Source organism: Cypionkella sinensis, assembly GCF_042646385.1.
GTDB lineage: Bacteria > Pseudomonadota > Alphaproteobacteria > Rhodobacterales > Rhodobacteraceae > Cypionkella > Cypionkella sinensis.
The window spans coordinates 899984-956744 of sequence record NZ_JBHRTO010000001.1 but is presented as its reverse complement, the minus strand read 5'-3'; the positions used below and the strand labels follow the sequence as shown (position 1 = coordinate 956744).

Below are 56761 nucleotides of genomic sequence, written 5' to 3'. Positions count from 1 at the left end.
AGATACCTGCTGGACATAGAATTTCGCGGGTCGCAAAACACCGCAAACCTTAACAATCCCTTACCGACACCCCGTAACCTGTTGATTTCGCTCAACCCAAAAACGGTCCCAACTCGGGACCATCTGAAATCACAACCGGGCCAGCCTTTCGGTCAGTAAATCAAAGAACCCCTGCGCGTCCACATCGCCGATAAACAGCGCGTTCTTCGCCCGGTCTGTCACCCCCCACCAATCCGCGACGGTCATGCCCAGTGTCAGCTCAGACTGGGTTTCAATCTCGACATTGATATGCCGCCCCGAAAACAATGTGGGCCGGATCAGATAGGCCACCACGGTCGGATCATGCAGCGGCCCGCCTTCGCTGCCATATTTCGCCACATCGAACCGCTCAAAGAAATCCGCCCATTCCGCCGCCACCCGACCCACCTCGGTGCCCATATCCCGAAGCGCCTGCACCCGTGGCTTGGTGGTCAGCACCTTATGTGTCACATCCAGCGGCATCACCACCAAAGGCACGCCGGATTTGAACACGATATTTGCTGCTTCGGGGTCAACATAGATATTGAACTCGGCCGCCGGAGTGATGTTGCCGCCCTCGAAATAGCCGCCACCCATCAGCACGATTTCCTGCACCCGCCCCACCACATCCGGGGCTTGCAAGAACGCCTGCGCAATATTGGTCAGGGGGCCGAGCGGGCACAAAGTAACGCTGCCCGCAGGCTCTGCCCGCAGGGTTTCGATGATGAAATCGACGCCATGCTGATCTTGCAGCGGCATCACCGGATCCGGCAGCACAGGGCCATCCAGCCCGGTCTTTCCATGGACATGCTCTGCCGTCACCAGCTTGCGATTCAACGGCCGATCGCAACCTGCAAAGACCTTCACATCCGAACGCCCCGCCAATTCGCAGATCATCCGGCTGTTTTTCTGTGTCAAAGCCAGCGGCACATTGCCCGCAACCGCGACGATGCCGAGCAGGTCAATCTCCTCGGGGCTGCCCAAAGCCAGCATGATGGCAAAGGCGTCGTCCTGGCCGGGGTCGGTGTCGATGATGATTTTGCGCGCCATGCCGGCCTCCTGTTTTTTATGCAGAAAAGCCGATGGCGGCGGGGAAGTCCAGCCTATCCAGCCCTTTGCACCAGAGACTTTCCGCTGCGATAATGGCGGATTGCCAAATTGCGGCTGCGCCGCCCATCCAGACAAGGCCGTGCTGGCACTGGGCCAGATGCAACCGGGTCCCCGACAAAAGCCAACTCGGGGAACAGCGCCAAAACTTCGGCCCTCGCCTCTGGGGTCAAGCTGCGCAGTGCCTGCGCTCCAGGCAGCATTGATTCAGTCGCTGCGCCCTGGGCGAACACCACCTGATGTTGCGGGCATAGGAAATGCACATAAGTCACGTCATTCGCCTGCAGGTCGACGCAGATGCCCGGCAGGCCAACCAGATGCTTGGCTGCAACCAGCACTTCGCGGGTTCCGCTGACGCGGTGTGTGGTATCAGATGCCACCAGAATGCGGTGTTGGGGTGAGACGATCAGATCGCGCCGCGGCACCCCGGCGCCCAAGGCGCCTGCGGCAATCCGCACTGGACGCAGGGCCGGATGCAGCGCCAGTGCCTTCGCATCCAAATGCCGGGTTCCGTGCCATGCCACCGGCTGCGCGCCTGCGTCTTGGGTGCAGACCAGATCACCCACCGCCAAAGTCTCAACCGTCTTATCACCATCCGGCGTGGCGATCAGCGTGCCTGCAACAAAGCAAGGCACGCCGTTGACCAATGTGCTGTATTCGGCCTGACCGCGCCAGTCGCCATTTGTCAGGGTAATGCTGTCACCCTGGGTAACCGGAATGTCAAACGCGTAATAATATGGCCCCAACTGCCCGCCGCCCCAATCCTGCGAAAAGTTTGACGGATCGGTGCTGTTATAGATGCGCAGCATGTATGCGGTGCCGGTTTGCCCAGTTGTGGCGTTGTAAATGGTGAACTTGTAGACGGACTGCACCACATGGCCGGATGCGCCCAAACCATCGATATCTTGGGTCAGAAGTTGCCCGCTTGTGTCGAGCGTCTCAAAGTTGGTCTGGTATTCGGGGTGTATTTGGCCGTCTTCGCTGCTTTCGTCATCAAAGATGCCATCATCATCGGCCACCGACATGTTGCGCGTGGCGCCACCGACCGTGAACGTGCCTTCTGAGAAGGAATACTGATCCAAGCCAATGTCGTCGTTCGAAATTACGCTGAAGTTATAGAACGGCATCACACACTCCACCCAGCCGAACCTGCGTTCGACCTTATCTAATCAAGTCACGGACCTGAAACTTAGGCGGAGAATCTGGCGGCAAAATGTTAAAAGTTTGCGAAAGTCGCGGCGACTCTCGCAAACCAGTTTTCAGATCAGCGGATCAGTTGTCGAAGTCGACTTCTTCGATCAGCCTCAGCGCTTCAGGGCGCTTGGCGGCGACTTCGGCCAAAGGCAGGCTATCGGGCGTGAACTCACCCCAGCTTTTCACCAGAGCCGAGCGTTCCACACCGGGTTCCACCGGGAACTCGTAGTTGGTTTCAGCGTAGATTTTCTGCGCCTCATCCGACGAAAGCCATTCCATCAGCTTCAACGCCGCATCATGGTTCGGTGCCGATTTGGTCATCGCCACGCCGGAGATGTTCATATGGGTGCCGCCGCCTTCAAACACCGGAAACACGATGCGCACGGAATCGGCCCAGTCTTTCTGCTCTGGGTCAGCCAGCATCTGCCCCAGATAATAGGTGTTGCCGATGCCGATATCGCATTCATTCGCCCAGATCGCCTTGACCTGATCGCGGTCGCCGCCGTTGGGTTTGCGCGCGAGGTTGGCTTTCAGACCTTCCAGCCAGGTCTTTGTAAAGGCTGCATCATGATGCGCCAGCATCGCCCCGGTCAGCGCCACGTTGTAATCATTGGTGCCAGAGCGCATGCACAGCCGGCCCTTCCACTTCGGGTTGGCCAGATCTTCATAGGTGGTGATTTCGCCATCCTTCACCCGGTCTTTCGCGGCATAAACAATGCGCGAGCGTGCCGTCAGGCCGAACCACTGCTTGCCCGGATCGCGGAACTCGGCAGGGATGTTTTTCTCTAGCACCGCCGAGTCCACAGGCTGCGTGACACCTGCGTTCACCACTTCCATCAGCCGCGCGATATCTACCGTCAGGATGAGGTCGGCGGGCGAGCGATCACCCTCAGCCACCAGACGCTCGGCCATGCCCTTGTCAACAAAAGCGATGTTCACTGTGATGCCGGTTTCTTTGCTGAAGGCGTCGATCAGCGGCTGGATCAGTTCGGGCTGGCGGTGCGAGTAGATGTTCACCTCCTCGGCCAAGGCCGGAAGCGCGGTGCTGGCCAGAGCCAGAGCAAAAAGGCCGAAACGCAGTTTCATGGTTGAGTCCTTTTGTCAGGTATATGGCGCAGCTTAAAGCCGATGCGGCCCGAGGCGTCAATACCTGAGTAAAAAACTTGGCAGGCTCTAGTGCCGATGACTAGCGGGACTTTTCCTCGGCCTTGGCGCGGTTCCACAACGCATCCATCTCGGCCAGATCGCTATCTGCGGGGGTGCGGCCAGCTTCGGCAAGCCAATTTTCGATTCGGCCAAAGCGGCGGCTGAATTTGGCATTGGCCGCGCGCAGGGCGGCTTCGGGATCGACGTCGAGATGGCGGGCGAGATTGGCCATCACGAACAGCAAATCGCCAAATTCTTCAGTGACTTCGGTTTGTGTCAACTGATCGCGCGCCTCGACCAGTTCGGCGGCTTCCTCGGCGATTTTCGCCACCACTTCATCGGTCGAGGGCCAGTCGAACCCCACCCTTGCCGCCCGCTTTTGTAGTTTGACCGCACGCGTCAGACCGGGCAGGCCCAGTGCCACGCCATCCAGCACGCGGGCCTGTTGGCCGCCACGCTCGGCGGCCTTGATCTTTTCCCAATCCACCGTCTGCTGTTCGGGCGTTTTGTCGCGGCTTTCATCGCCAAACACATGCGGATGCCGCGCCAGCATCTTGTCGGAAATCGCCTGCACCACATCCTGAAAGCCGAACATGCCCGCATCCGTCGCCATCTGGGCATGAAACACCACCTGCAACAAAAGATCGCCCAGCTCACCCGGCAATTCGCCCCATGCCTGCCGTTCGATCGCGTCGGCAACCTCATGCGCTTCCTCAATCGTGTAGGGCGTGATGCTGGCAAAATCCTGCGCAATGTCCCACGGGCAACCCGTCTGCGGGTCGCGCAGACGCCGCATGATCTCCAGCAAGCGCTCGATCCCACCGGCGGGGTCACGCACAAGTTGATCTGAACGCGCGTCAGAATGGGGCAGGGGCATTGCCGATCCCTTCCAGATAAGATTTGATCAAAGGCCAAAGCAAATCAGGAGTCCGCAATGCCCGTCCTCAACCGTATCGCCGCTTATGCCGAGGAAATGAAGGGCTGGCGGCACCATTTGCACGCCAACCCCGAGCTTTCCTTCGATTGCCACAACACCGCCGCTTATATTGTCGAGCGTCTGCGTGAAATCGGCGTCGATGAAATTCACCCCGGCATCGCCAAGACCGGCATCGTGGCGATCATCAACGGGCAGGGGGATGGGCCGACCATCGGCCTGCGCGCCGATATGGATGCGCTGCCGATTCAGGAAATCACCGGGGCGGCATACGCCTCGACCATCCCCGGCAAGATGCACGCCTGTGGCCACGATGGCCATGTCACCATGCTGCTGGGGGCTGCCAAATATCTGGCCGAGACCCGGCGGTTCAAAGGTCGCGTCGCGCTGATCTTCCAACCCGCCGAGGAAGACGGTGCGGGTGGGCGTGAGATGGTGAACGAAGGCATGATGGATCGTTTCGCGGTGGATCAGGTCTACGGCATCCACAACGCGCCGAACGTGCCCTTCGGCCATTTTCTGACCACGCCGGGGGCGCTGATGGCCAGCGTGGATACGGCTTATGTCTATCTGACCGGCAAGGGCGGCCATGGCGCGACGCCGCATGAAACCGTTGATCCGATCGTGGCATTGGTCGGCATGATCTCGGCGATCCAGACCATCATTCCGCGCAATGTCTATGCTTTGGACGAGGCGGTTTTGTCTGTGACAATGGTGAATTCCGGCACCGCCAGCAACATCATCCCGGAAGAAGCGATGTTCGCCGCCACCATCCGCTGCTTCAAACCCGAAGTGCGCGCGCTGTTGAAAAAGCGGTTCTACGAAATCGTCGAAGGCCATGCCGCTGCCTATGGCGTGCAGGCGCGGATTGATTACGACTGGGGCTATCCCGCGACGATCAACCACGCCGATCAAGCCGCCTTTGCGGTGAAAGTTGCCGAGGAAATCGTTGGCGACACTGCGGTGAACGGCAATTCGGTGCGCGAGATGGGGTCGGAAGATTTCTCTTACATGCTGGAAGCCCGCAAAGGCGCCTATCTGTTCATGGGCACCGGGCCGGGCGCTGGCCTGCACCATGCGGCCTATGACTTCAATGACGAAGCCGCACCAATTGGGGCATCCTTCTTCGCCCGCCTGGTCGAGCGCGCGCAACCCTTGGCCTGATCACATCAGGCTAGCGTAGCCCCCAGTGGCTGCGCTAGATTCTGCGCAGTGTTTCAACAGGAGCCATGATGATCCGCCTTTGCTTTGCCCTCTGCCTGCTGGCCGCGCCTGCCTTGGCGGATGATTACATCGCCTTCCACTCTCCCTCGGGCAACATCCAGTGCGGTATGTCCACTGGTGACTATGCCCAAGTCCGCTGTGATATGTCAGAACTGACGCCCACCTACCACAAAGCCCCAGCGGATTGCGAATTCGATTGGGGCAGCAGCTTTGCCGTCGATGCCGGGGGCAAGGGCTATCTCGCCTGTGTCTCTGATGCCGTCGCTGATCCGGGCGCCGTCGAACTTGGCTACGGCAAGTCGATCACTCTGGGGCCATTCACCTGCACATCTGAGAAATCCGGCATGGAATGCACCAACCTCGGTGGGCATGGTTTCAAGATCTCCAAAGCCAAGCAAAGCCTGTTCTAGAGGCAGATGGATTTTCTGAAAAATCGACAAAGATCGGAAACCGCCTTCGCGCGTAAGCGAGAGGCAGCGGTTTCCGATGCTTCACAAATCCATTCGGCCTGACTTTTGATCAAAAATCTTCTGGTGTTTTTATGCGCTTTGGCTATCTTGGCCAAATCATATTGACTGGAGATTCAAAATGAACGCCCCCGCAAGCCTGCCCAACACCTCGGCCTTCGAGATGGACCGCGCCCATGTCCTGCATCCTTGGGCGAATTTCGGGCCGTTTGAAAAGGCGGGTTCCTTGGTGATCGCGCGCGGGCAGGGCGCGAAGCTGTGGGACGAGCAGGGCCGCGAGTATTTCGATGCCGTCGGCGGCATGTGGTGCACTAACATCGGCTTGGGCCGTCGCGAGATGGCAGATGCCATCGCCGAACAGGCCGAGCGCCTCGCCTTCGCAAACCATTTCGTTGACATGACCAATGATCCCGCCGCGCGTCTGGCTGCGAAACTGGCCGAGCTGGCACCGGGCGATCTGAACCGCGTGCATTTCACCACCGGCGGTTCCACAGCGGTGGATACGGCGGTGCGGGTGGTCAGTTATTATCACCACGCCCGCGGCAACCCGGATAAAACCGACATCGTTGCGCGGGAAAACTCTTACCACGGCTCGACTTACCTGACCCAATCGGTCGGCAAGCGGAACGGCGACCGGATTGAGGAATTCCGCTACAAGACCGAAGGCATTCACCATCTGTCCTGCCCCAACCCCTACCGCCGCCCCGATCATATGACCGAGGCGCAGTTCTGCGATGATCTGATCGCGGAGTTTGAGGCGCTGATCGCCCGCGTCGGCGCAGATAAGATTGGCGGCTTCATTGCAGAGCCGATCCAAGCCTCTGGCGGGATCATCGTGCCGCCGCAAGGCTATCTCCGCCGGATGTGGGAGGTCTGCAAGCGCCACGACATCCTGTTTATCGCCGACGAAGTCGTCACCGCCTTTGGCCGTGTCGGCCACTGGTTTGCCGCCGAAGATGCCTTCGGCGTGCAGCCCGACATGATCACCTGCGCCAAGGGGCTGACCTCGGGCTACCTGCCGTTAGGCGCGCTGATCCTGTCGGACCGGATCTGGGCCGCGATGGCGGATGGTGGCCACCGCTGGTTCACCACTGGCCTGACCTATTCCGGTCATCCGGTCTCCTGCGCTTGTGCGTTGAAAAACATCGAGATTCTGGAACGTGAGGGCTTGCTCGGCAATGCCGACCGTGTGGGGGCTTATTTCAACACCCGGCTAAAGGCGCTGGAAAATCTGCCGCTGGTCGGCAATGTGCGCGGGCAGGGGCTGATGCTCTGTGTCGAGAACGTCGCCAACAAGACAACCAAGGCGCTGCTGCCCGACGAGGTGAACGAAAGCAAACGCATCTCGGATATGGCGGAGTCGCTCGGCTTGCTGGTCCGGCCCATCGGCCATCTGAACGTGATGTCGCCCCCCTTGATCATTACCGAAGCCGAAGTGGATTTCGTCGTCGATACGCTCGAAGCCGCAATCCGCCGTGTGACCGACGATCTGGTGCGCGAGGGCCACCGAATGGGATAAGTCTTCCTTCGCAACACAGGCCTCCGCCTTTCCGGCGGGTGGGCGAGCCACAGGAGTTCCAGGCGCATTATGGCTCAACAAATCCCTGAGAATTTCTAGGCGCGACACTATAATAGCGCCCGGCCGATGGGGGCGGACGGGCGCTGCCCAGCGGCGCCAGAGCGCTTTGATTCCGGGCAAGATCAGTTTGCTTGGCCGACAGAGAATACGGAGTCCGCAGCCTAAACTGCCAAATGGACGCCGGTCTATCTTGACAACCCGCCCCCACTGCCGTCCCTTGCAGCATCCGGATCAGCGCGTCTCCGGCCCCCAAAGGGAAAAAGACGCAAGCGCGACAAATCGCGAGACCATCATGGCCCTAGAAGACGCCAAATCCGAGATCGACACCGCTTTCACCCGCACCACGCAGCGCGGCTATGCCTTTGAGAATGCGTTCTCAGGCGCGACCAGCTTTCTGCGCCGCACCTACACCAAAGACCTGACTGGGGTCGACCTTGCCATCACCGGCGTGGCGTTTGACCAAGCCGTAACGCACCGCACCGGCACCCGCTTTGGCCCGCGCGCGATCCGTGAGGCGAGCAGCCTTCAGCCCTACGATCCGCCATATGGCTGGCCCACCAACCCGCTGGAAGAGATGAACATCATCGACTACGGCGATGTCGCCTTCGACTATGCCAAGACCTCTGACTTCCCCGATACCCTGACCGCGCATATCGCCAAAATTCTGGCCGCAGGGGCGGGGACGATCACCTTGGGGGGCGATCACTACATCACCTTGCCGATCCTGCGCGCCTATGCCGAGAAATTCGGGCCACTGTCAGTGATCCATTTCGACGCCCATTCCGATCTTTGGCCCGATGACGATCTGACCCGCATCGACCACGGCACCATGATGTATAAGGCGGTCAAGCAAGGCTATGTCGACCCGAAACGCTCGGTGCAGATCGGTATCCGCACCACGACCGAGGATTATCTGGGCTTCAACGTGATTGACGCGCGTTGGGTGCATGAAAACGGCACCGATGCTACGGTGGCCAAGATCAAGCAGATCGTTGGGGAACATCAAACCTATGTGACCTTCGACATCGACGCGCTCGACCCCTCGGTGGCCCCCGGCACCGGCACTCCGGTCTGGGGCGGGCTGCATTCCTGGCAGGCCGCTGCCATCCTGCGCGACCTCGCGGGCATCAACATGGTTGGCGGCGATATCGTCGAAGTCTCGCCGCCCTACGATACCACAGGGGCGACGGCGATTGCAGGCGCCCATGTCGGATATGAGTTGATTTGCCTTTATCACTGGGCGAAAACACAAAGATGAGAAAATCCATGGTCCTCGCAAGTGCTGTTTTGATTCTCGCTGCGGGGGCCATGGCCTATATCCGGCTGGCACCCAGCGATCCGACACAGTGGAACGTTGCGTTAACGCCGCGCCCCGCGCAGATCACCACGCCCAGCCCCGACAAAATCACCGTTCTGAATGATGGTGCCTATGTCGATCTGAACGTTGCCGCGGATCAGACGCAGGCGCTGCTGGCCAAATTGGATGGCATTGCATTGGCCAGCCCGCGCACCCAGCGCGTCGCGGGCAGCGCGGAAACCGGGCGGATCACTTGGGTCACGCGCTCGGCCTTCTGGGGCTTCCCAGACTACACCACGGCCGAATCTACCCCCACAGGCATCACGATTTTTGCCCGGCAACGGTTTGGTGCGGGTGATTGGGGCGTCAACGCCGCGCGACTTGCGGCGTGGATAACCAAGTTAAATACCTGAAAATGGGTCTGGTTCCCTGAAATTTGCCTATATTCTGCCGAAGCTGCGGAATCGGGCGGCGGAATCTTGCCAACAGATATTTCAGTTTGTTGAACTTCTGCTCAGATCAGGGAATGTCTGCCGCAACGCAGCGAAAGCTTGGATCAACCAAGATGCCGCACCGCGATCAGAACAAAAAGACTTGGGACATTCACATGGCTGTAACTCTTCGTCGTCTGGCAGCTTTGCCACGCTTGGCTGCTTTGTGCAGCGCTCTGGCCCTGACGGCCGCCTGCGTGCCGAACAATGCACAAGTGACGATGCTGTCGACGCATCCCGATTTGATCGAACCCGGCCTGAACCCGAACTTTGTCGCCACCGCTATCGGCAACGCCAAGGCGAAACGCGCCAAGGGCCAAAAGGTCTGGTGTGTGCCCTTCGCCCGTGACGCCAGCGGTGTTGAGATCAAGGGCAATGCTGGCACCTGGTGGAAACAAGCCAAGGGCAAGTTCGAGCGTGGTCATGATCCGGTGGTGGGGGCAGTGATGGCGTTCTCCTCGACTCGCAAACTGCCGAAGGGCCATGTCGCCGTGGTGTCGAAAGTCGTGTCAGACCGCGAAATTCTGATTGATCACGCCAACTGGAAGCCCAGCCAGATCTCGTTGGGCATGACGGTGGTTGACGTTTCTGCCCAAAACGATTGGTCGGTGGTCAAGGTCGCCAGCGCCGGCGATACTTTGGGTCGCCCCTACCAGATCGACGGCTTCATCTGGAAAGCCCCGGCGAAAAAATAGTTTCGGTTTGCACCCGAGGTAATTGCCTTCCGTGACTGACAGCGTCACGATCCAACCTACCTGAATGCGTGGCTTCAATTGCTTGGTCTGGCCCCAGTCGATCTTGCGCCTAGCGTTTCTGCGGCGGAACGCGATCGCGCCCGGACAGAAATTCACGCCGCACCGCTAACCCCCCCCTCATGGTAAAAGCACTGACTCAATGGCATGCGCCGGATGGCCTTCGCCGGCATCCACAAGCAACCGATGCCCCACCTACTGAGAGACCATCGCGTTATCAGCAGTCCGCTATGCTCATGCGTGCGAAGGCACCCCCGATGAACTTGTTGCCATAAAAATGCCGAAATTTGTGGAGATTTCGCGAGTCAGAAAATCTTGTGCCCTTCAAATGGTGGACTTAATGCCGACAGTGAATGTGATCATAAATGGTGATTTCGACCAAGGCTCGACTGGCTGGACTGGAACTGATCTAGAGACCAACTATACCCACGACGTTTATGTCGTGGGGGGAACCCCAACCAACCATGTCGCTGAAATGGATGGCACCGCCGCCGCCGTCACGGTCATGCAACAGAGCTTCATGATTGATCAGGCTGGAACCTACCCGCTTCCTTTGTTTCATCCTTAAGAAACAACTGGGGGACGGTTAGCCCCGGCAATGGCGAGGGTTTTACTGTCGAAATCCTCGATTCTCATGGAAACGCCGTTTTTTCAACATCCGTCTTTCCGTCCACATACACGCTTGATCCTTACAGTTTCGACGTAACATTCCCTGCATCTGGCAATTATACACTGCGCTTCACCGAACTCGGTGCAAATCAAGGCGCCGGAGCAATCATTGACAACATTGCCATCCATGTTCCTTCACCAATATGCTTTACCTCTGGAACAATTCTGCAGACCGAAAACGGGTTAAAGAAAGTCGATGATTAGCAAGCCGGCGATCGGCTGCTTACCCGAGATCGCGGCTACCAACCCATTGTCTGGATTACGTCGCGCAGCGTCAGCGCAGCTATGCTTGCCCGTCATCCAGAATTGCGCCCGGTCCGTATCCCAGCCGGCGCACTTGGGCACAACATACCGGAACAGGATCTCCTGATCTCGCCTCAGCATCGCGTTCTGATTACGTCTCAATTAGCGGAACGCATTTTCGGGGAAAGAGAGACGCTGATTGCTGCCAAGCAACTTGTCGGGGTTTGTGGGATTGAGGTTGTCAACACGTGTGGGCCGGTGACTTATTGGCATTTTCTGCTGCACCAGCATGAAGTGGTTTACGCCAATGGCGCGCCGTCTGAATCTTTGTTCACGGGCCCAGAAGCACTCAAATCCATCAGCACGGAACAACATGGCGAAATCCTGAAGATATTCCCCGACCTTGCTGCGCGGGGCTTCCAGCCGAGGCCCGTCCGTCCGTTCGCAAAGGGCCGCAAGATGGTGAGCTTCATCAGAACTGCACGCGCCAGCTCCCAGCCGCTGCTCATCGACGCACAATAGATGACGTGTGCTGCGACAAGTTAGGTGGTGCGGGTTACAATGGCTGCATTGCTAACTCCATGGCCCTTGTGGTGGTGGCGCTGTTTTAACCAAGTCATCCCATCGGGGTCCTTTCACTTGAAGGAGAACTTCTTACCCGGAAACGGTGGGATCAAACTGCCAAGCCCTCTGGCCCCTTGACCGCGACGCTGCGATTGGCCAAACCGCTGCCATGGTTCCGCTAGAAAAACTCGCCCAGATCACCCAGCGTTTCGAGTTTCTCGAAGCAAAGCTCAACGCAGGTGCTTCGCCTGCCGAGATCGCAACGCTGTCGCGTGAATATTCTGATCTGAAGCCTGTCGCGGATGAGATCGTGGCCTATAGGCGGGCGCTGGATGATCTGGCCGAAGCTGAACTGATGCTCGCCGATCCCGAGATGAAGGCTTTGGCCGAGGATGAACTGCCCGCCCTCAAAGCCCGCATCCCGGAAATGGAATCGAGGCTGCAAATCGCGCTGCTGCCGAAAGACGCAGCCGACGCGCGGCCCGCCATCCTCGAAATTCGCCCCGGCACTGGCGGCGATGAAGCGGCCTTGTTCGCAGCAGACCTTCTGCGGATGTATCAGCGTTTTGCCGAGAAAATGGGTTGGACGTTTGAAATCCTCGAACAGCAAGACAGCGAGCTCGGCGGTATCAAGGATGTGCAGGTGCATATCGCGGGCGAGGGCGTGTTCGCCAAGCTGAAGTTCGAATCCGGGGTGCATCGCGTGCAGCGCGTGCCGGAAACCGAGGCGCAGGGCAGGGTGCATACCTCTGCCGCCACTGTCGCCGTGCTGCCAGAGGCGGAAGAAGTTGATCTGCAAATCCCGGCCTCTGACATCCGCATTGATACCATGCGCGCCTCTGGTGCGGGCGGTCAGCACGTCAACACCACCGACTCGGCGGTGCGGATCACCCATATCCCCACGGGGATGATTGTGGTCTCGGCGCAGAAGTCACAGCACCGCAACAAGGAAATCGCCATGCAGGTGCTGCGCGCCCGCCTGTTCGATCTGGAACGCGCCCGCGTCGATGATGCCCGCGCCGCCGAACGGAAATCTCAGGTCGGCTCTGGGGATCGCTCTGAACGCATCCGCACCTATAACTTCCCGCAAGGAAGGATGACCGATCACCGCATCAACCTGACGCTCTATTCGCTGGGGCAGATCATGCAGGGCGATCTGATCGAAATTGTCGATGCCTTGGTCGCGCATGACCAAGCTAGCAAACTGGCCGAGATGGAAGGATGACCGCCCAAGACGCCCTGCGTCTGGCGATCCCGCGTCTGATCGCTGCTAGCATCGACAACGCCCCGCGCGACGCCCGCCTGCTGCTGGCCCATGCGATGGGCATTGCGGCAGACCGCCTGACCCTGCATCTGCCCGATGCCCTCAGCGCCGCTGCTGAAACTGCGTTTGACGCCGCGATCACTGCCCGAATCCATCGCCAGCCGGTCGCGCAGATCACCGGTCAGCGCCAATTCTGGGGCCGCAGCTTCAAGGTGACGCAAGACACCCTCGACCCGCGCCCCGAAACCGAAATTCTGGTGGCCGAGGCGCTGACGCGCCCCTTCGTCAACATGCTCGATCTTGGCACCGGCACCGGCTGCATCCTGCTCTCGTGCCTTGCCGATATGCCGATGGCGCGGGGCTTGGGCAGCGATCTTTCGCCCGCCGCACTGGCTGTCGCGCAAGAAAACGCCATTCGCCTGAACCTTGGCGCGCGCGCGCGCTTTCAGCAATCCGATTGGCTGAAGGCAATCCCCGGCCGCTTCGATCTGATCACCTCAAACCCGCCCTATATCGCCGCCGACGAGATGCCGCATCTCTCGCCCGATGTGCTGCAATGGGAGCCGCACGCCGCGCTGACCCCCGGCGGCGACGGCTTGGACGCCTACCGCGGCATTGCCACGCAAGCCCCGGCGCGGCTGCTGGCAGGCGGGCGGCTGCTGCTCGAAATCGGGCCGACACAGGCCCAAGCCGTCTCGGCGATGCTCGCGGCCCAAGGCCTGCACAACATCCGCACTTTGCAGGATTTCGACGGCCGCGACCGCGTGGTTTGCGGCGAAAAGCCGCAAGACGGCGATATGTGCGGCTAGGCCCCGCCGGTTCACAAGAATCTGCTTGTCAGAACCGCCCCCCTGTGATTATTCAATGCCACGCGACATTCGGTGCAATTCGGCACTGACCCGCGCAAACCCGGTCATTGCAACCTTGCCCCAAGGGCAGACGATCCCCGAAAGGATCAGGCGCATATACCCGGACCATCTGGATCAAAGGACAAGATGCGCTCTTCCAAGTCCCGTTCGCGTTCAAAGACGAACCGCCCGCGCACCCTCGGCAATATCATCAACCGCGTCTTCGACAGCTCTGGTCCCGAAGGCAAGGTGCGCGGCACGCCGCAACAGATCATCGAGAAGTATCAGATGCTGGCGGGCGACGCGCAGCGCTCGAACGACCGTGTGGCGGCTGAAAACTTCAGCCAGCACGCCGAGCATTACACCCGCATGTTGGCCGAGGCCACGCGTGAGATGGCCGCCGAACAGGAAAGCCGTCAGCAGTTTCAAGGCGGCCAGAATGGCCAAAACAACCAGAATGGTCAGAACCATCAAAACAACAACCGCGATCGCCAAGATTACCGCGCCGAGCGTGGCGATTTCCGCCCCGAGCGCGGCGATGCGCAGGATGGCGAACAGCCCTACACCAGCGGCTTCAACGTGGTGGATGAAGACGAACATACCCTCGTCGATCTTCCCGAAGCAAACCGCGCCCAACCGCGCCCAGACAATTACCGCCGCGACAATCAGCAGCGTGAGGGCAACCAACAGCGCGACAACAACCAGCCGCGCCGTCAGGATAACTACCGCCAAGACGGCAACCGTCAGGAAAACCGCCCGCGTGACGACAAGAACCGCGATCAGCGCCAACCCCGCAATGATCAGCCCCGAAACGATCAACAGCGCAATGACCAGCCGCGCAGCGAGCGTCCGCGCAACGACGCGCCGCGCTTTGTCAGCGCCCGCGAAGATGCCCCGGCGCGCGAGCCCGCTGCCACCGAACCAGCACCGCAAATCGTCACTGCCGAAACGCCGCAGCCGATCATGCCCCGCTTTGAATCGCCCGCAGCCGTCGTGGCGCAGGTCGAAGCCGCTGCCGCGCCCGCAGCGGCCCCAGCCCCCGCAAAGGCCCCGCGCGCCCCGCGTGCGCCCAAACCCGTGGCCGAGGCTCTGCCGGGCCTGGAACCCGCACCGAAACCCACCCGCGCACCCCGGCAGAAAAAGCATGCCGCCAGTGAAGCGGGCTCGGATGCAGGCCCAGCGGGTAAAACCGAAGCCGCCGAGTAAATTCGACCAAACAAGCCAAACAAAAGCCCGCAGCACGCGGGCTTTTTGCTTTCCGGTGAATGTCAGCCCGCTGCGACAATCCGCGCCAGCGCGCAGAACCGTTCCAACTCGATCTCCTCGGCCCGCGCGGTCGGCGCAATCCCCGCCGCCTCTAGCTGCGCCTCGATCGCAGGCCCCATGCCTTTGAGGCTAGAGCGCAGCATCTTGCGCCGCTGCCCAAAAGCCATCGTGGTGATCCGGTTCAGCACCGCCTCATCCGCCGGAAACCGTGGCTCTGCCAGCCGGGTCAGATGCACCACCGCCGAATGCACCTTCGGCGCGGGCGTGAACGCCTCGGGCGGCAGATGCATCACGATCTTCGCATCGCAGCGCCAGCCTACCAGCAGCGCCAGCCGCCCATAATGATCCGAGCGCGGCTTGGCCACGATCCGCTCGGCCACTTCCTTCTGAAACATCAGCGTCAGGCTTTGCCAGAATGGCGGCCAGACCTTTGGTGTCAGCCAGCGGATCAGCAGTTCAGTGCCGACATTATAGGGCAGGTTCGCCACCACCCGCACCGGAGCCTGCAAATGCCCCAGCACATCGACCTCCATCGCATCGGCGTTGATCACCTCCAGCCGCCCCGGATAGGCCGCGCCGATCTCGGCCAGCGCGGGCACGCAGCGCGGGTCTTTCTCGACCGCCAACACCCGCCGCGCGCCTTCTACCAGAAGTCCGCGCGTCAGCCCGCCGGGGCCGGGGCCAACCTCCAGCACATCGCAAGCCGACAAATCCCCCGCCAGCCGCGCGATCTTGGCGGTCAGGTTCAGATCGAGCAGAAAGTTCTGCCCCAACTGCTTTTTCGCCACCAGATCATGCGCCTTGATCACCTCACGCAGAGGCGGCAACCCGTCAATCGTGCCCACTGGTCATCCTCTCTGCTTAAATATCCCGGGGTCCGGGGCAGCGCCCCGGGGGCTACCCCAACCGCGCCGCCGCCATCTCATGCGCCATCTTCAACGCTGCAATCAAACTGTCTGGCCGCGCCAAGCCCTTGCCCGCAATATCATAAGCTGTGCCATGATCGGGCGAGGTGCGCACGAACGGCAACCCTAGCGTCACATTCACCCCGCCATCGAAATCAAGCGTTTTGATCGGGATCAGGGCCTGGTCGTGATACATGCAGATCGCCGCATCGTAACCTTCCCGCGCGCGGGCGTGAAACATCGTATCCGCCGAGGCTGGCCCGCGCAGATCAAATCCCTGCGCGCGCAGCCGCTCCAGCACCGGGGTGATCAAGCTGATTTCCTCGGACCCCATCGCACCGCCTTCGCCCGCATGCGGGTTCAGCCCCGCCACCGCAAGACGCGGCTGCGCCAAGCCGAAATCGCGGCGCAACCCGGCGTCGGTGATGCGGATGGTGGCCTCCAACAGCTCTGCCGTCAGCGCCTGCGGCACGTCGGCCACCGCGATATGGATCGTCACCGGCACCACCCGCAGCAGGGGCGAGGCAAGCATCATCACGACCCGATCTACCCCTACCAGATGCGCCAGAAACTCGGTATGGCCGGGAAAGGCAAAGCCCGCCCCGTCTTTCAGCGCTTTCTTGTGGATCGGTGCGGTGCAGATCGCCGAGGCTTGACCGCTTTGCACCAGCGCCACCGCGCGCTCGATCACCTCGATCACCCCCGCCGCATTTTCCGGCGCAGGTTGGCCGGGCAAGGCGGGGCTGGCAAAGCGGTGCGGCAGAACCGGCAGCAGATGCGCTGGCACTTGATCGGCCTCGGTCGGATCATCAATCACCGCGAAGGCATCCGATCCCAGATGGCGCGGATCACCGATCCAGAACAGTGGCACGGCGTCACCCAAGGCCTGCCGAGCCGCCAGCGCCAATTCCGGGCCAATGCCAGACGGATCACCGCAGGTCAGCGCAACGGCCAGAGTCATGGCGTGCGGATCATGGCTTCCGTGCGCAGTTCTTCCAGATAGATATCTGCCTGCGCCCCGAGAATCTGGTTGGTCAGTTGGATCTTAACCTCATCCCGGCTGGGCATCGTGTTTTCCGCAGGGCCACGACGGCAGAGCATCAGGAACACCCGCCAGCCGCCCCGCGTCACCGTGGTCGAGGATTCGCCGGCATCCAGCAGCGCCAGTGGCCCTGCCAAGTCGCGCGGCACCTGCGCCTGCGGCACGGTTTCACGGATAAGCCGATCCGCGGGAAGCCCCTTGGCCTGCGCATAAAGATCGTTGCAGGTATCCACCTTGGCGCGCACCTTGGCCGCCGAGACGCCATCATCGGGCAGCAGGATCGCCGCATAATCCACCACGATGGCGCTGGTCGGTTCCAGCATTTCCTGCTTTTGCTCTTGCATCTGATAGATCACGACAGAGTCGTCCAGCACCACTGGGGCCGAGACCTGACCTGCCGACAGACTGCGCACCGCCTTCGCCGCATCCGGTTTCAGCGCGGTCAGCAGCATCCAATCCAATGCTCCACCGCGCGAAGCCGATGGCCCGCTGGAATTCTGCCGCGCCAAGCTTGCGAAATCTTCACCACCGCGCAACAGCAGACGCAGGTGATCCGCTTTTTGCAGCGCCGCAGTGCGTCCTGCACCGACCGCTGGAATCACGATCTCTGAAAGCCGCACCTTCAGCGCAACCATCGGCCTGCCATTGGCCAGTGCGCGGTCGATCTGGGTTTCCGAAATCGACACGGTGGGCGCAAACTTACCCCGGATGATCTCGCGCCAGACAAGGCCCGCTTCAACGAAATCGCGGAAACTTTCGGGCTGCACGCCCGCCTCGCCGATAGCCTGAATAAACTGATCCGCCGTCAGATTGGCCCGAGCCGAGAACTCTTCCATCCCTGCCTTCAGCTTTTCAGGGCTGATCTTGACACCGAACTGTTTGGCCGCCGACATCCGCAGACGGTCGTCTACCAAAGTGTCCATCGCGGCCTTGTCCAGATCACCGGGCTGGCGCAGAATCTGCATGAACAGCTTGCGTTGGTCCAACTCAAACTGAGTGATCACCTGATCATTGACGATCTTCACGGGCGTGAACGGTCCTGCCTTGGCGGCAGCCCCAAACCCTACTAGCGCCATCAGCGCCAGAACCATCGTTATACCTGCGGGTCGCACCATGATCACCTGCCGTCGTCCGTTTCTTGTCCTAGCGCCGACACTGGCGCGCAGGCCCCGGCGCAGAACTGCCGCCAAAGCCCAGAAGTTCCACCGAAAGCCCGAAATCCGTGGTCGGCTTCACACTAGTCGAGGACGTGAACCGACGCGAGAGAGAAAGATCGACCAGCAGACATTCGTTGCGAAAGGTCACGCCCATCCCCGCCTTGGCCGCGCGCTCTGCCTCAAAATCATAGCGGCTGGCAACACGTCCGGTCCAGTTGTCGCTGAACTGATAGCTTGTCGCCAACGTCAATTCAGAAATCGGTGTGGGGCGGTTTTCCAGCGGATCGGCCACGGTATGCACGTAATTGGTGATCACAGCGAAGCGATCGCCACTGTAGGCCGCCTGCAACTCGGCTTTGGTCATGTTGAAACTGTCGTCAAACAGCAGTCGGTTGGCCAGATTGAAGCCAGCCATATCCAACTGCCACGACGCCATCCAATCCGAACTGGTGCCATTCAGCCCCGAACCGACGCTGAACTGCCCCAGATCATCCGCGCGCAGCACCCGACCCACCGTCACGCCCAGCGTCCAGCCGTTCGGGTCCAGCCGGAGATAGCTGATGCCCAGATTGGCCCGCGTGCCGTTTTCGACCGCATCCGCACCCGGAAACCGGCTGAGGTCGAACAGATTGGCCTCGTCAAACTCCACCAGCGTCGAATCCTCGTTCGGAATCGAGCTGCCGGTGCGCGAGGCCATCACGATCTGCACCACTGGCTCGATCACCTGGGCCACGCCATTGGCCTGAGATTTCATCCACGGCCAGCGCAATTCCGCCCCGACTGCGGCATGCGAGCGCGTCTTACTGCCCTCATAAATCGCATCCTGACCGATCAGATAGAAATCCGCAGCAGCCTCACCCAGCACCGCCGCTTCCATGCCGTTGTCCAGCAGAAAATTCCGCCGCCAATCAGCGCGTAGCGATACACGCTGCATGTCGCGGCCATCAACTATACCATCGCCGTCGCCGTCATTCACGGCATCGTTCGAGGTGCGCTCGTGACCATGCGCCTGCAATTCAAAGCCGCCCTCACCGCCCCAACCGCCCAGCGTGAACCGCCGATGATAGGTCAGATCCGCCACCCGAGACGGTAGGGCCGCATTGTCCTCGCCATCGCGGATCGAGTGGAACGCGATCAACCGCCCCGAGATGTATTCATTGCGCCGGGTCCGGCTTACTTCGGCACGGCTTTCCAGACGGTCGACCGTTGGGTAGTCGTAATCGAGAATATAGGCCGGATCGCTGACCGCCTCGACGCGCAGATCCAGCCGGAACCCACGCGGCAGCGAAAATGCGCCCGTACCAAGGACGTATCCGCGGGTCTTGCCGGGCAACAGATCATCGCGCGACACGCCGCCCGAAATCTCGATCTCGCCAGTGTCAAATGCCTGACGATAGCGCAGATTGAAGGTGCGGCTGCCCTTGGTGGTGAAGAAGGGTGTGACGGTCAGATCGCGGCTGTCACCCATCTTGATGAAATACGGCAGCATCAGCCCGGTGCCAAGGTTCGAGCTGTTTTTCAGCGAGGGCAACAGAAAGCCCGAGGCGCGTTTCAGCGTCGGATCAGGCATCCGCAGGCGCGGAATATAGGCGATCGGCACACCGCCCAAACGGAACTGCGCGTGATCGAAATACAGCTGCCGTTCCGCCTGATCATGCACCACCCGGCGGGCGCGGATCTCCCACAGCGGCGTCGAACTGTCTGCGCAGATCTTGCAACTGGATGCCACCACGCGCTGCATCGCTGTGTAGCGCCCGCTCACCCGCTGAATCTCCGCCGCCGCCAGTTGCAACTGTTGCTGCAACACCAGCCGCGCCGACGTCAGCACGCCTTGGGTGAAATCAGCACTCATCTCGGCCTGACTGGCCAAGATGACCGTGCCTTTGCCATCTGTCAGCACGATCGGGCCTTCGATCACCAGCCGGTCATTGGCTTGATCATAGGTCACGCTTTGCGCGCTCAGTTTCTGGCCCTGATAGAAAATCTCGACATGACCACGCGCGATCAGGGTGGAGTTGTCCTGAATTTGCAGCGCATCGGCGATCAATGTAGCCTTATCCTGCGCCAAAGCTGGCAGGGCGCAGAGCAGGGCGGCGATAAAGCTAAGCGCGCGCAGCATCAGCCGTCCTCCAGATGCAACAACAGCCCCAAAGCCAGAAAGGCTGCGGCAATCGGCGGGCTCCAAGCGGCTAAAAGCACCGGAATCTGGCCGTTCTGCCCCAGAACCTGCGCGAAGTTGCGCAGGAAAAAGATCAGAAAGCCCCCCAGCAGCGCCAACAGCACCATCTGCCCGGTTTTGCCAAAGCGCGCGTGGCGCATGGTAAAGCCGGCCGCAATAAGCACCATCGCCGCAAGCAAGACCGGCAAGGCCAACTCCATCTGCATCCACACCTGATAACTGCGGGCCGAAAAGCCGGCACGCTCCAACGCCTTGATATACGAGGGTAACGCCCAAAACGCCACAGCCGAGGGCGCCCCAAAGCCATCGCGCAAACGATCTTTTGTCAGATCGGTCGGCAGACGCAGATCGACGGCGCTGGCAAGCGCGGTCTGCTCGGGGTTGGCATCGGTCAGTGACCAGCGTTTTGCACCATGCAGCAGCCATTCGCCGGGCAAAAGCTGCGCCGAGGCCGCTTCGATCCGTTGCGTCGGCGTGCCTTCGGGGCCAAAGGTGATCACCGTGACGCCCTGCAAAGTCGTGCCATCAGGATCACTGCGCACCGCCTTGATCACCGATTGCCCGGCCGCATTGCCCTGCCGCATCCACAAGCCATCATCCGACAGCGACAGCACCGAGCCTTCTTGCCCGCGCTGCGCCGACAAACGGTCATAGGCTTTCGAGGTCGCCGCCACCAAGGGGTTGAACACCGCAACCGCCACCGCACCAATCAACAAAGCCATCACCACCGGAGCTGCCAGAAAGTGCAGCCCCGATCGCCCCGCCGCCCGCACCACCACCAGTTCCGATGATCTGGCCAGACCCAGAAACAGCGCAATCGCTGTCAAGATCATGATCAGCGGCAAGATCTGATACAGGCTTTCCGGCACGTTCAGCAGCGACAGATAGGCGGCACCACCCAAAGTGACCCCGGCCTTGCGTAACTGATCAATCACGTCGATCAGCAGCAGGATCGCGGCGAACACCGCGAATACCAGCCCGAACATCTTCAGGAACCGCCGCGCAATATAAAAGGTCAGCGTCATGCCGTCACCGCCGCAAGCTTGGGCACCCGGCGCGGGCGCTGCGACAGCCACAATTCGGTGATGCCGATCAGCGTGCCCAGCACCGGCGCCACATAGGCCAACGCCCAACCGCCCGCCATATCTTCGCCCACACTCGTCGCCACCGTCGCAATCGCCTGCACCACCAGTAGCAACACCACAGCCACACCCACCTGCCGCCACAGCCCAAACCGGCTGAACGCGCCCAGCAGCAGCGACGAAAACCCGATCAGCGCCGCCGCCAGCGCCATGAAGGGCTGGGCAATACGGTCGTGGCCTTCAAACATCATGCTGGCCTGCGTCTGCCGCACCTCTGCCGCCAAGGCCTCGGTGGGGGCCAGCAGTTCTGCCGTTGGAAGCTCGGCCATATTGCGCGACCGCGCGGCAGGAACCTGCATCAGGCCCGCCAGATCATAGGTGAAATCGGCAAAGCGCGTGACAGAAAGTTGCGCCTTGGCTCCCAGAAACTGCACCATGCCATCCACCATCAACAGCTTTGGCCCCGAATCCGTCCGCGCAAAAAACGCTTTCTTCGCTGTGTAAATCGCCCGCTGATCCGCCACGCGGTCATCTGCCAGAAACAGATCCAGCAACTCGCCCGTCGGGGCAATCTCGCGGATATACAGCGTGATGCCATCGCTGGGATGGATGAACTGCCCATCCTTCAAAAACCGTGCCGAGACATTTTGCGAAATCGCCTCGGACCGCTCGGCCAGCGCACTGCGGCTCGCGGGCACCAACAGATGCGTCAGCACCAGCATCATCCCCGCCACGATCAGCCCGAAATACCACACCGGGCGCGCCAGCCGAAATGCCGAGAATCCGGTCGCCTGCATCACCACAAGTTCGGATTCCGACATCAGCCGGTTGGCGACATAAACCGCACCGATGAAGGCCGAAATCGGCAGCACCAGCCGGATCACATTCGGCAGCGTCAACAACGAGAATTGCAGGAACACCAGCGCCGATTGGCCATCGCCGATCAACTGATCAAACAATCCAACCGCGCGGTTCACCCAATAGACCGCCACCAGCACTAGCGAGAAAAACCCGAACAGCGCTAGCAGTTGCGATAGCAAATAGCGGTCGAATCTTGCCACACCAGCCCCAAAGCCAAAATCATCTGGGCGTGAACCTAGCGGAAAAGCCCGGCGGGGAAAACTGCTATCTGGCCTTCCCGGCGCCCCTTCGCTAGCCTGCCGCAACGCTGCCCAACTCCGGAGCCCCCGTGTCACATCCCGTCGCCATCCAGTTCCAAAGCCTCACCCTTGAAAATCTGTCGCAACAAACCGGCCGCATCGCCCTGTTGTTTGATGCCGACCGCCCCACGTCGCCTGCAGCCCGGCGGCTGAACGCGCTGACCAAGGGCGCTTTGGCCCGCGCGATGGCGTCCGAGGCTGCCCGCAAACTCAAACCCGGTGACGGGCTGGAACTGGCCTTCCCGGCAGGCCTTGCCGCCGATGCTTTGCAGCTGATCCGCCTGCCGCGCCGCGCGACCGTCACCGAGGCCCGCCGCGCAGGCGCCAGCGTCGCCCGCAGCCTGACCCCGGCAGGAGCCTTGCTGATCGCCGAGGCGCATCCGCAGGCGGCTGAACTGTCGTTCGGCCTTGCCCTGCGCGCCTATGATTTCAGCCCCCACAAATCCACCCAACCTGCCGCCCCCGGCCCGGTGGTGATCGCCGTCGCCGAACCCGAAGTCGTCGCCGCCAAAGCCGCGCCGATGGCCGCCGTGGCCGAAGGCGTGTTCTTCACCCGCGATCTGGTGAATGAGCCCGCCAATATCCTAACCACCGACGATTTCGCCGCCCGCCTTGCCGCGATGCAGGAACTGGGGTTAGAGGTGGAAATCCTCGAAGAAGACCAACTCGCCAAACTCGGCATGAACGCGCTGCTCGGTGTCGGGCAAGGCTCGGAAAGCCCCTCCAAGGTGGTGGTGATGCAGTGGAACGGTGGGCCGAAGGATCAACCGCCCTTCGCCCTCGTCGGCAAGGGCGTGGTGTTTGACACCGGCGGCATCTCGATCAAGCCTGCGGCGGGCATGGAAGACATGACGATGGATATGGGCGGTGCTGGCACGGTTGCAGGGGTCATGCGAACGCTGGCGTTGCGGGGGGCCAAGGCCAATGTCGTGGGTCTTGTGGGCCTTGTCGAGAACATGCCCGATGGTCGCGCCCAGCGCCCCGGCGATGTGGTGCGCTCGATGAAGGGTGTGACGATCGAGGTGATCAACACCGATGCCGAAGGCCGCCTCGTGCTGGCCGATGTGCTTTGGTATGCGCAGGAACGCTTCAAGCCTTCGGGCATGATCAATCTGGCCACCCTGACGGGGGCGATTATCGTGGCATTGGGGCACGAGAATACTGGCGTGTTTTCAAACGACGATGCGTTGTGCAATGCATTCCTGAAAGCCGCCGGGGCGGAGGGCGAGGGCGCTTGGCGGATGCCGATGGGTCAAGGCTATGACGACAAGCTGAAATCCCGCGTGGCTGACATCGTCAATTCCTGCGGCCGTGATGGCGGCTCGATTACCGCCGCGCAATTCCTGCGCCGCTTCGTCAAGGATGAAACGCCGTGGTGCCATCTGGATATCGCAGGCACCGCATTGCTGAAAACCGACAGCCCACTTGCCCCCAAAGGGGCGACCGGCTGGGGCGTTATGGCGCTGAACCGGCTGATCAAGGATCGGTATGAGACGAAATGAGTCGCGCTGACCCATCGCCACGCCAAAGGCCCGCCCAGCGATGAGCGTGGCGATGTTCTACCACCTGACCCGCTCGACACCTGCCGAAACCATGGCACTGTTGCTGCCGCGTGCCATGGCCGCAGGATGGAACGTCATGCTGCGCGGCACGGATGAGGCTGCATTGGCGGCGCTGGACATGGCACTCTGGACGCAATCCGACGACGGCTTTCTGCCGCACGGCTTGGCTGGCGGCCCGCATGATGCCGATCAACCGATCCTGCTGGGGCAGGGCGCGATTGCCAATGCTGCGCAGGGCCTGATGCTGATCGACGGCGCTGAAACCACGCCAGAAGAAGCCGCCCCGCTGGAACGTGTCTGGGTGCTGTTCGACGGTGCGGATGAGGTCGCCCTCAACAGTGCCCGCAAGCTGTGGACCACCCTGACCAGCGCAGGCCTTGCTGCGCAATACTGGTCAGAGGAAAGCGGGCGGTGGGAGAAAAAGACCGAGAAGGCGGCAAGGGCCTAAGGGCTTGCGCGGCGTGGGGCTGTGCTATTGGCCCGACCCGAGCGCCCCGCCGCCCCGGACTTGATCCGGGGCCTCTGGTTGGGATTGTCGGAGGCCCCGTATCAAGTCCGGGACGGCGCATTGATGATGGCATGCCTCACGCATCACCGTGTCAGGATCATCCGATCCCCAGTGATCTGAATCGAAAACCGCCCCAGATAATCCATCCCCAAAAGCGAGCCCTGCATCGCGGCTTCATTCACAAAAGCCGTGACCCCGCGATCTTCAAACGGCCCGAGAACCACGCTGTCCAATGAAATCCGGGCAGTCCGAACCACCCCATTGGCCGTCTCGGCCTGACCTAGATAATCAAGCCCGCCCAAATCAATCCCGGCCGCCTTGGCATCATCCGGTGACAGCACGATTCCGGTCGCGCCGGTATCGGCCATGAACTCTATCTCGTGCCCGTCTACCGTCAGGCGCAGATAATAGTGCCCGTCCGAAGCGCGGGGAACCTCGATCCGGTCTGTGCCCACAACCTGATCGGCGCGAATATCGCGGCGCAGATCGTGCCAAAGCCCATAGCCCGCCATGACGCCGACAAAGATCAACCCCCAAGCCACAGCAACCCGCAAGGCTTGCCCTAGGCGCTGGCGATACTCCACCATGATCCAGCCGCCCACCGCCGCCAGCAGCAGCGCAAGATAGGCCAGCCGTCCGAAATCTTCGCCATTCATCCGATCAACCCGGTGCCTTTCACGCCATCAATCACAAACTGCACCGACAGCGCTGCCAGCAGCATCCCCAAAAGCCGGGTGATCACGATGGTTCCGGTGCGGCCCAACAGACGTTCAAGGTAGGGCGCGGCGAGCAGGAACAGATAGGTCGCCACGATCATCACTGCGAGCAAGCCCAGCACTGCCACCGTGCCCAGCCAGCCATCGCCGGATTTGCCGACCAGCAGGATCATCGTGGCAATCGCGCCGGGTCCGGCGATCAACGGGGTGGCAAGCGGGAACACCGATGGGTCGTGATCCGGGTCGGCCTGCTGGCCCTCGCGTCGCTGGGTGCGGCGTTCGAACAGCATATCCAACGCGGTCAAGAACAGCAAAATGCCACCCGCAATGCGGAAGGCGGGCATGGAAATGCCGATGAAACCCAGCAAAGCCTCTCCCAGCAGACCAAACAGCGTCAGCAGGACAAAGGCGATGACGCAGGCCCGCCGCGCCATGCGGCGGCGATGGTCGGGGCTCATGCCTTGGGTGAGGGCGATGAACAGCGGCACGATCCCCGGCGGGTCGATCACCACGAACAGGGTGGCAAAGGCGGTGATCAGAAAAGCGGTGTCCATGCTTCAGGTTAGGGGCAGGAACCAAACAAGGGCAAGCCATTTCGCGGGCTTGTGCGCTAAACAATCCGTGGGCCGAGGCTGGTGGTGTCGACGCTTGGAACGCTCCAGAATTCGGTGGCAAAAGCAGGCAGGTGTCGCAAGACTCGCTCTAGATCGGCGCGATGGACGGATTGCCGCAGCGCCAACGCAGTACCAGCGACGCAGCCGTCGGGGGCCAAGTTGTGGTGAGGCCGCAGGCTTTTTGCTTCTGTAGTCCAGTCGACGCGGGTGCCCGCGGGCAGGGGCTGGGCATCAAGCCGCCAGTCAGCGACGAACAATGCTCGCAGAACAGCGGGCAGTATCTGGGCAAAATCAATCGCCTGTTGCGGTGTAAGCCGGTTGCGAAAGGCGCGCAGCACGCCTTCCACCGCCGTGAAAGTGCTGTGATCGGTGGGCGTTCCAATCGCTGCCTTCGCATCCTCTAGAAAGGCTTGCCATTCCCGCGTTGCTTGACGGTAGGTCCATGGCATCGGCATTTTTTCAGCCCTTGGTGGCTTCCAGTTTTTCTTGCGCGGACAGCCAGAGGGCTTCGGCGCGGTCCAGCGCCTCCATCACTTCGGCGTATTTCTTGTTCCAGGTTTCCAGTTCGCCCTTGCGGGCGTCTTCGTAGAGCGCGGGATCGGCGAGTTTCTTGGCCAGACGGTCGCGCATCTCGTTCAGTTTGTCGAGACGCTCTTCGGATTTGCGGACCTCGGCGCGCAGGGCCTTGATCTCGTCCTGGCTGACCTTCTTGACCTTTTCGACCACTTTCACAGGTTTGGCTTCTTCGTCGCCCGCCAGAAGCTGACGGCGATATGCCTCGAGATCTTCGGTGTAGGGCTGCACCGCGCCGCCCTTGACCAGCCACAGCCTGTCCGCGACCAGCCCCAGCAGGTGCATGTCGTGGCTGACCAGCACCACGGCGCCGGAGTATTCTGTCAGCGCCTCGACCAAAGCCTCGCGGCTTTCCATGTCGAGGTGGTTGGTCGGTTCATCGAGGATCAAAAGGTGCGGCGCGTCGATGGTGGCGAGCAGCAGCGAAAGGCGGGCTTTCTGGCCACCGGACAGACGACCGACGGCGGTTTCGGCCTGGTCGGCCATCAGGCCAAAGCCTGCCAAACGTGCGCGCAGGCGGGGTTGGCCCTCGGCCGGGCGCAGGCGCATGACGTGTTGCAGCGGTGTTTCGTCGATGTGGAGTTCATCGACCTGATGCTGTGCGAAATAGCCGATACGCAGTTTTGACGATTGCACCATGCGGCCTTCCGAGGCCACCAGCTTGCCCGCAAGCAGTTTCGACAGCGTCGATTTACCCTCACCATTGCGGCCAAGCAGAGCGATGCGGTCGTCTTGATCAATGCGCAGCGACAGCTTTTTCAGGATCGGCGGGCCGCCATAGCCGACGGCAGCGCCTTCGATATTGATGATGGGGGGCGAAAGTTCTTCCGGCACCGGAAAGGTGAACACCACCTTTTTGGCATCCTCGGGGGCGGTGATCGTCTCCATCTTTTCCAGCATTTTCACGCGGGACTGGGCTTGGGCGGCTTTTGAGGCCTTGGCCTTGAAGCGATCGACGAAGGCTTGCAGGTGGGCGCGCTTGGCGTCTTGTTTGCGGGCCTCGGCCTGCAAGACGGCGCGGCGTTCGGCCATCTGGCGGGCGAATTGATCGTAGGGGCCGGACCAATAGGTCAGCTTTTTGTTGTCCAGATGCAGAATCCCCGTGACCGAGCGGTTCAGAAGGCCGCGGTCGTGGCTGATGATCAGCACGGTATGGGGGTATTTTTGCAGGTAGCTTTCCAGCCAGAGCGCGCCTTCGAGGTCGAGGTAGTTGGTCGGCTCGTCCAGCAGCAGATAATCGGGCTGCGAGAACAGAACACCGGCCAAAGCCACCCGCATCCGCCAGCCGCCCGAGAAATCGGAACAGGGGCGCAGTTGGGCTTCGGCATCAAAGCCAAGGCCCTTGAGGATGCTTGAGGCGCGACCCTCGGCAGACCATGCATCAATATCGTTCAGGCGGTGCTGAATTTCGGCGATGCGGTGCGGGTCGGTGGCGGATTCTGATTCCGTCAGCAGGGCGGCGCGTTCGGTATCGGCGGCAAGCACGGTGTCGAGAAGGCTGGTCGAGGACGAGGGCACCTCTTGCGCCACCCCGCCGATGCGGGCGCGCGAGGGCATGGAGATGTCGCCGCTTTCCAGCGCCAGTTCCTTTTTGATCAGCCGGAACAGCGTGGTTTTGCCCGCGCCATTGCGACCGACAAGGCCAACCTTGTGGCCGGTGGGAATCGTGGCAGAAGCGCCCTCAAACAGCGGGCGGCCTTCGACGGAATAGGTGATGTCTTCGATTTTCAGCATGGGCGGGGATTGCCCGATGCGGGGGGCGGCGTCAACCGGGGAAGGGCTGTGGCGGTGCTTTTGGCGCGCTGTTGACGGCTTTTCAAGCGGACTTGCCCGTGATAGCAGGCGGCTCATGAATTTCGGGGCGATTTTGCCCCCAGTAATGGAGAGCCACATGGCCGTCGAACGCACCCTGTCGATCATCAAACCCGATGCAACCAAGCGCAACCTGACCGGCAAGATCGTTGCCAAATTCGAAGACGCTGGCCTGCGCGTTGTTGCATCCAAGCGCATTCATTTGTCGCCCGCACAAGCTGGCGCGTTCTATGCCGAGCATAAAGAGCGCGGCTTCTACGGCGAGCTGTGCGAGTTCATGGCGTCGGAGCCGGTTGTGGTGCAGGTGCTGGAAGGCGAATCCGCCATCGCGAAAAACCGCGAAGTGATGGGTGCGACCAACCCGGCAAACGCTGACGCGGGCACCATCCGCAAAGAGTTCGCGCTGTCGGTTGGCGAAAACTCGGTCCACGGTTCGGATAGCGAAGCTTCGGCTGCGCGCGAGATCTCGTTCTTCTTCTCGGGCCTTGAACTGGTCGGCTGATCTGGCGATCTGAAAATCGACGGCTTGCGTCTGTGATGGATGCAGGCCGTTTTTTTATGCCTGCGGGATGGGACGTTGCCGCCATGAAATCCCTTCCCATCTGGGAATGACATGTGTTTTCGGGGTGGATTTTGGGTGATTTCTACCAGATGTGGTGGTTTGTTCGATTTTGGCAGGTTTGCGGTGGGATCAGGCGCGGGGTTTTTCGATCACGCCGAAAAACTGTAGGGCGGCTTCCAATTCGGACCTTAACTGCGCCTTGGAGCCGATGCGCTCGGCCTTGATCGCGTCAAAGCGGGCGCGCAGGGCTTTCTTTTCGTCGCCCTTGCAATCATTCCAAGGGCGACCTTGCAGCGCCATGTGCAGCACGTAATAGCCGATGAAATGCGCTTGGGTTCCGGCATCGAGCAGGCGGCGATAGCCTTCATCTGCGCCGATGGCGCGCAGCTCTTCGGCGGTGTGGATGCCTGCCTTGGCAAATGCGGCCTCTGAGGCGGGGCCAAGGTTGGGGATCGAGGAAATCGGGTTCGACATTCGGGCGACCTACACATGACAAAGGCCAGCCTAGCGGCTGGCCTTTGGGTCTGAAACCGAATTCTTCAGATTGACGCCCAATCGCGGAACACGGTGCCGCTTTGTTGCTGCGTGGTTCCGGTTTGCTGGCCCTGCTGCTGCGGGGCCGGGGCTTGCGCGCCGCCTTGTTGGGCGGGCTTGGGGGTAGACATGGGACTGCTCCGGTCGTTGGTGGCGTTCTGCCATTTTGATAATCTGCTCCGCCCCTGTGGCCGCGTTACGGCCCAATCTGGGAAGGATTGCGGCGGATTATACCGCAACACCGACGCCCGCAACAGGATTTGCCTGCGCGTGCAGGCATTTGCTGTCACGTTGTTGCGATAATGCGCGCAGGAAAGCCGATCTCGGTCAGGGCGGCCAGAAGGGATTCGGCCAGAAGGGATTCGGCGGCGGTGCTGCCCGCGACGGTGACTTCGCGCGTGGTCAGATCGACATTGACCTCACGGACGGATGGCAGGGCCGAGAGGGCTTCGGTGACAGAGGCTTTGCAATGGCCGCAGCTCATGTCGGGGACGGATAGTTTGACGTGGGGGAGGTTCGTCATGGGGTTCTCCTTTTCTGCGGCCTAAGATGGGGGTTGCAGCAGGGGGAAGGTCAAGGCCCAGATTTAATTTTTCGGTGGGGTTGACCTTCCCGTGACTGGAAGCCCCATATCGGCTGTCGAAGGAGAATTCCGATGGACAGAGTTGCGCGCAAGATTGACCTGAGTGTCGAGGGCATGACCTGTGCGGCCTGCACTGGGCGGGTCGAGCGGGTGCTGAAGGCGCAGGTCGGCGTGCTGGACGCGGTGGCGAACCTTGCGACACGGCGGGCCGAGGTGACGGTGTCGCAGGCGGTGGACCCGGCCTTGTTGGCGGCGGCTGTGACAAAGGCGGGGTTTGCGGCGATGCCGCTGGCGCAGGCGGTGGCGCATGATCCGGTGGCAGAGCAGCGGGCGCTGTGGCGTTTGACGCTGTGGGCGGCGGTTCTGACGCTGCCGGTGTTTGTGGTCGAGATGGGGGGGCATGTCATCCCCGGCTTTCACATGGCGTTGCACGGCTTTATCGCGCCGCCAGCGTTGTGGCTGGCCGAGTTTGTGCTGGTGACGCTGGTGTTGTTCGGGCCGGGGTGGCGGTTTTTTCGCAAGGGTTTGCCCGCATTGCTGCGCGGTGGGCCGGATATGAACAGTTTGGTTGCGCTTGGCAGTGGGGCGGCCTGGGCCTATTCCAGCGTGGTGACGTTTGCGCCTGCGCTGATCCCGGCGGCCTCGCGGGCGGTGTATTTTGAGGCCGCGGCGGTGATCGTAACGCTGATCCTGCTGGGCCGCAGTCTTGAGGCGCGGGCGAGGGGGCAGGCGGGGGCTGCGATTGCGCGGCTGGTCAAGCTGGCCCCGAAAACCGCGCGCAAGCTGGTGGCGGGCGTGGTGCAAGAGGTGGCGGTGGAAACTCTGCTGCCCGGCGATCAGGTGCAGATCCGGCCCGGCGAGCGGATTCCGGCGGATGGTTTGGTGGTGTCGGGGCAGTCCAGCGTTGATGAGTCGATGCTGACGGGCGAGCCGCTGGCGCAGGAAAAGCAGGCAGGCGCGCGGCTGACGGCGGGGACGGTGAACGCCACGGGGGCGATGGTGATGCAGATCACCGAGGTGGGCCGCGCCACGGTGCTGGCCCAAATCATCGCGATGGTTGAGGCAGCGCAGGGTGGCAAGTTGCCAGTTCAGGCGCTGGTGGACCGGATCACGCTATGGTTCGTGCCTGTGGTGATGGCGGTGGCGGCGCTGACGGTGCTGGTCTGGCTGGTGGTCGGGCCGGGGGGGGCCGAGGCTTTGGTGGCGGGCGTGTCGGTGCTGATCATCGCTTGCCCCTGCGCGATGGGGCTGGCGGTGCCGGTGTCTATACTGGTTGGGACCGGGCGGGCGGCGGAACTGGGCGTGTTGTTTCGCAAGGGCGAGGCGTTGCAGCGGCTTGAGACGGTGCAGATCGTCGCTTTCGATAAGACCGGCACGCTGACGATGGGGCGGCCGGTGGTGCAAAGCGTGGTGGGCGCGGACGAAACGCTGGCGATTGCGGCGGCGGTAGAAGCTGTGTCCGAGCATCCATTGGCGGCCGCAGTGGTGGCCGAGGCGGCGCGGGCGGGCGTGACTGTGGCTGCGGTGGACGGGTTTCAGGCCGTGCCGGGGCAGGGCGCGCGGGCGATTCTGGGCGGAGTGGCCGTCAGCGTCGGGTCGGCGCGGATGTTTGCGGCGATTGATCCGCAACTGGCGGCGCAGGCGGTAGAGGCGCAGGCGGTTGGGCACGGCGTGTTGTTTGTGGGGCGCGAGGGCGCGGCGATTGGGCTGATCACCGTCGCCGATCCGATCAAACCCAGCGCGGCGGCTGCGGTGGCGGCACTTCAGGCCGCTGGCCTACGGGTTGCGATGGTGTCTGGCGATGCCGAAGCCACGGCGCAGGCGGTGGCACGGCAGTTGGGCATCGCTGACGTTCATGCCGGGGTGTTGCCCAAAGGCAAGGCAGCGGTGATTGCGGGGCTTGGCGCGGGGGTGGCTTTTGTTGGTGACGGCATCAACGACGCGCCCGCACTCGCAGCGGCAGAGGTTGGCATTGCCATGGGCACTGGCACCGATGTGGCAATCGAGGCGGGCGATGTGGTGCTGATGACGGGCGATCCGGTGGGCGTGGTGCGCGCGTTGCAGATTTCGCGCGCAACCATGCGCAATATCCGGCAAAATCTGACTTGGGCCTTTGGCTATAATGCGGCGCTGGTGCCGGTGGCTGCGGGGGTTCTGGTGCCGTTTGGTGGCCCGCAGCTTTCCCCCATGCTGGCCGCGGGGGCGATGGCGCTGTCGTCGGTTTTCGTTCTGTTCAACGCGCTGCGTTTGCGGCGCTTCAAAGGGGTGCCGCGATGAATATCGCCGAAGTCGCCAAAGCGGCGGGTTTGCCTGCCAAAACCATCCGCTATTATGAAGACATCGGCCTGATCAAGCCCGCGCGCAGCGAGAATGGCTATCGCGCTTTCGGGCCGAACGATCTGCACAAGCTGGCATTTGTGGCGCGGGCGCGGTCTTTGGGATTCTCTATTCAGGAATGTCGGGCGCTACTGGCGCTTTATGAAGATCGCGACCGGGCAAGCGCGGATGTCAAGGCGCTGGCCGCGGCGCATCTGGACCAGATCAGGGCGAAGATCACCGAGTTGCGCGCCATGGAAAGCACCTTGGCCGATCTTGTGCAGGCCTGCCACGGCGATCAGCGCCCGGATTGCCCGATTTTGCACGGCCTGTCGCAGCGCAGCTCAGTCAATGCGCAATAGGCGTTCCAGATCGGTGTTGCCGCCGACAAGGTCTTGCAGGCTGACCGCATCCAAGGCGGTATAAAAGCCATCCAGCGCGCTGGTGAGCAGGCACTTCAACCGACAGGCCCCCGAAAGCGGGCAAGAGCCGGTATGTTCAGCGCAATCGGTGAAGGGCAGCACGGATTCGAAAATCCGAAACACCCGGCCCACCGTGATCTCGGAGGCTGCAAAGCCCAGCATCAGCCCGCCCGCGCGCCCGCGCCGGGTTGTCAGCAGCTTTTGTCGTGCGAGCAGATGAATGACTTGTGCCAAATGGTTCTCGGATGCACCACAAGCTACCGCAATTTCGTGTTTTCGCACGATGCGGTCCTTGTTGACGGCGCAGAACATCAGCGTGCGCATCGCCAGATTGGTGCGTGTGGTCAGACGCATGGGCTTTCCTAACTGGGCAAGATTTTCTTAAGTTTGGCGCAGTTTCAGGCGGCCCGCCTTGATTCAGATCAGATACAACAATGCGCCCGGCACGGTTGTGCTGCAACGGTCGCGATGCCTCATCGGCAAATGCCGCGAATGTCAAAGCGCTTTGATCGCAATTTTGCCGCTAATAGAACGAAAAACATGGTGAAATATGAAACTGTTTGCGGTAACAAGAAAGCGGTTTGAAGGGGTCGCGCCGGAACCGAGTTTGTGGTGAAAAAAGGTCGTGCCGGATGTGTGCGGGCTTGCTTGACCCGGCTGGGAAGTGGAATAGGCTCGTGACGAAACGAAATGTAACGATGTGGAATGTGCTTTGAAGGATATGGACCTGACCCCCGCCTTGTTGAAAACCGACGTGCTGCGGCACCTGACCTTCACGATTGGCAAGGATCCGGCAAATGCCAGCGGTTATGATTGGCGCATGGCGCTTTCCTTCGCCATTCGGGATCGGATCATGGAGCCGTGGTTCGCCTCGACCCGTCGTACTTGGGCCGAGGATCGCAAGCGGGTTTATTACCTGTCGATGGAGTTTCTGATCGGGCGGCTTCTGGAGGATGCCACTGTCAACCTTGGCCTGCGCGATGTGGCGCAAGAGGTGATGGCGGATTTCGGTCAGGACCTGCACGCGCTGGTGGAGGGCGAGCCGGATGCCGCGCTTGGCAACGGTGGTCTGGGGCGGTTGGCCGCGTGTTTCATGGAAAGCATGGCGACGGTGGGCTGCCCGGCCTACGGCTATGGCATCCGCTATGAGCATGGTCTGTTCCGGCAAAGTTTTGAGCGTGGCCAACAGGTTGAGATGCCCGAGGATTGGCTGTCGCAGACCAACCCGTGGGAATTCGCGCGGCCTGAAAGTGCCTATACCATCCCGTTCAAGGGCCATATGGAAAGCCGTGACGGCCGCGACATCTGGGTGCCGGGCGAAACCGTGCTGGCCTCGGCCTATGACACGCCGGTGATCGGCTGGCAGGGCAAATGGGCCAATACTCTGCGACTGTGGTCGGCAAAACCGACGCAATTGTTCGATCTGGAGCGGTTCAACCGCGGTGATTATGCCGCTGCGGCAGAGCCAGAGGCGCTGGCGCGCACGCTGTCGCGGGTGCTCTATCCCGATGACACCACTTACCAGGGCAAGGAATTGCGCCTGAAGCAGGAGTTCTTCCTGACCTCGGCGGCGTTGCAAGACATTCTGCGCCGTTTCAAGGCCAGCCATTCCGATCTGCGCAGTCTGCCGAAGCATGTCGCCATTCAGATGAACGACACCCACCCGGCGATTGCCGGGCCAGAACTGATCCGCCTGCTGGTCGACGAAAACGGCATGGGCTTTGAGGATGCGCTGGAAACGGCGCGCGATTGCCTTGGCTATACCAACCACACCCTGCTGCCCGAAGCGCTGGAGCGGTGGGCGACCTATACCTTTGGCAACACGCTGCCGCGCCATATGCAGATTGTTGAACGCATCGACAGCTGGCACCGCCGCACCTTCAATCCGCCCCACTACATCGGCATCGTCAAGCATCAGGAAGTGCGGATGGGTGAACTTGCGTTCATCATGGCGCATAAGGTGAATGGTGTGTCGGCGCTGCATTCGGATCTGGTGAAGAAAAACCTGTTCCCCGAGTTGAACTCCTTGCATCCGGGCCGGATCATCAATGAAACCAATGGCGTGACGCCGCGCCGCTGGCTGAAAATGTCGAACCGTCCGCTGTCAGGGCTGATCACCAGTGCGATTGGCGATGGCTGGGAGGACGATCTGGATCGTCTGAAAGGGCTGGAGGCGTTTGTCGATGACAGCGGCTTCCGCACCAAGTTTGACGCTGCCAAGCGTGCCAACAAGGTGGCGCTGGAAGGCTGGATCGAGCAAGAATGTGGTGTCACGGTCTCGCCCGATGCGCTGTTCGATGTGCAGGTCAAGCGTATCCACGAATACAAACGGCAGCTTTTGAACATCCTGCAAACGGTCGCGCATTATCAGCGCATCAAGGCCAATCCAAACGGCCCATGGGTGCCGCGGGTGAAGATCTTTGGCGGCAAATCGGCGCCGGGCTATGCGGTGGCCAAGGAAATCATCCATCTTATCAATGATGTGGCGACGGTTATTAATGCTGACGCTCAGGTCGGCGATCTGCTGAAAGTGGTCTATCCGCCGAATTACAACGTCAGCATGGCAGAGCGTCTGGTGCCGGCGGCTGACCTGTCAGAGCAGATTTCCACGGCGGGGAAAGAGGCATCCGGCACCGGCAACATGAAGTTCATGATGAACGGCGCGCCGACGATTGGCACGCTGGACGGCGCGAATGTGGAAATTCTGGCCGAGGTGGGCGCTGAGAACTTCTTCCTTTTCGGCATGACCACGGATGAGGCCATGAAGCGGCGCGAAGACCCCGAGCAATCGCGCAAGGCGATTGACGCCAGCGTGGCGCTGCAAGGTGTGCTGCAGGCGATTGCCGAGGGTCAGTTCAGCCCGGATCAGAAAGACCGCTATCATGGTCTGGTGCACCGGGTCTGGCACCACGACTACTTCTTGGTCGCGGCGGATTTCGACTCGTTCGATCAGGCGCAAAACCGCGTGGATAGCGCCTATGCGGATCGGGATGCCTGGATTAAAATGGCCGCATTGAACACGGCGCGATCTGGCTTCTTCAGTTCGGATCGCACCATCCGCAGCTATATGAAAGACGTCTGGACGATTCAATCTGCGCTTTAATATCAAGAGGTTGCCATGACTGATCTGCTGATTGACCCCGGTGCGGCGCACGCGATTGCCGAGGGGCGTCATGGCGACCCATTTTCTGTTCTGGGATTGCACAAGCGCGGCGGCAAATGGGTTGTGCTGGGGTTTGATCCCGGTGCCGAACGGATGTTCGTATTGCCGGGAAAAGCCGGCAAGCCGGTCGAGGCAGTTGCGGTCAAAGGTGCGCCAGGGCTGTTTGTGGCCGAGCTTGCACGCAAATCCGACTATCGTTTGCGCTGGCAGGGCCATGGTGCGGAATGGGAATGTGAAGATCCGTTCGCTTTCGGTCCGGTGCTGGGCGAGTTGGACGAATATCTGCTGGGCGAGGGCAGCCACAAGCGGCTTTGGCAGGTGCTGGGCGCGCATGTGATCACGCATGAAGGGGTTTTGGGCACGCATTTCGCGGTCTGGGCGCCGAATGCGGAACGTGTCTCGGTGGTGGGCAACTTTAACCAATGGGATGGCCGCCGCCATCCGATGCGCCGTCGCGGCGGCACCGGGGTGTGGGAGACTTTCCTGCCCGCGATTGCCGAGGGCGAGGCTTACAAGTACGAAATTCGTGGCCCCGGTGGGGTTTTGCTGCCGCTGAAGGCCGATCCGGTTGGGTTTGGCTCGGAACACGCGCCGAAAAATGCCAGCGTTGTGCGGCAGATCGACAATCCGACCTGGCACGATGGCGACTGGATGGCATCGCGCGGTGCCAAGCAGACGATTGACGCGCCGATTTCGGTTTATGAGGTGCATCTGGGATCGTGGAAACGTGCGCCGGGCGACCGGATGCTGTCTTATACCGAGCTTGCCGAACAATTGGTCACATATGTTGCCGACATGGGCTTTACCCATATCGAGCTGATGCCGGTTTCCGAATATCCGTTCGATGGATCGTGGGGCTATCAGCCCGTCGGGTTGTTTGCGCCGACCATCCGCCACGGCACACCCAACGAGTTCCGCGCTTTCATGGATGCCGCACACCAGCGCGGCATTGGCGTACTACTGGATTGGGTGCCGGGGCATTTCCCGACCGATGCGCATGGGTTGGGGCGGTTTGACGGCACGGCTTTGTATGAACATCAAGACCCGCGCGAAGGCTTCCATCAGGATTGGAACACGCTGATCTACAACTACGGTCGGGTGGAGGTTTCGAACTTCCTTGTCTCTAACGCCCTGTATTGGCTGGAAGAATACCATCTGGACGGGCTGCGGGTGGACGCGGTGGCCTCGATGCTTTACCGCGATTACAGCCGCGAGGCGGGTCAGTGGGTGCCAAACAAAGACGGCGGGCGCGAGAATTACGAAGCGATTGCCGTGCTGCAAAACATGAACATCACGGCTTATGGCGAGGCGCAGGGCGTGATGACGGTGGCCGAGGAAAGCACGGCGTTTCCCGGCGTGTCGCGCCCGGTGAACCACGGTGGCCTAGGTTTCGGCTTTAAATGGAACATGGGGTGGATGAATGACACCCTGTCTTACATGCACAAAGACCCGATCTATCGCCGCTATCATCATCACCAGATGACCTTTGGGCTGCACTACGCTTGGTCGGAAAACTACATCCTGCCGATCAGCCATGACGAGGTTGTGCATGGCAAGGGCAGCATGTTGGAGAAGATGCCCGGCGATGGTGAACAGAAGTTCGCAAACCTGCGGGCTTACTATGGCTTCATGTGGGCGCATCCGGGCAAGAAGCTGTTGTTCATGGGCTGCGAATTCGCGCAAGGCCGCGAATGGAACCACAATCAAAGCCTTGATTGGCATCAGTTGGAGATCCCGGCGCATCAAGGCGTCCAGAACCTTGTCCGCGATCTGAACCGGGTTTACCGCGAGGTGGCGGCGCTGCATGTCAATGACACCCGGCCTGAGGGGTTTGAGTGGATTGAAAGCAACGATGCCGAAGCCGGGGTTTATGCTTGGGTGCGCAAGGGCCACGCGGGCGATCCGATGGTGGTGGCGCTGGTCAATATGACGCCGGTCGACCGGGCTTATCGGGTTGGTTTGCCTGCAGGCGGACATTGGACGGAAATTCTGAACACGGATGCTGCGGTTTACGGAGGAGGGAACCGTGGCAATCTGGGTGGCGTTGAGGCGGAAGCCATCCCGCATCATGGCCGCCCACACTCGGCCTCGGTCAATCTGCCGCCGTTGTCGGCGGTCTGGCTGCGGCAGGGTTGAAGATACAGTATAAAAGCGGGTGCAGGCCTGCGTAATGGGAGGACTAAGATGCAACCAAGACCCAATGCCCGTCTGTCGTCGCAGGCTATGGCTTTTGTTCTGGCAGGGGGGCGCGGCTCTCGGCTGAAAGAGCTGACAGACCGTCGTGCCAAGCCTGCGGTGTATTTTGGCGGCAAGACCCGGATCATCGACTTTGCCCTGTCGAATGCGCTGAACTCGGGCATCCGCAAAATGGCGATTGCCACGCAATACAAGGCGCATAGTCTGATCCGCCACATGCAGCGCGGCTGGGGGTTTTTCCGGGCCGAGCGGAATGAATATCTGGATATCTTGCCGGCGTCGCAGCGCGTGGATGAGAACAAATGGTATCTGGGCACCGCCGATGCTGTGGCGCAGAACATTGATATCGTTGATTCTTATGGCGTGAAATACATCGTCGTGCTGGCCGGTGATCACATCTACAAGATGGATTACGAGGTGATGCTGAAGCAGCATGTTGACAGCAAGGCCGATGTGACCATCGGCTGTCTGACCGTGCCGCGTATGGAGGCGACGGCGTTTGGGGTGATGCATGTCGACAAGGATATGCGCATCACCTCGTTTCTGGAAAAACCCGCCGATCCGCCGTCGATCCCCGGCGACCCGGAGCATGCTTTGGCGTCGATGGGGATTTACATTTTCGACTGGGCCTTCCTGCGTGATCTGTTGATCCGCGATATGGCGGATGACAATTCCAGCCATGATTTCGGCAATGATCTGATCCCCGAGATCGTGAAGAACGGCAAAGCGGTGGCGCATAAGTTCGCCGATTCTTGCGTGAAATCGGGGTTGGAGACAGAACCTTACTGGCGCGATGTGGGGACGATTGATGCGTTCTGGCAGGCCAATATCGATCTGACCGATTTTGTGCCAAAGCTGGATATCTACGATCAAAGCTGGCCGATCTGGACCTATTCGGAAATCCTGCCGCCCGCGAAGTTCATTCATGATGAGGAATCGCGGCGGGGCATGGCGGTGTCGTCGCTGGTGTCGGGCGATTGCATCGTGTCGGGGTCGGAGGTGCGCAACTCGCTGTTGTTCACCGGCTGCCGGACGCATTCGTTCAGCACGCTGGATTACGTGGTGGCCTTGCCGCAGGTGATCGTGAACCGCAATGCCGAGTTAAAGAATTGCGTGATCGACCGGGGGGTGATCATCCCCGACGGACTTGTGGTTGGGCAAGACCCGGAGGCGGATGCCAAGTGGTTCCGCCGCACTGACAATGGTATCGTGTTGATCACACAGGATATGCTTGACGCGCGGGCGCGGGCATTGTCCTGAAAGCGGCACTTGGGCTGAAAGGCTGGAGAGGGTCTCGACCCTCTCCAGACCTCTCCCGAGGATATTTGAGCAGAGAGGATGACCATGCAGGACGCGGCTGAAATTCGGGGGCGGGTGTTGTCTGTGGCATCGGAATGTGTGCCGATGATCAAGACGGGCGGTCTTGCGGATGTCGTGGGCGCTTTGCCGGGGGCTTTGGCCAAGGTTGGCTGGGATATGCGGGTGCTGATGCCGGCCTATCGCGCTTTGCGGCCGCGGTTGGACGATCTGGACGAGGTCTGGTCCGAGCAGAACCTTTTTGGCGGCGATGCGCGGGTTATGGCGGGGGAAATCGACGGCTTGCAGATGATGCTGCTGGATGCGCCGCATTTGTATGACCGTGAGGGCGGGCCGTATTCTGGCCCCGGTGGCGATTGGTTTGACAATGCGCGGCGGTTTGCGGCGCTGTCTTGGGTGGCAGCAAGGATGGCGCGCGATGGCATTGACGGCTGGAAGGCCGATATCCTGCACGCGCATGATTGGCAGGCTGGGTTTGCACCGGCCTATCTGTATTACGGCGGCTCGGGTGGCGTGGCTTCGGTGCTGACCATCCACAATATCGCGTTTCAAGGCTGGGCCCCGGCGCAGGCGCTGAACGATTTGCGGCTGCCTTATGATCAGTTTTACCCCGGCGCGTTGGAATATTATGGCGGGCTGTCGAGCCTGAAGGCGGGCTTGGTCTGCGCTGACCGCATCACCACGGTGTCGCCGAATTACGCCGCCGAGTTGATGCGGCCAGAGTTTGGCATGGGGCTGGAGGGCGTGATCGCGCAGCGCGGGGCGGCGGTGTCGGGCATCTTGAATGGGGTTGATACGGGGGTTTGGTCGCCAGCGGCGGAGCCTGTGCCGTATTCGCTGAAATCGTTGAAAGGCAAGGCCGCGAACCGGGCGGCGTTCTGTGCTGATGCGGGGCTGGATGTGCCGGGGCCGCTGGCGGTGCTGGTCAGCCGGTTGACCGACCAGAAGGGCATTGATCTGCTGGAGGCTTGTATCCCGGATTTCATCGCGGGTGGCGGCGGTCTGGCGATATTGGGGTCGGGCGACCCGCTGCTTGAGGCTGCCGTGCGCAGGCTGGAAGCGCGGTTTCCTGGCCGGGTTTCCGTCAAGATTGGCTATGATGAGGCTTACAGCCACCGACTGTTTGCGGCAGGCGATGCGGTGCTGGTGCCCAGCCGGTTCGAGCCTTGCGGGCTGACGCAGATGTATGGGCTGGCCTATGGCACGGTGCCTTTGGTCTCTGCCGTTGGTGGCTTGGCCGATACGGTGATCCATGCCAGCCCGGCGGCGCTGACGGCGGGGGTGGCGACGGGGATCGTGTTTCATCCGGTTGATGCGACAGGCTTCGGGCAGGCGCTGCGGCAGTTGTTGCAGCTTTATGCGAACAAGCCGGTTTGGACGCAGGTGCAGAAGAACGCGATGAAGCAGCCAGTGGGATGGGAGGCCTCTGCCGCCGCTTATGCCGCCCTTTATGCGGAAATGCTGGCGTGAGCCTGTCGGGTTACGCAACCTCTGCCGGGCGGCCTTGGCCGATGGGGGCGACGCTGACCGATGACGGCGTGAATTTTGCGGTGTTTTCCGCGCATGCCACCGCGATGGAGCTGTGTCTTTACTCGCCCGATGGTCGGCGTGAGCAGGCGCGCTTGCCGTTTGCCGACCGTGAAGGCGATGTCTGGCATCTGCATGTGGCGGGATTGTCGGCGGGGCAGCTTTACGGATTGCGCGCCTATGGCCTTTATGCGCCGGATGAGGGGCTGCGGTTCAATCCGCATAAACTGCTGATCGACCCTTACGCGCGCGGCTTGGCGGGGCGCTTGCGCTGGTCGGATGCGGTGATGGGCTACAAGATTGGCGCCTCACGCGGCGATGGCTCGTTTGATCCGCGCGACAGTGCCTTTGCGGTGCCGAAATCGGTGGTGGTGGACCCTGGCTTTCACTGGGGCAATGACCGCCCGCCGCTGATCCCGATGGCTGACACGGTGATTTACGAGGCGCATGTCAAAGCGCTGACCATGCGCCACCCCGGCATTCCGCAGGCAATGCGCGGCACCTATGCGGGCTTGGCGCATCCGGTGATGATTGAGCATTTCAAACGGCTTGGCGTCACCACGGTGGAGTTGCTGCCGGTGCAGGCCTATTTTGATGACCGCTTTCTGGTCGCCAAGGGGCTGCGCAACCATTGGGGCTATCAGACCATGGGCTTCTTTGCCCCCGAACAGCGCTATGGCACCGCAGCGCCTTTGCGCGAGATGCAGGCGATGGTGAAGGCGCTGCATGCGGCGGGGCTCGAGGTGGTGATGGATGTGGTTTACAACCACACCGGCGAGGGCGATGCTTGGGGGCCAACCCTGTCGTTCCGCGGCTTGGACAACACCAGCTATTACCGGCTTATTCAGGGCGGGCGGCATTATGCCAATGATGCAGGCACCGGCAACACGCTGGATCTGACCAACCCGGCGGTGCTGCGCATGGTGATGGATAGCCTGCGTTATTGGGTGCAAGAGGTGCATATCGACGGCTTCCGCTTTGATCTGTGTTCGGTGTTGGGGCGAGAGCCGAATGGCTTTGACCCACAGGGCGGATTCTTTGACGCTATGCGGCAAGATCCGGTGCTGGCGGGGGTGAAGCTGATTGCCGAGCCTTGGGACATTGGCCCCGGTGGCTATCAACTGGGGGCATACCCTGCGCCGTTCTCGGAATGGAACGACAAATACCGCGACGGGATGCGGCGGTTCTGGCGCAATGATGCGGGCCTGGCACCTGAGTTTTCGCGCAGGCTGCTGGGGTCTGCTGACAAGTTCGACCATGCGCGCCGCCCGGCGACATCTTCGGTGAATTTCATCACCTCGCATGATGGCTTCACGCTGGAAGACCTTGTCAGCTACACGATCAAGCGCAATCTGGCCAATGGCGAGGATAACCGCGACGGCCATGACGACAACCACGCCGACAATATGGGTGTCGAGGGGCCAAGCGCCGACCCTGCAATCCGCGCTGCCCGCGATCTGCGCAAGCGCAACCTGCTGGCCACATTGCTGCTGAGCCAAGGCACGCCGATGCTGCTGGCGGGGGATGAGTTGGGCCACAGCCAGGCGGGCAACAACAACGCCTATGCGCAGGACAACGATCTGACCCGGATTGATTGGGGCATGGCCGACAAGGCGCTGATCGCTTTTGTCGCCCGCCTGACCGCTTTGCGCAAAGCCCATCCGGTGCTGCGGCAAAAGCAGTTCCTGCATTCGCAAAAACGCCTGTCGGATGGCCTGCCCGATGTTATCTGGCGCAGGGCCGATGCGGCGATCCCCAGCCCGAACGATTGGCACGATCCCGCATTCCGCTGCATCGGGCTAGAGTTGCGTATGGCAGCGCAAGGCCCCGATCAGCCCGACGCTTTGTATGTGGTGTTCAACGGCGGGGGGGCTGTGGCACTGCGCCTGCCGGAAACTGCAGCGCAGTGGCGGCTGATCCTGGACACCACACGGCCCGACCTTGCGCCCGAATTGCATACCGCGCGGCTGGAAATGCCGCCGCAATCGATTTTCGTCTTTGAACCGCTGCTGACCGGAGGCTCCACATGACCACGATTTCCACTCAACCCATCGCGGGGCAAAAGCCCGGCACCTCTGGCCTGCGCAAGAAAACTCCGGTGTTCATGGGCAAGCACTATCTTGAGAATTTCGTGCAGGCGATTTTCGATGTGGTGGGCGCGCAGGGAAAGACCTTTGTTCTGGGCGGCGACGGGCGCTATTTCAACGATACCGCAGCACAGGTGATCTTGCGGATGGCGGCGGCGAATGGGGCGGCGCGCGTGATCATCGGGCAGGGCGCGATCCTGTCGACGCCTGCGGCCAGCCATCTGATCCGGTTGAACAAGACCGATGGCGGCATCATCATGTCGGCCTCGCACAACCCCGGCGGGCCGAATGAGGATTTCGGCGTCAAGTTCAACATGTCGAACGGCGGCCCGGCACCCGAGGGCGTGACCGAGGCTATGTACAAACGTACGACTGAAATCACCCAGTATCACACGCTGGAGACCGCCGATATTGACCTGTCGAAAATCGGCCGCACCGCTGTCGGGCAGATGATTGTCGATGTAGTTGATCCGGTTGCCGATTATGCCACGCTGATGGAAAGCCTGTTCGATTTTCCCGCCATCGCCGCGATGTTCAAGGGCGGTTTTCGGATGCGCATGGACAGCATGTGCGCGGTCACGGGCCCCTATGCCGTTGAAATTCTGGAGAAACGCTTGGGCGCTGCGGCGGGCACTTGTGTGAACGCAACGCCTTTGCCGGATTTCGGCGGTATGCATCCAGACCCGAACCCGACCTGGGCCAAGGCGCTGATGGACGAGATGTTCGGGGCAAATGCCCCGGATTTCGGTGCCGCCAGCGATGGCGACGGCGACCGCAACATGGTTGTGGGGGCGGGGGTTTATGTCTCGCCATCCGATAGCCTTGCGGTGCTGGCCGCCAACGCGCATCTGGCCCCCGGCTATAAAACTGGTCTGAAGGGTATCGCGCGTTCGATGCCGACCTCGGCGGCTGCGGACCGGGTTGCGGCGTCGCTGGGCATTGAAAGCTATGAGACCCCGACGGGCTGGAAGTTCTTCGGCAACTTGTTGGATGCGGGTCGTGCGACGATCTGCGGTGAGGAAAGTTTCGGCACTGGATCGGACCATGTGCGCGAGAAAGACGGGCTTTGGGCGATCCTGCTGTGGCTGAACATTCTGGCGGTGCGCAAGCAGTCGGTGGCGGCGATCTTGGCGGAGCATTGGGCAAAATTTGGCCGCAACTACTACAGCCGCCACGATTTTGAAGCGATTGCCAGCGACAAGGCAGATGCGATGATGGCCGCGCTGCGCGGCAGCCTCGCGGGCCTGCCCGGCAAAACGCTGGAGGGGCTGACGGTGCAGGCGGCGGATGATTTCGCTTATACCGATCCGGTCGACGGCTCGGTTTCCAAGGCGCAGGGCGTGCGGATTCTGTTCGCGGATGGCAGCCGCATCGTGCTGCGACTGTCGGGCACTGGCACCGAGGGGGCGACGCTGCGGCTTTATCTGGAACGCTATGCGGCGGGGCCGGACGGCCTTGACCTTGACCCGCAAGCGGCGCTCGCCCCGGTGATCCGTGCGGCACATACGCTGGCACAGATCGAGGCCTTCACCGGGCGTGTGGCGCCCGATGTGATTACCTGAGTCTGCAATGTCGGTTTCCGCTGCAAAGAGGCGGAAACTGACCTTCAACAGTCGGAGTTGACCGCGACCCCAGCCCCAATCGGCGCATCCTTGACACAGGTGTCGAGGGAGGAAACCATGACGGTTCAGGGCGTGCGATCGGGGCGGCAAGCGCGGCAGGTCGAGCGGGCGAAAAAGGGCGGCGGCATCGGGCGGCCTTATATTGTGCGCAATATTCCAACCTATGACGTGCTGTCAGAGGAAAATCTGCTGAAGGTGGAACATGCCGCCGACCGGATTTTGGCAGAAACCGGCATCGAATTTCGCGACGATGCTGTGGCCTTGGACCACTGGAAGCGAGCCGGGGCAAAGGTCGATGGCCTGCTGGTGAAGTTTGAGCCGGGGATGCTGCGCGAAATCCTGAAATCGGCACCGAATGAGTTCACCCAACACGCCCGCAACCCCGCCAATTCGGTGCGGATCGGCGGCAAGAACGTGGTGTTCGCGCCCGCCTATGGCAGCCCTTTTGTGATGGATCTGGACCGGGGGCGGCGGTTTGGCACGCTGGAAGATTTCCAGAATTTCATCAAGCTCGCGCAATCCAGCCCGAATTTCCACCATTCCGGCGGCACGATCTGCGAGCCGACCGATATTCCGGTGAACAAGCGGCATCTGGATATGGTGATGGCGCATCTGACGCTGTCGGATCGGCCCTATATGGGATCGGTGACATCCGAGGAGCGCGCCGAAGACAGTATCGAGATGAGCCGGATCGTCTTTGGCCGGGAGTTTGTGAATGATAACTGCGTTATTCTTGGCAATGTGAACGTCAACTCGCCCTTGGTCTGGGACGGCACCATGACCAACGCTCTGCGGGCCTATGCGCGGGCCAATCAGGCGGCGGTGGTGGTGCCGTTCATCCTGGGCGGAGCGATGGGGCCGGTGACGTCTGCGGGCGGGATCGCGCAATCTTTGGCCGAGACGATGGCAGGGTGTGCCTTGACCCAGTTGGAACGTAAGGGCGCGCCGGTGATTTTCGGCAATTTCCTGTCCTCGATGAGCCTGCGGTCGGGCAGCCCCACGTTTGGGACGCCGGAGCCTGCGATTGGCAGCATGGTGATCGGGCAGTTGGCGCGGCGGCTGGGGTTGCCGCTGCGGTGTTCGGGGAATTTTACCACCTCTAAACTGCCCGATGCGCAGGCGATGATGGAGGGGACGATGTCGATGTTGGCGGCGATCCATTGCGGGGCCAATTTTATCCTGCACTCGGCAGGGTTCCTTGATGGCTTGCTGAGCATGTCTTACGAGAAATTCATGCTGGACGCTGACCTGTGCGGTAGCCTGCATTCCTATCTGGACGGCATCAAGATCGACGACGATCAGTTGGCGGTGGAGGCCTTTGCGGAAGTGGGGCCGGGCAATCATTTCTTTGGCTGCTCGCACACGATGGCCCATTATGAGACCGCGTTCTGGGACAGTGATTTGTCGGATAACGAGCCGTTTGAAAAATGGGAGGCGGCGGGGTCGCATGATGCGGCGTATCGGGCCAACAAGCTGTGGAAAAAGCGGCTGGCGGAATATGAGGCACCGGCCTTCGATGCTGGAATTGCCCAAGGCTTGAGGGAGTTTGTCGAGGCCAAGAAAGCCTCGATGGGGGATGCCTGGTACTGAGGTCCCAACGCGGGACCAAAAAAGGTCAAGCGTTATCAAGCGCTTGACCTTAGCATTTTAAGAAAAAATTAACACTTTTGCCGCGGCGGGCGATTTCTGGCACAGAAATCGGGCCGGAAAACGCATCGTTTTCCGCCTAGCCGCGCAGACCGGTTTCTTGCAGGATGCCCATCCGTTTGGCCTCGTAATAATAGCCCTTGGAATACCACATCATCGCGCGGTCTTCGTTGCCACGCGACACGAGCCAAGCGCCGCGCAGGTATTTTCCGGCGTAATGCAGGTTGGTTTCGGCATCCAGCAAACCCTCGGCCGGGCCGCGATAGCCCATTGTGGCGGCGGTGCGGGGATGGATCTGCAACAGGCCGTAATAGGGGCCGTTGCGCGCGCCGGCATTATAGCCGCTTTCCTTGCGGATTTGCCGGTGGAGCAGGCTTTCGGGTATGCCGTGAATCTTCGCCCATTTCGCGATCAGCGCGTGCATTTGTGGCGTATCGCCGGTGGCGCGCTCGGGCGTTTTCGGCGGCTTTGGGCTGCCGCAGGCGGCGAGCGTCAGGGCGCTGAGGCTTAACGACAACAGGGCGCGGCGCGAGAGCGGCATCAGGTTCCTCCGGGTTTTTGGCGTGATAGCGAGGCGTGAGTGGTCTGGAAAGACCCATCACCCAGCATCGGCGGGAAAATGCGCCACGGGCTTGCGATATTGCCTAAATCTTGGCCGCAGGGCGCCCGTGGCGCTGCTGTCATTCTGTTGTGATCAAGACCGGGCAGCTTGCCGCATATCTTGGGCTTGAACTTGGCAAATCGCCAGATATGGTTGTGCCCAAGGCGACTGCACCCTGTTGACGACTGTTGAAATACGGAGTCTCTTGCGGAATGGACGGCGATTTCAGAACTCAGTTTACCCGCGACCCGGCGAGCTTGAAGCATTTTCCGGCGTTGGTGTTGAATGCGGATTTCCGACCCTTAAGCTATTACCCGCTGTCGCTGTGGCCCTGGCAAGAGGCGATCAAGGCGGCGGTGCTGGACCGGGTGCAGATATTGGCCGAATATGACCATGTGGTGCGCAGCCAACGACAAGAGTTTCGCATACCTTCCGTCGTGGTGCTGAAAGACTATGTAAGACCTCAAAAGCGCGTGGCCTTCACGCGCTTTAATCTTTTTCTGCGCGACGAATTCTGCTGCCAGTATTGCGGCGCCAAAGGCGATCTAACCTTTGACCATGTGGTGCCGCGTTGCCGGGGCGGGGTGACAAGCTGGCAGAATGTGGTGGCGGCCTGTTCGCCCTGCAATCTGCGCAAAGGCTCACGGTCGTTGAAGCAGGCTGGGCTGCATCTGGCGCGCGCGCCAAAGATGCCCACCGCGGATGAGATGCAGGCGCATGGCCGGCGCTTTCCTCCGAACCATCTGCACGATAGCTGGATGGATTATCTGTATTGGGATGCCGAACTCGACGCTTGATTGGTTAACTGCTTGTCATAGTGTTTAATTTCCTGTCATAAAACTGTTACAAACAGACAGGAAACCCGATGGCTATTGCCCTTACCGCCGCTGCCCTGAATATGACCGTGGCTTTGGCCTGCGGCGCCCTGATCGGATCAGAGCGACAGGTGCGGCAGCGGATGGCGGGGCTGCGCACCAATGCGCTGGTGGCTTTGGGGGCTGCGGGCTTTGTGGTGTTCAGCCAGTTGGTTGAGCATGACGCCAGCCCCAGCCGGGTGGCGGCGCAGGTGGTTTCGGGCATCGGTTTTCTAGGCGCGGGCATCATCTTTCGCGATGGTTTCAACGTGCATGGGCTGAACACGGCGGCGACGTTGTGGTGTTCGGCGGGGATCGGTTTGCTGGCGGGCGTGGGGGCTTGGCCGTTTGCGCTGGTGCTGACCGGGCTTGTGGTGTTCGTGAACCTTGGGTTGCGGCCCTTGGTGAAGTTTCTCAAACGCCACACCAAAGCGGGGGTGCCGGTGACGCGGTCATACCGCGTGCTGCTGGCCTGCGCCGCCGAGGACGAGGCATCCATGAGGGCGCTGTTGTTGCGCGGCCTTGCGGTCGGCGGTTTGCATTTGCAAGAAATCAGCCTGCGCACACAGGACGATGGCATAGAGATTGCGGCGCTGGTGGGTGGTGAAGACGGGCCGGAACATGCGGTTGAGCAGGCGGTGCAGCGGCTGGCCGCAGAGACTGGCGTGGTGCGGGTGCGCTGGATGGCCGCCGACGAGGTGTGATTTGGCGTGCTGCCATGCAGCAATGGCTTTCAGCCGAGGTGCAAGCAGTGCTAGACTTGTGGCAGTCGCGGCGCTAAAAGGGCGTCGTTAGCGCTAACAGCGCTTCTGATCTGGCCCAAGCTGCGAGGTAAGCCAATGGTTTCGCGTGTCATCCCGGTAGATGCCTTTGATCTGGTGATTTTTGGCGGCACGGGCGATTTGGCCAAGCGCAAGATCTTGCCAGGTCTTTATCGCCGTTTCCTTGCCGGGCAGATGACCGAAAACAGCCGGATCATCGGGGCGGCGCGGGCCGATCTGAACGACGAATCGTTCCGTGCGCTGGTGGCCGAGGCGATTGCCGAGTTTGTGCCGAAGGACCGTCAGGATGCGAAGGTGGTGGCGCAGTTTCTTGACAAGATCGGCTATGTCTCGATTGATGCCGTGGGTGAGGGTGGTTGGTCCAAGCTGAAGGGGCTGATGCGCGAGAACGTGGTGCGGGCGTTCTATTTCTCGGTCGCGCCCAGCCTGTTTGGCGATCTGGCCGAGCGGTTGCATCTGCACGAGATCGCCGATGCCTGGAGCCGGATCGTGGTGGAAAAGCCGTTTGGGCGTGATCTGGCCTCGGCCAAGGCGCTGAATGCGGTGCTGGCCAAGCATTTCGCCGAGACGCAGATTTACCGGATTGACCATTATTTGGGTAAGGAAACCGTGCAGAACCTGATGGCGGTGCGGTTCGCCAATATCCTGTTTGAGCCTTTGTGGAAGGCCGAATACGTTGATCACGTGCAAATCACCGTGGCCGAGACGGTCAGTGTCGATGGCCGGGGGGCTTATTACGACAAATCGGGGGCGATGCGGGATATGGTGCAGAACCATATGATGCAGCTTTTGTGTCTGATCGCGATGGAGCCGCCGTATCATTTCGACCCCGATGCGGTGCGCGATGAAAAGCTGAAGGTGATCCGGGCGCTGGACCCGGTGAAGCCGGAGCATATCGTGCGCGGGCAGTATCTGGCGGGAGGCGGTGAGGGCTCTTACGTCGAGCATTCGGAAAATCCGGCCAGCAAGACTGAAAGCTATATCGCGCTGAAGGTGAATGTGTCGAACTGGCGCTGGCAGGGCACGCCGTTCTATTTGCGCACCGGCAAACGCTTGCGGGCGCGGGCGTCGGAAATTGCGATCACCTTCAAAGAGCCGCCGCATTCGATCTTTGACGATGCCTCGGGCTGGAAGGAAAACGTGCTGGTGATACGGTTGCAGCCGAATGAGGGCATGGAACTGCAGGTGATGATCAAGGAACCGGGGCCGGGGGGCATGCGTTTGATGCAGGTGCCGCTGGACATGAGTTTCGCAGCGGCTTTGGGTGATGAGGCCGAGGATGTGCCAGACGCATATGAGCGGCTTATCATGGATGTGATCCGGGGCAACCAGACCCTGTTCATGCGCGGAGATGAGGTTGAGGCCGCCTGGGCCTGGACCGATCCGCTGATTGACGGTTGGGAAGCGCGGGGCGACAAGCCGCAGGGTTATGATCCGGGATCAAGTGGACCAGAGGATGCTTTGATGTTGATGCACCGCGATGGGCGACGTTGGCGTGAGATCAAGGGATGAATTTTATCTCATACCCTGACCGCGAATTCATGATGCTGGATGTGGCGGGCAAGATTGCCTCGCAGCTTTCGGAAGAACTGAGCATGTATGGCCGGGCCTCACTGTCGGTGCCGGGTGGCACCACGCCGGGGCCGATCTTTGACATTCTGGCGGGGGTGAACCTCGATTGGGCGAATGTCGCGGTGATGCTGAATGACGAGCGTTGGGTGGGCGAGGATAGCCCACGGTCGAACACGCGGCTGCTGAAAGAGCGGTTGCTGGTCGAAAAGGCCCGTGCGGCGCAGCTTATCCCGCTTTATGCAGCGGCGGAAGAGCCAGAAGCGATGCTGGAAACGCTGTCGGAAGCGATCACACCGCATCTGCCCCTGACGGTTTTGCTGCTGGGTATGGGTGCGGATATGCACACCGCCAGCCTGTTTCCGGGGGCCGATTTGCTGGCCGAGGCGCTGGCGCCTGATGCGCCGGTGCTGATGGCGCTGCGGGCTGAGGCTGCCGGAGAGCCGCGCATCACCCTGACAGCGCGGGTGTTGGCGGAAGCGAAGAATATCCACATCCTGATCACCGGGCCGGAAAAACGCGCGGCGATCGAGGCTGCGGCAAATCTGTCTGCGCTGGAGGCTCCTGTGCGGGTGGTGTTGGATAATGCAACTGTTCACTGGTCGGAGTAGGTCATGTCGGAAAAATGGCAAGCATTGCGGGATCATGCGCTGAGCGTGGCACGGCGGCCGATCCTGTCGCTGTTCGAGGACAAGGGCAGGGCCGCGGCGTTCAGCGTTGATGCCGGAGGCGCGCGGCTGGATTACTCCAAGACCAATATCGACGAGCAAGCCAAGGCGATGCTACTGACGCTGGCCGAGGTTTCGGGCGTGGCGGAAAAGCGCGCGGCGATGTTTGGTGGTGAGAAGATCAACGATACCGAGGGCCGTGCGGTTTTGCACACCGCGCTGCGCGGAGGCATCGAGGCCAAGGTGATGTGCGACGGTGTCGATGTGATGCCGGAAATCCGCAAGACCAAGGCGCGGATGGCGATTTTCGCGCGTGAGGTGCGCACGGGCAAGTTTACCGGGCAGGGCGGCAAGATCACCGATGTGATCAATATAGGCATTGGCGGATCGGACCTTGGGCCAGCCATGGTGACTTTGGCGCTGGCCCCCTATCATGACGGGCCGCGCGTGCATTACGTCAGCAATGTCGATGGGGCGCATATTGCCGATGTGGTGCGGGGTCTGAACCCGGAAACCACTTTGGTGATCGTGGCCTCAAAAACCTTCACCACCATTGAGACCATGACCAACGCCGAAACCGCGCGGGCGTGGATGGCAGAAAAGGTCAACAACCCGGCGGCGCAGTTTGCAGCCGTCTCGACCGCGGCCGACAAGACGGCGGCCTTTGGCATCGATTCTGCGCGGGTGTTCGGCTTTGAAGATTGGGTCGGCGGGCGCTATTCCGTCTGGGGGCCGATTGGTCTGGCGGTGATGCTGGCGGTGGGTCCAGAGGCGTTTGAAGATTTCCTCGCCGGTGGCCGCGCCATGGACGAGCATTTTCTGGCCGCACCTTTTGCGCAGAATATGCCGGTGTTGCTGGCCTTGGTCGGCATCTGGCACAACCAGATCTGCGGCTATGCCAGCCGTGCGGTTTTGCCCTATGATCAACGGCTTAGCCGCTTGCCTGCTTACCTTCAGCAGTTGGAAATGGAAAGCAACGGCAAGTCGGTGGCGATGGATGGCAGCGATCTGCCGACCCATTCCGGCCCGGTGGTCTGGGGCGAGCCGGGCACCAACGGCCAGCACGCGTTCTATCAGTTGATCCACCAAGGCACCCGCGTGGTGCCTTGCGAATTCATGGTGGCCAAAGCTGGGCATGAGGCCGATCTGGCGCATCAGCATCTGCTGTTGGTGTCGAATTGCCTTGCGCAATCCGAGGCACTGATGCGCGGGCGCAGCCTGAATGAAGCCCGCGCGATCATGGAGAAAAAGGGCGCTGTCGGCGATGAGCTGGAGCGTCAGGCCCGCCATCGAGTGTTCCCCGGCAACCGGCCGTCGACCACGCTGGTTTATCCAAAGCTGACGCCGTTTGTGCTGGGCCAGATCATCGCGCTTTACGAACACCGGGTGTTTGTCGAAGGCGTTATTCTGGGGCTGAATTCGTTCGACCAATGGGGCGTGGAGTTGGGCAAGGAACTGGCTTTGGCGTTGCAGCCGATCCTTGAGGGCGGCGATGCCAGTGGCAAGGATGGTTCGACGCAGGCGCTTGTGGATTATCTGCGCGGCTGAGAGCAGCCCGGAGGGTGAGCCCGGAATGGGCGAGGGGGGCTGGAGAGCCCCCCTCTTTTTTCACTTCAGCGCAGCGGTGACGATGATTTCCACCAGATAGTCGGGGGTTGCCAGCTTGGCCTCACCCGTGGCGCGGGCCGGAGTGTGGCCAGCAGGAACCCAAGCGTCCCAAACGGCGTTCATCTCGCCAAAGCTTGCCATATCGGCCAGCCAGATTTGCGTCGACAGGATGCGGGTCTTGTCGGTGCCAGCCTCGGCCAGAATCCGGTCAACCTCGGCCAGACAATCCTTGGTCTGCTGGGTGACGCTGGCACCCGGCGTGCCGACCTGGCCTGCCAGCCAGACGATGCCGTTATAGGCCACCGCTTCGGACATCCGCGCGCCGACGCCAATACGTTTGATCTCGCTCATGATCTTCCCTTTCCTGAAAGCTGCTGATTGCTAACGCAGAGCGGGCGCAAGGGAAAGGGGGAGGCCGGGCGCTTAACCGCGCGTGCGGCTGCAAATCGCGGTGCGGCGTGGCGCGGTGCGTTGCGCGCGCGCGCGGGATGGCTTAGGACAACCAAGCCCGACGTTTCATTGCCCGGAAAGGAAAGCCCATGCCCGCACGCACCCTTGGCCTGATTGCTCTGCTTGGCCTTTCGGCTTGCGGTTCCAGCAGCGAGATGCAGCTTTATCCCACCGCAGGGCCACTTGCGAAAGAAACGCCGCCGCCGGTGATCCATGCCACGGCTGATACGACCGAGGGCACTTCGGGCGCGTTGCGGTTCCGGCTGGCGGGTCGGACGAAATGCAGCGGCACTTGGTCGGCGCTGGCACCGAAAGTGGTCTCGAAAACCCGCGGCGTATCGTTGACCCTGCGCGGCGGTCCGGGCGGCAAGTTTGACAACAGCGTGGAATCGGTGGGCGGCATCAACACCGGTGAGATCTATGCCGTCTGCAAGGATGGCACCGTGGTCAAGGGCACCTTCGTGATGGGCTCCAGCACCACCAGCGGCACCGGCGAGGCCACGGATACGCGCGGCAATACCTATAAGCTGTTGTTCTGAAACGGCCAAAGGCCATGGCAGATCTGATCCGCAGTCGCCAAGTTGAGGCAAGCCACCTCGGATCGCATCCGTGGTAGCTGTGGCTTGCAACCAAGCGTCAGCGCCGGTTGCCGCGCATAGGAACACAAAAGGTGATTGGAGCGGGTGAAGGGAATCGAACCCTCGTATTCAGCTTGGGAAGCTGCTGCTCTACCATTGAGCTACACCCGCATGGGCCTTCAGGTATGCCAGCCGCGCGGCCTCGTCAAGGTGGTTTGGCGCGGCTGGCAGGGGTTTGCGGTTAGGGAACCGTGGTTTCGGTGCGCTCGCCCTTGGTGACTTTGGCGGTGGCTTCGGCTTTCACGCCGTCACGCACGGCCTCGATCACATAATCGCCTTCGGGCAGGGCGATGGTGACGGTGTCGGCGTAGTTGAACGACATCTGCGTGCGGTTGCCGGCCAGATCGGCCTTGGCCTTGAAAATGCCGATCTCACTCGCGCCGGGGGCTGTCACCGCCAGCACGCCGGCTTGCAGGATGACGCTGACATTGACGCGCTCTCCGGCCTTCACGGTGAACGGGGTTTCGGCAATGGCGCCGCCTTCGCTGACGCGGGCGATGTAATCGCCGGGCGACAGTTCAAACTTTGCACCGGGGCCGTAGCTGGTGGTGATGCTGTTGTGGCTGCCGTCCAGTGCCTGTTTTGCGCTGAGGATTTCGACGGAGTGCTGGGTGTTTTCCATCAGCAGGCCTTCGACATAATAACCGTCGACCACAGCGAGCCCCGATCCGATGATCAGATCACGCTCGACCAGATCGCCGGGTTTAAGGGTGATGGTTTCGGTGACTTTGGCCTGCCCCATGGTGCCGTTGATGGTGTAGTCGCCCGCAGGCAGGTAGAATCGCGACGGCCCGTAGTTCGTGGTGTCTATGGCGCTGGTCGAGGTGATGTTGACCGAGGCATCCTTGCTTTCCTCGCCTGCGGCATCGGGTTTCGGGTGCAGGATCAGCCGTGCGGCGTTCATCACGATTTCGGGTGCCGAGAGTTTATCGGCGGTCAGGGTGATGTCTGATTCCTGCACCGCCTGATCCAGTATGGTGACAAGGCGATAGTCGCCCGGCTCGATGAAGGATTTCACCGTGTTGTATTCGGTGGTGATGCGGTCGCCCGTGGTGCCATCGGCGTTTTTGGCGTGAATTTCCCAAGCGATATCGGTGCTGTCATCGGGTTTCTTCACACCGGGGGCCAGCACGAGTGTGGGCAGGAAGTTCAGATCCAGCTGCGCGGGCTTTGCAGGCTCTTGCGCGGGCGCAGGTTCCGGCGCGGGCGCGGGTTCGGGGGCTGCGATCACCGTGGCTTGCAGCGCAACCTTAAGGCTGTCGAGATCGTCGGCGGTGATATATTGCCCGCCGGTATCTTCGGCGAGGCAGGCGACCTGTTTGCCTTCATCCTTGGTCAGGCCAAAGCCCACCACATGCGCGGTGAAATCGACGCCCGAGGATTCGAGTTCTTGCGCCAGCGCACAGGGATCGCCTTGGCAGGTTTCGATGCCATCGGTGATCAACACGACGGTGGCTTTTTCTTCGGTTGAGTGAAGTTCAGCGGCAGCGCGGCGGACGGCTTCGGTCAGTGGCGTCTTGCCCAGAAACTGCATCTTGGCGGCGGCGTCAGAGATTGCTTGTGCTGTGCCTTTTGCGGGGGCAACCACGGTTTCGATGTCATCGCACGAGCCTTTGTCACGGTGGCCATAGGCGATCAGGCCGAGTTCGGTATCGGCGGGGATGTTCTTCAGCACTTCGGCCAAAGCCTCGCGTGCGATTTCAAGTTTTGGCCTGCCGTCGATCTGGCCCCACATCGAGCCAGATCCATCCAGAACGATGATGGTGCGGCCCTCGGCAGTGGCGAGATGGGGCACGGTGAGCATTGAAATGCACAACAAAAGCAGGGCGAGTACGCGCCGTAGAGGAAAAATGCGCATCATAGAATCCTTGGCAATGACAGATCAGAATGACGCGAGCTTAACCAAGCATGTCGAAAACGCAAAGAGCCTTGCAGATTGCTCTGCAAGGCCCCTTTCACGGATCGGTCTTAGTGGGGACTATGAACAGGCCGGCCCGTGCAGGCGAACAGGCGGCGATCCGTTGGGATGCAGATCGCCGCTGCCTTCACTGGTTACATCTTCGGCAGCATGACGGTGTCGATCACATGGATCACGCCGTTCGACTGTTTCACGTCAGCTTGGGTGACGGTGGCCACGTTGCCCATCTCGTCCGTCAGCAGGATCTTGTCGCCTTCGTAGCTGGCGGTCAGCGTGCAGCCGCCCAGGGTCGGGACCGGGTGCTTGCCGCCGTCATCCTTGATCATGCCGCCCAGAGCATCCGACATCACTTCTTTGCCGACAACGTGGCAGGTCAGGATCTTTGCCAGGGTTTCTTTGTTCTCGGGCTTCAGCAGGTTTTCAACGGTGCCTGCGGGCAGTTTCGCGAAAGCTTCGTTCGTCGGTGCGAACACGGTGAACGGGCCAGCGCCAGACAGGGTTTCAGCCAAACCAGCGGCTTGAACAGCGGCGACCAGCGTGGTGTGGTCTTTCGAGTTCACAGCGTTTTCCACGATGTTTTTCTCGGGGAACATTTCAGCGCCACCGACCATCGGATTTTCGGCCAGCGCCATGCCGGAGGAGAGCGCCAGAAACGCGGTTGCCATTGCGGCTTTGACCATACGGGAAGCGTTCATTGTGTTACCTCTTGTTGTTGGTAGGGCAAGACCTTCTTGCCTCGTGGTGAAGTAACGAAAACGGCGGCTGAAAAGTTTCAGCCGCCGCACATTTATTTTTCATTTTTTCGCTTCAGAGAGAAATTTTATTTGAAGGCATTGATTTGTCAGATATTTTTTAGTGGCCCGGCCGCAACGATCGGCCCCGTGGGTTTGCCGTCTGGCCCGCCGCCCTTGGGTTCCAGCGTGATGGCCAGCACATAACCGGCCTCTGCCTTGGGGGCCGGGATAGAGACGGAAGCGGTGGTCAGCACACCCAGCGAGACCGGGGCCTGGTCGCCTTCGATGATCCACAGCTCATAATCCTTGCCCGGCTCGGCATCGGTGCCAGAGGTGCGGGTCAGGACCAGTTGATCGCCCGCGATGGCAGCTTCGTAGCGCAGGGGCGATGCCTCGGCGGTAAGTTCGGCGGTCATGGTCGGCGCCATGGGGGCGGGCGGAGGCAGCATCATCACGACGGCTGCCGCGAGGGCGGCTGCGGTCAGCGCGCCACCGATCCAAGCGAACCAGCGGCGGGGTTTTGCGGCCTGCGGGAACAAGCGCGCTTCGATCTGCGGCAGCAGGTTCGGGGCATCGACTTCGGGGTAATC

At 61.1% G+C, this 56761-nt stretch carries 50 protein-coding genes, 1 tRNA gene and 2 pseudogenes (1 of these 53 only partly in view); 29 read left to right on the top strand and 24 right to left on the bottom strand.

Annotated features, from left to right (window positions below):
* Positions 1–129 precede the first annotated feature (129 nt).
* From ACFOGH_RS04755 to mazG, 4 genes are all read right to left on the bottom strand, one after another.
* Entirely contained in the window at positions 130–1068 is a 939-nt protein-coding gene (locus ACFOGH_RS04755; protein WP_380071919.1) for a nucleoside hydrolase, read from the bottom strand.
* A 53-nt stretch (positions 1069–1121) separates the two neighbouring features.
* On the bottom strand, positions 1122–2252 hold the full coding sequence (locus tag ACFOGH_RS04750; RefSeq protein WP_380071918.1) for a Hint domain-containing protein: 1131 nt from the start codon (positions 2250–2252) through the stop codon (positions 1122–1124).
* A gap of 145 nt (positions 2253–2397) precedes the next feature.
* Entirely contained in the window at positions 2398–3405 is a 1008-nt protein-coding gene (locus ACFOGH_RS04745) for a Fe(3+) ABC transporter substrate-binding protein (protein ID WP_380071917.1), read from the bottom strand.
* 100 nt (positions 3406–3505) lie between these two features.
* Positions 3506–4342 (bottom strand): nucleoside triphosphate pyrophosphohydrolase, encoded by an 837-nt coding sequence (gene mazG / locus ACFOGH_RS04740; RefSeq protein WP_380071916.1) that lies wholly within the window; start codon positions 4340–4342, stop codon positions 3506–3508.
* Between the two features lie 57 nt (positions 4343–4399).
* Between mazG and ACFOGH_RS04735 the strand changes: the two genes are divergently transcribed.
* The 11 genes and pseudogenes from ACFOGH_RS04735 to ACFOGH_RS04685 all read left to right on the top strand — a co-directional run.
* Entirely contained in the window at positions 4400–5563 is a 1164-nt protein-coding gene (locus ACFOGH_RS04735; RefSeq protein WP_380071915.1) for a M20 aminoacylase family protein, read from the top strand.
* A gap of 65 nt (positions 5564–5628) precedes the next feature.
* Positions 5629–6033 carry a DUF6636 domain-containing protein gene (locus ACFOGH_RS04730; RefSeq protein ID WP_380071914.1) on the top strand — a complete coding sequence of 135 codons (405 nt, stop codon included), beginning with the start codon at positions 5629–5631 and terminating at the stop codon, positions 6031–6033.
* A 178-nt stretch (positions 6034–6211) separates the two neighbouring features.
* Positions 6212–7609: an aminotransferase gene (locus tag ACFOGH_RS04725; protein WP_380071913.1), complete on the top strand. Its 1398-nt coding sequence runs from the start codon at positions 6212–6214 to the stop codon at positions 7607–7609.
* A 352-nt stretch (positions 7610–7961) separates the two neighbouring features.
* Positions 7962–8927 carry an agmatinase gene (gene speB, locus ACFOGH_RS04720; RefSeq protein WP_380071912.1) on the top strand — a complete coding sequence of 322 codons (966 nt, stop codon included), beginning with the start codon at positions 7962–7964 and terminating at the stop codon, positions 8925–8927.
* Between the two features lie 8 nt (positions 8928–8935).
* A complete protein-coding gene (locus ACFOGH_RS04715) occupies positions 8936–9379 on the top strand; it encodes a DUF1499 domain-containing protein (protein WP_380071911.1) in 444 nt (147 codons plus the stop codon).
* 194 nt (positions 9380–9573) lie between these two features.
* Positions 9574–10152: a CHAP domain-containing protein gene (locus ACFOGH_RS04710; RefSeq protein WP_380071910.1), complete on the top strand. Its 579-nt coding sequence runs from the start codon at positions 9574–9576 to the stop codon at positions 10150–10152.
* Between the two features lie 397 nt (positions 10153–10549).
* Complete coding sequence (locus ACFOGH_RS04705; protein ID WP_380071909.1) at positions 10550–10777, top strand: hypothetical protein; 228 nt, start codon at positions 10550–10552, stop codon at positions 10775–10777.
* 317 nt (positions 10778–11094) lie between these two features.
* Positions 11095–11643: pseudogene (locus ACFOGH_RS04700) on the top strand (Hint domain-containing protein); the annotation flags it as partial.
* A 211-nt stretch (positions 11644–11854) separates the two neighbouring features.
* Positions 11855–12910, top strand: coding sequence for a peptide chain release factor 1 (prfA, locus tag ACFOGH_RS04695; protein ID WP_380071908.1), 1056 nt, complete (start codon positions 11855–11857; stop codon positions 12908–12910).
* Positions 12907–13758, top strand: a complete 852-nt coding sequence (gene prmC, locus ACFOGH_RS04690; protein WP_380071907.1) for a peptide chain release factor N(5)-glutamine methyltransferase — start codon at positions 12907–12909, stop codon at positions 13756–13758. The genes prfA and prmC overlap by 4 nt, the downstream gene beginning before the upstream one ends.
* Positions 13759–13944: 186 nt before the next feature.
* Positions 13945–14200: pseudogene (locus tag ACFOGH_RS04685) on the top strand (DUF4167 domain-containing protein); the annotation flags it as partial.
* 865 nt (positions 14201–15065) lie between these two features.
* On the opposite strand, the gene rsmA reads toward ACFOGH_RS04685, so the two are convergent.
* Genes rsmA through lptF form a run of 6 tightly spaced genes read right to left on the bottom strand, consistent with a single transcriptional unit; the run spans position 15066 to position 22489 of the window.
* The gene (rsmA, locus tag ACFOGH_RS04680; RefSeq protein WP_380071906.1) at positions 15066–15908 is read right to left on the bottom strand and encodes a 16S rRNA (adenine(1518)-N(6)/adenine(1519)-N(6))-dimethyltransferase RsmA; all 843 of its coding nucleotides are present in this window, start codon (positions 15906–15908) and stop codon (positions 15066–15068) included.
* A gap of 52 nt (positions 15909–15960) precedes the next feature.
* On the bottom strand, positions 15961–16929 hold the full coding sequence (gene pdxA, locus ACFOGH_RS04675) for a 4-hydroxythreonine-4-phosphate dehydrogenase PdxA (RefSeq protein WP_380071905.1): 969 nt from the start codon (positions 16927–16929) through the stop codon (positions 15961–15963).
* Positions 16926–18125, bottom strand: coding sequence for a peptidylprolyl isomerase (locus ACFOGH_RS04670; protein WP_380071904.1), 1200 nt, complete (start codon positions 18123–18125; stop codon positions 16926–16928). Before ACFOGH_RS04670 ends, pdxA begins: the two co-directional genes overlap by 4 nt.
* Positions 18126–18153: 28 nt before the next feature.
* Entirely contained in the window at positions 18154–20286 is a 2133-nt protein-coding gene (locus tag ACFOGH_RS04665) for an LPS-assembly protein LptD (RefSeq protein ID WP_380071903.1), read from the bottom strand.
* Entirely contained in the window at positions 20286–21371 is a 1086-nt protein-coding gene (lptG, locus tag ACFOGH_RS04660) for an LPS export ABC transporter permease LptG (RefSeq protein WP_380071902.1), read from the bottom strand. The genes ACFOGH_RS04665 and lptG overlap by 1 nt, the downstream gene beginning before the upstream one ends.
* Positions 21368–22489 carry an LPS export ABC transporter permease LptF gene (gene lptF, locus ACFOGH_RS04655; protein WP_380071901.1) on the bottom strand — a complete coding sequence of 374 codons (1122 nt, stop codon included), beginning with the start codon at positions 22487–22489 and terminating at the stop codon, positions 21368–21370. The genes lptG and lptF overlap by 4 nt, the downstream gene beginning before the upstream one ends.
* Before the next feature lie 128 nt (positions 22490–22617).
* On the opposite strand from lptF, the gene ACFOGH_RS04650 reads away from it, so the two are divergent.
* Positions 22618–24090, top strand: a complete 1473-nt coding sequence (locus ACFOGH_RS04650) for a leucyl aminopeptidase (RefSeq protein WP_380071900.1) — start codon at positions 22618–22620, stop codon at positions 24088–24090.
* Between the two features lie 40 nt (positions 24091–24130).
* Positions 24131–24598, top strand: a complete 468-nt coding sequence (locus ACFOGH_RS04645) for a DNA polymerase III subunit chi (RefSeq protein WP_380071899.1) — start codon at positions 24131–24133, stop codon at positions 24596–24598.
* 143 nt (positions 24599–24741) lie between these two features.
* Here the strand turns inward: ACFOGH_RS04645 and ACFOGH_RS04640 are convergent, their stop codons facing one another.
* From ACFOGH_RS04640 to ACFOGH_RS04625, 4 genes are read right to left on the bottom strand one after another with little or no spacing between them, the layout of a single operon-like run.
* Positions 24742–25314 (bottom strand): retropepsin-like aspartic protease family protein, encoded by a 573-nt coding sequence (locus ACFOGH_RS04640; RefSeq protein WP_380071898.1) that lies wholly within the window; start codon positions 25312–25314, stop codon positions 24742–24744.
* A complete protein-coding gene (locus ACFOGH_RS04635) occupies positions 25311–25928 on the bottom strand; it encodes a MarC family protein (RefSeq protein ID WP_380071897.1) in 618 nt (205 codons plus the stop codon). The genes ACFOGH_RS04640 and ACFOGH_RS04635 overlap by 4 nt, the downstream gene beginning before the upstream one ends.
* Positions 25929–25984: 56 nt before the next feature.
* A complete protein-coding gene (locus ACFOGH_RS04630) occupies positions 25985–26437 on the bottom strand; it encodes a DUF2267 domain-containing protein (RefSeq protein ID WP_380071896.1) in 453 nt (150 codons plus the stop codon).
* Positions 26438–26447: 10 nt separating this feature from the next.
* A complete protein-coding gene (locus ACFOGH_RS04625; RefSeq protein WP_380071895.1) occupies positions 26448–28295 on the bottom strand; it encodes an ABC-F family ATP-binding cassette domain-containing protein in 1848 nt (615 codons plus the stop codon).
* Positions 28296–28452: 157 nt separating this feature from the next.
* On the opposite strand from ACFOGH_RS04625, the gene ndk reads away from it, so the two are divergent.
* Positions 28453–28875: a nucleoside-diphosphate kinase gene (gene ndk, locus ACFOGH_RS04620; RefSeq protein WP_380071894.1), complete on the top strand. Its 423-nt coding sequence runs from the start codon at positions 28453–28455 to the stop codon at positions 28873–28875.
* A gap of 189 nt (positions 28876–29064) precedes the next feature.
* Here ndk and ACFOGH_RS04615 read toward each other — a convergent pair whose 3' ends face one another.
* The 3 genes from ACFOGH_RS04615 to ACFOGH_RS04605 form a co-directional block, all read right to left on the bottom strand.
* On the bottom strand, positions 29065–29409 hold the full coding sequence (locus ACFOGH_RS04615; protein WP_380071893.1) for a TfoX/Sxy family protein: 345 nt from the start codon (positions 29407–29409) through the stop codon (positions 29065–29067).
* A 65-nt stretch (positions 29410–29474) separates the two neighbouring features.
* The gene (locus tag ACFOGH_RS04610) at positions 29475–29600 is read right to left on the bottom strand and encodes a hypothetical protein (RefSeq protein ID WP_380071892.1); all 126 of its coding nucleotides are present in this window, start codon (positions 29598–29600) and stop codon (positions 29475–29477) included.
* Positions 29601–29755: 155 nt separating this feature from the next.
* Positions 29756–29992 carry a heavy-metal-associated domain-containing protein gene (locus ACFOGH_RS04605; RefSeq protein WP_380071891.1) on the bottom strand — a complete coding sequence of 79 codons (237 nt, stop codon included), beginning with the start codon at positions 29990–29992 and terminating at the stop codon, positions 29756–29758.
* 132 nt (positions 29993–30124) lie between these two features.
* Here ACFOGH_RS04605 and ACFOGH_RS04600 point away from each other — a divergent pair, with 132 nt between their 5' ends.
* Together ACFOGH_RS04600 and cueR are read left to right on the top strand one after the other, a co-directional pair.
* Entirely contained in the window at positions 30125–32329 is a 2205-nt protein-coding gene (locus ACFOGH_RS04600; RefSeq protein WP_380071890.1) for a heavy metal translocating P-type ATPase, read from the top strand.
* Positions 32326–32730: a Cu(I)-responsive transcriptional regulator gene (gene cueR, locus ACFOGH_RS04595; protein WP_380071889.1), complete on the top strand. Its 405-nt coding sequence runs from the start codon at positions 32326–32328 to the stop codon at positions 32728–32730. The genes ACFOGH_RS04600 and cueR overlap by 4 nt, the downstream gene beginning before the upstream one ends.
* Here cueR and ACFOGH_RS04590 read toward each other — a convergent pair.
* Positions 32713–33144 carry an RrF2 family transcriptional regulator gene (locus tag ACFOGH_RS04590; RefSeq protein ID WP_380071888.1) on the bottom strand — a complete coding sequence of 144 codons (432 nt, stop codon included), beginning with the start codon at positions 33142–33144 and terminating at the stop codon, positions 32713–32715. The genes cueR and ACFOGH_RS04590 overlap by 18 nt on opposite strands.
* Positions 33145–33511: 367 nt before the next feature.
* On the opposite strand from ACFOGH_RS04590, the gene ACFOGH_RS04585 reads away from it, so the two are divergent.
* The 7 genes from ACFOGH_RS04585 to ACFOGH_RS04555 all read left to right on the top strand — a co-directional run bounded on the left by ACFOGH_RS04585 (position 33512) and on the right by ACFOGH_RS04555 (position 46292).
* Positions 33512–35893, top strand: coding sequence for a glycogen/starch/alpha-glucan phosphorylase (locus ACFOGH_RS04585; RefSeq protein WP_380071887.1), 2382 nt, complete (start codon positions 33512–33514; stop codon positions 35891–35893).
* Positions 35894–35908: 15 nt separating this feature from the next.
* Entirely contained in the window at positions 35909–38089 is a 2181-nt protein-coding gene (gene glgB, locus ACFOGH_RS04580; RefSeq protein WP_380071886.1) for a 1,4-alpha-glucan branching protein GlgB, read from the top strand.
* Between the two features lie 48 nt (positions 38090–38137).
* Entirely contained in the window at positions 38138–39409 is a 1272-nt protein-coding gene (glgC, locus tag ACFOGH_RS04575; protein WP_380071885.1) for a glucose-1-phosphate adenylyltransferase, read from the top strand.
* A 78-nt stretch (positions 39410–39487) separates the two neighbouring features.
* Positions 39488–40936, top strand: a complete 1449-nt coding sequence (glgA, locus tag ACFOGH_RS04570; protein WP_380071883.1) for a glycogen synthase GlgA — start codon at positions 39488–39490, stop codon at positions 40934–40936.
* Between the two features lie 2 nt (positions 40937–40938).
* Positions 40939–43023 carry a glycogen debranching protein GlgX gene (gene glgX / locus ACFOGH_RS04565; protein WP_380073966.1) on the top strand — a complete coding sequence of 695 codons (2085 nt, stop codon included), beginning with the start codon at positions 40939–40941 and terminating at the stop codon, positions 43021–43023.
* Positions 43020–44642, top strand: a complete 1623-nt coding sequence (locus ACFOGH_RS04560) for an alpha-D-glucose phosphate-specific phosphoglucomutase (RefSeq protein ID WP_380071882.1) — start codon at positions 43020–43022, stop codon at positions 44640–44642. The genes glgX and ACFOGH_RS04560 overlap by 4 nt, the downstream gene beginning before the upstream one ends.
* Positions 44643–44759: 117 nt before the next feature.
* A complete protein-coding gene (locus ACFOGH_RS04555; protein ID WP_380071881.1) occupies positions 44760–46292 on the top strand; it encodes a trimethylamine methyltransferase family protein in 1533 nt (510 codons plus the stop codon).
* Between the two features lie 136 nt (positions 46293–46428).
* Here ACFOGH_RS04555 and ACFOGH_RS04550 read toward each other — a convergent pair whose 3' ends face one another.
* The gene (locus tag ACFOGH_RS04550; protein WP_380071880.1) at positions 46429–46890 is read right to left on the bottom strand and encodes a transglycosylase SLT domain-containing protein; all 462 of its coding nucleotides are present in this window, start codon (positions 46888–46890) and stop codon (positions 46429–46431) included.
* A 272-nt stretch (positions 46891–47162) separates the two neighbouring features.
* On the opposite strand from ACFOGH_RS04550, the gene ACFOGH_RS04545 reads away from it, so the two are divergent.
* The 5 genes from ACFOGH_RS04545 to pgi all read left to right on the top strand — a co-directional run bounded on the left by ACFOGH_RS04545 (position 47163) and on the right by pgi (position 52371).
* The gene (locus tag ACFOGH_RS04545) at positions 47163–47747 is read left to right on the top strand and encodes an HNH endonuclease (RefSeq protein ID WP_380071879.1); all 585 of its coding nucleotides are present in this window, start codon (positions 47163–47165) and stop codon (positions 47745–47747) included.
* Positions 47748–47815: 68 nt separating this feature from the next.
* The gene (locus ACFOGH_RS04540; protein ID WP_380071878.1) at positions 47816–48508 is read left to right on the top strand and encodes an MgtC/SapB family protein; all 693 of its coding nucleotides are present in this window, start codon (positions 47816–47818) and stop codon (positions 48506–48508) included.
* Between the two features lie 135 nt (positions 48509–48643).
* Positions 48644–50098, top strand: a complete 1455-nt coding sequence (gene zwf, locus ACFOGH_RS04535; protein ID WP_380071877.1) for a glucose-6-phosphate dehydrogenase — start codon at positions 48644–48646, stop codon at positions 50096–50098.
* Positions 50095–50766: a 6-phosphogluconolactonase gene (gene pgl / locus ACFOGH_RS04530; RefSeq protein ID WP_380071876.1), complete on the top strand. Its 672-nt coding sequence runs from the start codon at positions 50095–50097 to the stop codon at positions 50764–50766. The genes zwf and pgl overlap by 4 nt, the downstream gene beginning before the upstream one ends.
* Positions 50767–50769: 3 nt before the next feature.
* Complete coding sequence (gene pgi / locus ACFOGH_RS04525) at positions 50770–52371, top strand: glucose-6-phosphate isomerase (RefSeq protein ID WP_380071875.1); 1602 nt, start codon at positions 50770–50772, stop codon at positions 52369–52371.
* A 60-nt stretch (positions 52372–52431) separates the two neighbouring features.
* Here pgi and ACFOGH_RS04520 read toward each other — a convergent pair whose 3' ends face one another.
* Entirely contained in the window at positions 52432–52782 is a 351-nt protein-coding gene (locus tag ACFOGH_RS04520; RefSeq protein ID WP_380071874.1) for a RidA family protein, read from the bottom strand.
* A gap of 188 nt (positions 52783–52970) precedes the next feature.
* Here ACFOGH_RS04520 and ACFOGH_RS04515 point away from each other — a divergent pair, with 188 nt between their 5' ends.
* Positions 52971–53420 carry a hypothetical protein gene (locus ACFOGH_RS04515; protein ID WP_380071873.1) on the top strand — a complete coding sequence of 150 codons (450 nt, stop codon included), beginning with the start codon at positions 52971–52973 and terminating at the stop codon, positions 53418–53420.
* Positions 53421–53556: 136 nt separating this feature from the next.
* Here the strand turns inward: ACFOGH_RS04515 and ACFOGH_RS04510 are convergent.
* The 4 genes from ACFOGH_RS04510 to ACFOGH_RS04495 all read right to left on the bottom strand — a co-directional run.
* Positions 53557–53630: transfer RNA gene (locus ACFOGH_RS04510), tRNA-Gly, on the bottom strand.
* A gap of 70 nt (positions 53631–53700) precedes the next feature.
* Entirely contained in the window at positions 53701–55314 is a 1614-nt protein-coding gene (locus tag ACFOGH_RS04505; protein WP_380071872.1) for a vWA domain-containing protein, read from the bottom strand.
* Positions 55315–55571: 257 nt separating this feature from the next.
* Positions 55572–56132: a fasciclin domain-containing protein gene (locus ACFOGH_RS04500; protein ID WP_380071871.1), complete on the bottom strand. Its 561-nt coding sequence runs from the start codon at positions 56130–56132 to the stop codon at positions 55572–55574.
* A gap of 146 nt (positions 56133–56278) precedes the next feature.
* A protein-coding gene (locus ACFOGH_RS04495; protein ID WP_380071870.1) for an anti-sigma factor crosses the window boundary here: on the bottom strand, positions 56279–56761 show its 3' portion. 171 nt of this gene lie beyond the right edge of the window; only the last 483 of its 654 coding nucleotides appear in the window; its start codon lies beyond the right edge, outside the window; it ends in the stop codon at positions 56279–56281.

Bases quoted from the DNA above. Each gene is read 5' to 3' on its own strand.
- ACFOGH_RS04640 (WP_380071898.1), bottom strand. From the start codon at position 25,314: ATGAATGGCGAAGATTTCGGACGGCTGGCCTATCTTGCGCTGCTGCTG.
- ACFOGH_RS04710 (WP_380071910.1), top strand. From the start codon at position 9,574: ATGGCTGTAACTCTTCGTCGTCTGGCAGCTTTGCCACGCTTGGCTGCT.
- glgC (WP_380071885.1), top strand. From the start codon at position 38,138: ATGCAACCAAGACCCAATGCCCGTCTGTCGTCGCAGGCTATGGCTTTT.
- speB (WP_380071912.1), top strand. From the start codon at position 7,962: ATGGCCCTAGAAGACGCCAAATCCGAGATCGACACCGCTTTCACCCGC.
- ACFOGH_RS04615 (WP_380071893.1), bottom strand. From the start codon at position 29,409: ATGTCGAACCCGATTTCCTCGATCCCCAACCTTGGCCCCGCCTCAGAG.
- ACFOGH_RS04515 (WP_380071873.1), top strand. From the start codon at position 52,971: ATGCCCGCACGCACCCTTGGCCTGATTGCTCTGCTTGGCCTTTCGGCT.
- ACFOGH_RS04500 (WP_380071871.1), bottom strand. From the start codon at position 56,132: ATGAACGCTTCCCGTATGGTCAAAGCCGCAATGGCAACCGCGTTTCTG.
- ACFOGH_RS04610 (WP_380071892.1), bottom strand. From the start codon at position 29,600: ATGTCTACCCCCAAGCCCGCCCAACAAGGCGGCGCGCAAGCCCCGGCC.
- ACFOGH_RS04750 (WP_380071918.1), bottom strand. From the start codon at position 2,252: ATGCCGTTCTATAACTTCAGCGTAATTTCGAACGACGACATTGGCTTG.
- ACFOGH_RS04545 (WP_380071879.1), top strand. From the start codon at position 47,163: ATGGACGGCGATTTCAGAACTCAGTTTACCCGCGACCCGGCGAGCTTG.
- pgi (WP_380071875.1), top strand. From the start codon at position 50,770: ATGTCGGAAAAATGGCAAGCATTGCGGGATCATGCGCTGAGCGTGGCA.
- mazG (WP_380071916.1), bottom strand. From the start codon at position 4,342: ATGCCCCTGCCCCATTCTGACGCGCGTTCAGATCAACTTGTGCGTGAC.
- zwf (WP_380071877.1), top strand. From the start codon at position 48,644: ATGGTTTCGCGTGTCATCCCGGTAGATGCCTTTGATCTGGTGATTTTT.
- ACFOGH_RS04585 (WP_380071887.1), top strand. From the start codon at position 33,512: ATGGACCTGACCCCCGCCTTGTTGAAAACCGACGTGCTGCGGCACCTG.
- ACFOGH_RS04590 (WP_380071888.1), bottom strand. From the start codon at position 33,144: ATGCGTCTGACCACACGCACCAATCTGGCGATGCGCACGCTGATGTTC.
- prmC (WP_380071907.1), top strand. From the start codon at position 12,907: ATGACCGCCCAAGACGCCCTGCGTCTGGCGATCCCGCGTCTGATCGCT.
- ACFOGH_RS04670 (WP_380071904.1), bottom strand. From the start codon at position 18,125: ATGGTGCGACCCGCAGGTATAACGATGGTTCTGGCGCTGATGGCGCTA.
- ACFOGH_RS04520 (WP_380071874.1), bottom strand. From the start codon at position 52,782: ATGAGCGAGATCAAACGTATTGGCGTCGGCGCGCGGATGTCCGAAGCG.
- glgB (WP_380071886.1), top strand. From the start codon at position 35,909: ATGACTGATCTGCTGATTGACCCCGGTGCGGCGCACGCGATTGCCGAG.
- ACFOGH_RS04725 (WP_380071913.1), top strand. From the start codon at position 6,212: ATGAACGCCCCCGCAAGCCTGCCCAACACCTCGGCCTTCGAGATGGAC.
- ACFOGH_RS04645 (WP_380071899.1), top strand. From the start codon at position 24,131: ATGAGCGTGGCGATGTTCTACCACCTGACCCGCTCGACACCTGCCGAA.
- ACFOGH_RS04560 (WP_380071882.1), top strand. From the start codon at position 43,020: ATGACCACGATTTCCACTCAACCCATCGCGGGGCAAAAGCCCGGCACC.
- ACFOGH_RS04735 (WP_380071915.1), top strand. From the start codon at position 4,400: ATGCCCGTCCTCAACCGTATCGCCGCTTATGCCGAGGAAATGAAGGGC.
- ACFOGH_RS04625 (WP_380071895.1), bottom strand. From the start codon at position 28,295: ATGCTGAAAATCGAAGACATCACCTATTCCGTCGAAGGCCGCCCGCTG.
- ACFOGH_RS04550 (WP_380071880.1), bottom strand. From the start codon at position 46,890: ATGCCGCTCTCGCGCCGCGCCCTGTTGTCGTTAAGCCTCAGCGCCCTG.
- ACFOGH_RS04745 (WP_380071917.1), bottom strand. From the start codon at position 3,405: ATGAAACTGCGTTTCGGCCTTTTTGCTCTGGCTCTGGCCAGCACCGCG.
- prfA (WP_380071908.1), top strand. From the start codon at position 11,855: ATGGTTCCGCTAGAAAAACTCGCCCAGATCACCCAGCGTTTCGAGTTT.
- ACFOGH_RS04555 (WP_380071881.1), top strand. From the start codon at position 44,760: ATGACGGTTCAGGGCGTGCGATCGGGGCGGCAAGCGCGGCAGGTCGAG.
- lptG (WP_380071902.1), bottom strand. From the start codon at position 21,371: ATGACGCTGACCTTTTATATTGCGCGGCGGTTCCTGAAGATGTTCGGG.
- ACFOGH_RS04605 (WP_380071891.1), bottom strand. From the start codon at position 29,992: ATGACGAACCTCCCCCACGTCAAACTATCCGTCCCCGACATGAGCTGC.
- pgl (WP_380071876.1), top strand. From the start codon at position 50,095: ATGAATTTTATCTCATACCCTGACCGCGAATTCATGATGCTGGATGTG.
- pdxA (WP_380071905.1), bottom strand. From the start codon at position 16,929: ATGACTCTGGCCGTTGCGCTGACCTGCGGTGATCCGTCTGGCATTGGC.
- cueR (WP_380071889.1), top strand. From the start codon at position 32,326: ATGAATATCGCCGAAGTCGCCAAAGCGGCGGGTTTGCCTGCCAAAACC.
- ACFOGH_RS04755 (WP_380071919.1), bottom strand. From the start codon at position 1,068: ATGGCGCGCAAAATCATCATCGACACCGACCCCGGCCAGGACGACGCC.
- ACFOGH_RS04715 (WP_380071911.1), top strand. From the start codon at position 8,936: ATGGTCCTCGCAAGTGCTGTTTTGATTCTCGCTGCGGGGGCCATGGCC.
- ACFOGH_RS04705 (WP_380071909.1), top strand. From the start codon at position 10,550: ATGCCGACAGTGAATGTGATCATAAATGGTGATTTCGACCAAGGCTCG.
- ACFOGH_RS04730 (WP_380071914.1), top strand. From the start codon at position 5,629: ATGATGATCCGCCTTTGCTTTGCCCTCTGCCTGCTGGCCGCGCCTGCC.
- ACFOGH_RS04665 (WP_380071903.1), bottom strand. From the start codon at position 20,286: ATGCTGCGCGCGCTTAGCTTTATCGCCGCCCTGCTCTGCGCCCTGCCA.
- ACFOGH_RS04600 (WP_380071890.1), top strand. From the start codon at position 30,125: ATGGACAGAGTTGCGCGCAAGATTGACCTGAGTGTCGAGGGCATGACC.
- glgA (WP_380071883.1), top strand. From the start codon at position 39,488: ATGACCATGCAGGACGCGGCTGAAATTCGGGGGCGGGTGTTGTCTGTG.
- ACFOGH_RS04630 (WP_380071896.1), bottom strand. From the start codon at position 26,437: ATGCCATGGACCTACCGTCAAGCAACGCGGGAATGGCAAGCCTTTCTA.
- ACFOGH_RS04635 (WP_380071897.1), bottom strand. From the start codon at position 25,928: ATGGACACCGCTTTTCTGATCACCGCCTTTGCCACCCTGTTCGTGGTG.
- ACFOGH_RS04540 (WP_380071878.1), top strand. From the start codon at position 47,816: ATGGCTATTGCCCTTACCGCCGCTGCCCTGAATATGACCGTGGCTTTG.
- ndk (WP_380071894.1), top strand. From the start codon at position 28,453: ATGGCCGTCGAACGCACCCTGTCGATCATCAAACCCGATGCAACCAAG.